Annotated in this window: 63 protein-coding genes and 3 tRNA genes (2 of these 66 running past the window's edge); 11 read left to right on the top strand and 55 right to left on the bottom strand. The window is 66.0% G+C overall.

The features are described from left to right. A protein-coding gene (locus tag ABL308_14735) for a Do family serine endopeptidase (protein XBQ16195.1) crosses the window boundary here: on the bottom strand, positions 1-99 show its start. 1,299 nt of this gene lie to the left of the window's left edge; the window shows 99 of its 1,398 coding nt (coding positions 1-99); the start codon lies at positions 97-99; its stop codon lies beyond the left edge, outside the window. Between the two features lie 159 nt (positions 100-258). Between ABL308_14735 and ABL308_14740 the strand changes: the two genes are divergently transcribed. Next, positions 259-774: a YkvA family protein gene (locus tag ABL308_14740; protein XBQ16196.1), complete on the top strand. Its 516-nt coding sequence runs from the start codon at positions 259-261 to the stop codon at positions 772-774. Between the two features lie 62 nt (positions 775-836). On the opposite strand, the gene rplQ is transcribed toward ABL308_14740, so the two are convergent. The 47 genes from rplQ to ABL308_14975 form a co-directional block, all read right to left on the bottom strand. After that, the gene (gene rplQ, locus ABL308_14745; protein XBQ16197.1) at positions 837-1,262 is read right to left on the bottom strand and encodes a 50S ribosomal protein L17; all 426 of its coding nucleotides are present in this window, start codon (positions 1,260-1,262) and stop codon (positions 837-839) included. Between the two features lie 47 nt (positions 1,263-1,309). Then, positions 1,310-2,329 (bottom strand): DNA-directed RNA polymerase subunit alpha, encoded by a 1,020-nt coding sequence (locus ABL308_14750; protein XBQ16198.1) that lies wholly within the window; start codon positions 2,327-2,329, stop codon positions 1,310-1,312. 83 nt (positions 2,330-2,412) lie between these two features. Beyond that, the gene (rpsK, locus tag ABL308_14755) at positions 2,413-2,802 is read right to left on the bottom strand and encodes a 30S ribosomal protein S11 (protein ID XBQ16199.1); all 390 of its coding nucleotides are present in this window, start codon (positions 2,800-2,802) and stop codon (positions 2,413-2,415) included. 12 nt (positions 2,803-2,814) lie between these two features. After that, positions 2,815-3,183, bottom strand: a complete 369-nt coding sequence (rpsM, locus tag ABL308_14760) for a 30S ribosomal protein S13 (GenBank protein XBQ16200.1) — start codon at positions 3,181-3,183, stop codon at positions 2,815-2,817. Positions 3,184-3,383: 200 nt separating this feature from the next. Further along, entirely contained in the window at positions 3,384-3,947 is a 564-nt protein-coding gene (locus ABL308_14765) for an adenylate kinase (protein XBQ16201.1), read from the bottom strand. Then, entirely contained in the window at positions 3,944-5,293 is a 1,350-nt protein-coding gene (gene secY / locus ABL308_14770; protein ID XBQ16202.1) for a preprotein translocase subunit SecY, read from the bottom strand. The genes ABL308_14765 and secY overlap by 4 nt, the downstream gene beginning before the upstream one ends. An 87-nt stretch (positions 5,294-5,380) precedes the next feature. Continuing rightward, a complete protein-coding gene (gene rplO / locus ABL308_14775; protein ID XBQ16203.1) occupies positions 5,381-5,860 on the bottom strand; it encodes a 50S ribosomal protein L15 in 480 nt (159 codons plus the stop codon). Positions 5,861-5,901: 41 nt separating this feature from the next. Beyond that, positions 5,902-6,087, bottom strand: coding sequence for a 50S ribosomal protein L30 (gene rpmD, locus ABL308_14780; GenBank protein ID XBQ16204.1), 186 nt, complete (start codon positions 6,085-6,087; stop codon positions 5,902-5,904). A gap of 12 nt (positions 6,088-6,099) precedes the next feature. Beyond that, on the bottom strand, positions 6,100-6,678 hold the full coding sequence (gene rpsE / locus ABL308_14785; protein XBQ16205.1) for a 30S ribosomal protein S5: 579 nt from the start codon (positions 6,676-6,678) through the stop codon (positions 6,100-6,102). A gap of 12 nt (positions 6,679-6,690) precedes the next feature. Beyond that, positions 6,691-7,044, bottom strand: coding sequence for a 50S ribosomal protein L18 (gene rplR, locus ABL308_14790; GenBank protein ID XBQ16206.1), 354 nt, complete (start codon positions 7,042-7,044; stop codon positions 6,691-6,693). An 8-nt stretch (positions 7,045-7,052) separates the two neighbouring features. Continuing rightward, positions 7,053-7,586 carry a 50S ribosomal protein L6 gene (gene rplF / locus ABL308_14795; protein XBQ16207.1) on the bottom strand — a complete coding sequence of 178 codons (534 nt, stop codon included), beginning with the start codon at positions 7,584-7,586 and terminating at the stop codon, positions 7,053-7,055. 13 nt (positions 7,587-7,599) lie between these two features. Beyond that, positions 7,600-7,998 (bottom strand): 30S ribosomal protein S8, encoded by a 399-nt coding sequence (gene rpsH / locus ABL308_14800; GenBank protein XBQ16208.1) that lies wholly within the window; start codon positions 7,996-7,998, stop codon positions 7,600-7,602. 13 nt (positions 7,999-8,011) lie between these two features. Next, entirely contained in the window at positions 8,012-8,317 is a 306-nt protein-coding gene (gene rpsN, locus ABL308_14805) for a 30S ribosomal protein S14 (protein XBQ16209.1), read from the bottom strand. A gap of 52 nt (positions 8,318-8,369) precedes the next feature. Continuing rightward, complete coding sequence (gene rplE, locus ABL308_14810; protein ID XBQ16210.1) at positions 8,370-8,930, bottom strand: 50S ribosomal protein L5; 561 nt, start codon at positions 8,928-8,930, stop codon at positions 8,370-8,372. Then, positions 8,923-9,240: a 50S ribosomal protein L24 gene (gene rplX, locus ABL308_14815; protein XBQ16211.1), complete on the bottom strand. Its 318-nt coding sequence runs from the start codon at positions 9,238-9,240 to the stop codon at positions 8,923-8,925. The genes rplE and rplX overlap by 8 nt, the downstream gene beginning before the upstream one ends. Before the next feature lie 3 nt (positions 9,241-9,243). Beyond that, positions 9,244-9,612, bottom strand: coding sequence for a 50S ribosomal protein L14 (rplN, locus tag ABL308_14820; protein XBQ16212.1), 369 nt, complete (start codon positions 9,610-9,612; stop codon positions 9,244-9,246). A 40-nt stretch (positions 9,613-9,652) separates the two neighbouring features. Then, positions 9,653-9,889: a 30S ribosomal protein S17 gene (rpsQ, locus tag ABL308_14825; protein XBQ16213.1), complete on the bottom strand. Its 237-nt coding sequence runs from the start codon at positions 9,887-9,889 to the stop codon at positions 9,653-9,655. Positions 9,890-9,893: 4 nt separating this feature from the next. Further along, the gene (rpmC, locus tag ABL308_14830) at positions 9,894-10,097 is read right to left on the bottom strand and encodes a 50S ribosomal protein L29 (GenBank protein XBQ16214.1); all 204 of its coding nucleotides are present in this window, start codon (positions 10,095-10,097) and stop codon (positions 9,894-9,896) included. Then, positions 10,097-10,522: a 50S ribosomal protein L16 gene (rplP, locus tag ABL308_14835; GenBank protein XBQ16215.1), complete on the bottom strand. Its 426-nt coding sequence runs from the start codon at positions 10,520-10,522 to the stop codon at positions 10,097-10,099. The genes rpmC and rplP overlap by 1 nt, the downstream gene beginning before the upstream one ends. 21 nt (positions 10,523-10,543) lie before the next feature. Beyond that, on the bottom strand, positions 10,544-11,248 hold the full coding sequence (rpsC, locus tag ABL308_14840) for a 30S ribosomal protein S3 (protein ID XBQ16216.1): 705 nt from the start codon (positions 11,246-11,248) through the stop codon (positions 10,544-10,546). Next, entirely contained in the window at positions 11,248-11,628 is a 381-nt protein-coding gene (gene rplV / locus ABL308_14845) for a 50S ribosomal protein L22 (protein ID XBQ16217.1), read from the bottom strand. Before rplV ends, rpsC begins: the two co-directional genes overlap by 1 nt. 2 nt (positions 11,629-11,630) lie before the next feature. Then, the gene (gene rpsS, locus ABL308_14850; GenBank protein XBQ16218.1) at positions 11,631-11,909 is read right to left on the bottom strand and encodes a 30S ribosomal protein S19; all 279 of its coding nucleotides are present in this window, start codon (positions 11,907-11,909) and stop codon (positions 11,631-11,633) included. Between the two features lie 11 nt (positions 11,910-11,920). After that, complete coding sequence (rplB, locus tag ABL308_14855) at positions 11,921-12,757, bottom strand: 50S ribosomal protein L2 (GenBank protein ID XBQ16219.1); 837 nt, start codon at positions 12,755-12,757, stop codon at positions 11,921-11,923. Positions 12,758-12,782: 25 nt separating this feature from the next. Continuing rightward, entirely contained in the window at positions 12,783-13,076 is a 294-nt protein-coding gene (locus ABL308_14860) for a 50S ribosomal protein L23 (GenBank protein XBQ16220.1), read from the bottom strand. Then, positions 13,076-13,714 (bottom strand): 50S ribosomal protein L4, encoded by a 639-nt coding sequence (gene rplD, locus ABL308_14865; protein XBQ16221.1) that lies wholly within the window; start codon positions 13,712-13,714, stop codon positions 13,076-13,078. The genes ABL308_14860 and rplD overlap by 1 nt, the downstream gene beginning before the upstream one ends. Beyond that, the gene (gene rplC, locus ABL308_14870; GenBank protein ID XBQ16222.1) at positions 13,714-14,481 is read right to left on the bottom strand and encodes a 50S ribosomal protein L3; all 768 of its coding nucleotides are present in this window, start codon (positions 14,479-14,481) and stop codon (positions 13,714-13,716) included. The genes rplD and rplC overlap by 1 nt, the downstream gene beginning before the upstream one ends. Before the next feature lie 4 nt (positions 14,482-14,485). Then, a complete protein-coding gene (gene rpsJ, locus ABL308_14875; GenBank protein XBQ16223.1) occupies positions 14,486-14,800 on the bottom strand; it encodes a 30S ribosomal protein S10 in 315 nt (104 codons plus the stop codon). 301 nt (positions 14,801-15,101) lie between these two features. Further along, a complete protein-coding gene (gene tuf, locus ABL308_14880; protein XBQ16224.1) occupies positions 15,102-16,277 on the bottom strand; it encodes an elongation factor Tu in 1,176 nt (391 codons plus the stop codon). Between the two features lie 61 nt (positions 16,278-16,338). Further along, positions 16,339-18,414, bottom strand: coding sequence for an elongation factor G (fusA, locus tag ABL308_14885; GenBank protein ID XBQ16225.1), 2,076 nt, complete (start codon positions 18,412-18,414; stop codon positions 16,339-16,341). Between the two features lie 39 nt (positions 18,415-18,453). Further along, positions 18,454-18,924, bottom strand: coding sequence for a 30S ribosomal protein S7 (gene rpsG / locus ABL308_14890; protein XBQ16226.1), 471 nt, complete (start codon positions 18,922-18,924; stop codon positions 18,454-18,456). Between the two features lie 12 nt (positions 18,925-18,936). Next, positions 18,937-19,308, bottom strand: a complete 372-nt coding sequence (rpsL, locus tag ABL308_14895; protein XBQ16227.1) for a 30S ribosomal protein S12 — start codon at positions 19,306-19,308, stop codon at positions 18,937-18,939. A 257-nt stretch (positions 19,309-19,565) separates the two neighbouring features. Continuing rightward, positions 19,566-20,459, bottom strand: coding sequence for a phytanoyl-CoA dioxygenase family protein (locus ABL308_14900; protein XBQ16228.1), 894 nt, complete (start codon positions 20,457-20,459; stop codon positions 19,566-19,568). 76 nt (positions 20,460-20,535) lie between these two features. Continuing rightward, positions 20,536-24,771, bottom strand: coding sequence for a DNA-directed RNA polymerase subunit beta' (gene rpoC / locus ABL308_14905; GenBank protein XBQ16229.1), 4,236 nt, complete (start codon positions 24,769-24,771; stop codon positions 20,536-20,538). Positions 24,772-24,870: 99 nt separating this feature from the next. Further along, positions 24,871-28,950, bottom strand: a complete 4,080-nt coding sequence (gene rpoB / locus ABL308_14910) for a DNA-directed RNA polymerase subunit beta (GenBank protein ID XBQ16230.1) — start codon at positions 28,948-28,950, stop codon at positions 24,871-24,873. Positions 28,951-29,203: 253 nt separating this feature from the next. Next, positions 29,204-29,581, bottom strand: coding sequence for a 50S ribosomal protein L7/L12 (gene rplL, locus ABL308_14915; protein ID XBQ16231.1), 378 nt, complete (start codon positions 29,579-29,581; stop codon positions 29,204-29,206). Between the two features lie 48 nt (positions 29,582-29,629). Further along, positions 29,630-30,145, bottom strand: a complete 516-nt coding sequence (gene rplJ / locus ABL308_14920; protein XBQ16232.1) for a 50S ribosomal protein L10 — start codon at positions 30,143-30,145, stop codon at positions 29,630-29,632. Between the two features lie 315 nt (positions 30,146-30,460). Continuing rightward, positions 30,461-31,171: a 50S ribosomal protein L1 gene (gene rplA, locus ABL308_14925; protein XBQ16233.1), complete on the bottom strand. Its 711-nt coding sequence runs from the start codon at positions 31,169-31,171 to the stop codon at positions 30,461-30,463. 3 nt (positions 31,172-31,174) lie between these two features. Then, positions 31,175-31,606, bottom strand: a complete 432-nt coding sequence (gene rplK, locus ABL308_14930; GenBank protein ID XBQ16234.1) for a 50S ribosomal protein L11 — start codon at positions 31,604-31,606, stop codon at positions 31,175-31,177. Between the two features lie 132 nt (positions 31,607-31,738). Next, on the bottom strand, positions 31,739-32,272 hold the full coding sequence (gene nusG, locus ABL308_14935) for a transcription termination/antitermination protein NusG (protein XBQ16235.1): 534 nt from the start codon (positions 32,270-32,272) through the stop codon (positions 31,739-31,741). A gap of 5 nt (positions 32,273-32,277) precedes the next feature. After that, positions 32,278-32,568: a preprotein translocase subunit SecE gene (gene secE / locus ABL308_14940; protein ID XBQ16236.1), complete on the bottom strand. Its 291-nt coding sequence runs from the start codon at positions 32,566-32,568 to the stop codon at positions 32,278-32,280. A 43-nt stretch (positions 32,569-32,611) separates the two neighbouring features. Further along, a tRNA-Trp gene (locus ABL308_14945) sits at positions 32,612-32,687 on the bottom strand. Between the two features lie 202 nt (positions 32,688-32,889). After that, a complete protein-coding gene (locus tag ABL308_14950) occupies positions 32,890-35,868 on the bottom strand; it encodes a TonB-dependent receptor (GenBank protein ID XBQ16237.1) in 2,979 nt (992 codons plus the stop codon). Between the two features lie 378 nt (positions 35,869-36,246). Beyond that, positions 36,247-37,422, bottom strand: a complete 1,176-nt coding sequence (gene tuf / locus ABL308_14955; GenBank protein XBQ16238.1) for an elongation factor Tu — start codon at positions 37,420-37,422, stop codon at positions 36,247-36,249. Positions 37,423-37,577: 155 nt separating this feature from the next. Continuing rightward, positions 37,578-38,015 carry a phosphoribosyltransferase family protein gene (locus ABL308_14960; GenBank protein XBQ16239.1) on the bottom strand — a complete coding sequence of 146 codons (438 nt, stop codon included), beginning with the start codon at positions 38,013-38,015 and terminating at the stop codon, positions 37,578-37,580. A gap of 85 nt (positions 38,016-38,100) precedes the next feature. After that, a tRNA-Gly gene (locus tag ABL308_14965) sits at positions 38,101-38,174 on the bottom strand. A gap of 360 nt (positions 38,175-38,534) precedes the next feature. After that, positions 38,535-39,176, bottom strand: coding sequence for a hypothetical protein (locus tag ABL308_14970; protein XBQ16240.1), 642 nt, complete (start codon positions 39,174-39,176; stop codon positions 38,535-38,537). 119 nt (positions 39,177-39,295) lie between these two features. Continuing rightward, positions 39,296-39,381 (bottom strand) — tRNA-Tyr (locus ABL308_14975). A gap of 146 nt (positions 39,382-39,527) precedes the next feature. On the opposite strand from ABL308_14975, the gene ABL308_14980 reads away from it, so the two are divergent. After that, positions 39,528-40,397: an RNA methyltransferase gene (locus ABL308_14980; GenBank protein XBQ16241.1), complete on the top strand. Its 870-nt coding sequence runs from the start codon at positions 39,528-39,530 to the stop codon at positions 40,395-40,397. Between the two features lie 3 nt (positions 40,398-40,400). Here ABL308_14980 and ABL308_14985 read toward each other — a convergent pair whose 3' ends face one another. Beyond that, positions 40,401-41,543 carry a hypothetical protein gene (locus ABL308_14985; protein ID XBQ16242.1) on the bottom strand — a complete coding sequence of 381 codons (1,143 nt, stop codon included), beginning with the start codon at positions 41,541-41,543 and terminating at the stop codon, positions 40,401-40,403. Positions 41,544-41,704: 161 nt separating this feature from the next. Between ABL308_14985 and ABL308_14990 the strand changes: the two genes are divergently transcribed. Further along, positions 41,705-43,360 carry an acyl-CoA dehydrogenase family protein gene (locus ABL308_14990; protein XBQ16243.1) on the top strand — a complete coding sequence of 552 codons (1,656 nt, stop codon included), beginning with the start codon at positions 41,705-41,707 and terminating at the stop codon, positions 43,358-43,360. 106 nt (positions 43,361-43,466) lie between these two features. Here ABL308_14990 and ABL308_14995 read toward each other — a convergent pair whose 3' ends face one another. Beyond that, complete coding sequence (locus tag ABL308_14995; protein ID XBQ16244.1) at positions 43,467-44,237, bottom strand: CPBP family glutamic-type intramembrane protease; 771 nt, start codon at positions 44,235-44,237, stop codon at positions 43,467-43,469. A gap of 130 nt (positions 44,238-44,367) precedes the next feature. Between ABL308_14995 and ABL308_15000 the strand changes: the two genes are divergently transcribed. From ABL308_15000 to ABL308_15010, 3 genes are all read left to right on the top strand, one after another. Continuing rightward, complete coding sequence (locus tag ABL308_15000; GenBank protein XBQ16245.1) at positions 44,368-44,868, top strand: hypothetical protein; 501 nt, start codon at positions 44,368-44,370, stop codon at positions 44,866-44,868. A gap of 10 nt (positions 44,869-44,878) precedes the next feature. Beyond that, positions 44,879-45,124: a helix-turn-helix transcriptional regulator gene (locus ABL308_15005; GenBank protein XBQ16246.1), complete on the top strand. Its 246-nt coding sequence runs from the start codon at positions 44,879-44,881 to the stop codon at positions 45,122-45,124. Positions 45,125-45,236: 112 nt separating this feature from the next. Next, entirely contained in the window at positions 45,237-46,622 is a 1,386-nt protein-coding gene (locus ABL308_15010; GenBank protein XBQ16247.1) for a sodium:solute symporter family protein, read from the top strand. Here ABL308_15010 and ABL308_15015 read toward each other — a convergent pair. Genes ABL308_15015 through ABL308_15025 form a run of 3 tightly spaced genes read right to left on the bottom strand, consistent with a single transcriptional unit; the run spans position 46,619 to position 49,642 of the window. Beyond that, positions 46,619-47,860: a DUF819 family protein gene (locus tag ABL308_15015; GenBank protein ID XBQ16248.1), complete on the bottom strand. Its 1,242-nt coding sequence runs from the start codon at positions 47,858-47,860 to the stop codon at positions 46,619-46,621. The genes ABL308_15010 and ABL308_15015 overlap by 4 nt on opposite strands. A gap of 14 nt (positions 47,861-47,874) precedes the next feature. After that, a complete protein-coding gene (locus ABL308_15020; GenBank protein XBQ16249.1) occupies positions 47,875-48,288 on the bottom strand; it encodes a RidA family protein in 414 nt (137 codons plus the stop codon). Between the two features lie 10 nt (positions 48,289-48,298). Continuing rightward, the gene (locus ABL308_15025) at positions 48,299-49,642 is read right to left on the bottom strand and encodes an amidohydrolase (GenBank protein ID XBQ16250.1); all 1,344 of its coding nucleotides are present in this window, start codon (positions 49,640-49,642) and stop codon (positions 48,299-48,301) included. Positions 49,643-49,769: 127 nt separating this feature from the next. Here ABL308_15025 and ABL308_15030 point away from each other — a divergent pair, with 127 nt between their 5' ends. Continuing rightward, a complete protein-coding gene (locus tag ABL308_15030; GenBank protein ID XBQ16251.1) occupies positions 49,770-49,961 on the top strand; it encodes a DUF1289 domain-containing protein in 192 nt (63 codons plus the stop codon). On the opposite strand, the gene ABL308_15035 is transcribed toward ABL308_15030, so the two are convergent. Then, entirely contained in the window at positions 49,958-50,773 is an 816-nt protein-coding gene (locus ABL308_15035) for a sulfite exporter TauE/SafE family protein (GenBank protein ID XBQ16252.1), read from the bottom strand. The genes ABL308_15030 and ABL308_15035 overlap by 4 nt on opposite strands. Then, positions 50,770-51,768 (bottom strand): tRNA dihydrouridine(20/20a) synthase DusA, encoded by a 999-nt coding sequence (dusA, locus tag ABL308_15040; protein XBQ16253.1) that lies wholly within the window; start codon positions 51,766-51,768, stop codon positions 50,770-50,772. The genes ABL308_15035 and dusA overlap by 4 nt, the downstream gene beginning before the upstream one ends. A 123-nt stretch (positions 51,769-51,891) precedes the next feature. On the opposite strand from dusA, the gene ABL308_15045 reads away from it, so the two are divergent. From ABL308_15045 to ABL308_15060, 4 genes are all read left to right on the top strand, one after another. Continuing rightward, the gene (locus ABL308_15045) at positions 51,892-52,335 is read left to right on the top strand and encodes a DUF6491 family protein (protein ID XBQ16254.1); all 444 of its coding nucleotides are present in this window, start codon (positions 51,892-51,894) and stop codon (positions 52,333-52,335) included. An 80-nt stretch (positions 52,336-52,415) separates the two neighbouring features. Further along, positions 52,416-52,961 carry a hypothetical protein gene (locus tag ABL308_15050; protein ID XBQ16255.1) on the top strand — a complete coding sequence of 182 codons (546 nt, stop codon included), beginning with the start codon at positions 52,416-52,418 and terminating at the stop codon, positions 52,959-52,961. Positions 52,962-53,034: 73 nt separating this feature from the next. Next, the gene (locus ABL308_15055) at positions 53,035-53,595 is read left to right on the top strand and encodes a response regulator (GenBank protein ID XBQ16256.1); all 561 of its coding nucleotides are present in this window, start codon (positions 53,035-53,037) and stop codon (positions 53,593-53,595) included. A gap of 63 nt (positions 53,596-53,658) precedes the next feature. Continuing rightward, positions 53,659-54,304, top strand: partial view of a PAS domain-containing sensor histidine kinase gene (locus tag ABL308_15060; GenBank protein ID XBQ16257.1) — the start only. The gene runs 1,880 nt beyond the window's last position; 646 of the gene's 2,526 nt are visible here — the first part of the coding sequence; the start codon lies at positions 53,659-53,661; its stop codon lies off the right edge, out of view.

A 54,304-nucleotide genomic window follows, 5' to 3' on the forward strand; every position in this document is an offset into this window, starting at 1 on the left:
GCGGGACTCAGGCGCCGCGCGCGCCTCTGTCTGGGCGAACGCAGGCGTGGCGGCGGCGGCGATCGCGCCGAGCGCGACAAGACCGGAACGAAACTTCACGGGACCCCTCCCCGATGGAAACCTTCAAAACGACGCCGGACATGTAAGCAGGCCCATTGCGGCTGAACAGGGGCTGAAGCGTTAAGAAGTCTTAAGCCCGGATGACCGGGCCGCCCGGCCTTGCTAAGGTTCGCTTCGCCAGGTCTGAGGGGACGGCGCATGTTCAAACGCGATCGCAAATTCCGGCTCTTCCCGCCCAGGAAAGGCGCGGCGATGCTGCGCCGGATCGAGGACCGGGCGGCCGACGAGTACGGCGTGCTCTACAAGGACGGCCGCGCCAAGGCGCTCGAACGCGCCGAAGAGGTGGCCCGGGAGAAGGTCGCCGAAGCCGCGCAGAAATCCGAAGCCGAGGTGAACCGCGATCAGGCCCGGGTCGAAGCGAATTTCTGGGACAAGCTCAAGCGCGTCGCGAGGCAGATCCCGTTCCTGGAAGACCTGATCGCGGCCTATTACGCCATGCGCGATCCCGACACCCCGCTTCAGGTGCGCGCGGCTCTGGTCTTCGGCCTTCTGTATTTTCTGTGGACTTTCGACATCATCCCCGACTTCCTCGGCGTGATGGGCTTCGCCGACGACGGCACGGTGATCACCACGATCCTCATGCAGGTCTCGGCCTCCATCAAGGACGAGCACCGCGCCAGGGCGCGCGAAGTGCTGGGCGTGGAAGGGTTCTAGAACAAAAAAAAGGCCGCGCCCTTGCGGTGCGCGGCCTTCTCACCCCGGAAAGGGAGGAATCCCTAGTCCTCGTCGGCGCCGACGCCTTCTTCGGCGAGACGGGCGCGGTCTTTCGCGCCTTTGGCTTCGGGATCGCGATCGACCAGTTCGATCACGGCCAGCGGCGCGTTGTCGCCGTGGCGGAAGCCGGCCTTCAGGACGCGGGTGTAGCCGCCGTTACGCTCGGCGTAACGGGGTCCGAGCGTTTCGAACAGCTTGCCGACCTGCTCGATGTCGCGGACCTGGCTGATCGCCTGACGGCGGGCGTGCAGGTCGCCGCGTTTGGCCAGGGTGACGAGCTTGTCCATGATCGGCTTCAGCTCTTTGGCCTTGGGCAGGGTGGTCACGATCTGCTCGTGCTCGATCAGCGAGGCCGCCATGTTGGCGAACATGGCCTTGCGGTGGCTGGCCGTGCGGTTGAGCTTGCGGTGGGCGACGCCGTGGCGCATCTGAGTTCTCCTTCAATCCCGGTTAGGGACGCCTCGCGGCGTTCCTCCTAGATTTGATCCTCGTATTTCTTGGCCAGATCCTCGATGTTCTCCGGCGGCCAGTTCGGCGCTTCCATGCCCAGGTGCAGACCCATCTGGGCGAGAACTTCCTTGATCTCGTTAAGCGACTTGCGGCCGAAGTTCGGGGTGCGGAGCATTTCCGCCTCGGACTTCTGGATGAGGTCGCCGATATAGACGATGTTGTCGTTCTTCAGGCAGTTGGCCGAACGCACCGACAGCTCGAGCTCGTCGACCTTCTTCAGAAGGGCCGGGTTGAAGTCGAGATCGGGCTTTTCGTCCTCGCCGGCGCGCGCCTGGTTGGGCTCGTCGAAGTTGACGAAGATCTGCAGCTGGTCCTGCAGGATGCGGGCGGCGTAGGCCACCGCGTCCTCGGGCGTCACCGCGCCGTTGGTCTCGATCTCGAGAATGAGCTTGTCGTAGTCGAGCACCTGGCCTTCACGGGTGTTCTCCACCCGGTAGGCCACGCGCTTAACCGGGCTGTAGAGCGCATCCACGCCCACAAGGCCGATCGGGGCGTCTTCGGGACGGTTGCGCTCGGCGGGGACGTAACCCTTGCCGGTGTTCACCGTCAGGACCATGCGCACCTCGGCGTCCTCGTCGAGGGTGCAGATCACGTGATCCTTGTTGATGATCTCGATGTCGGCGGTCTCTTCGATGTCCGCCGCAGTCACTTCGCCCGGGCCGGACTTCTTCAGCGTCAGGCGCTTGGGGCCCTCGCCGTGCATCCGCAGGGCGACCTGCTTGAGATTGAGGATGATGTCGGTGACGTCCTCGCGCACGCCCTTGATCGAGCTGAACTCGTGCAGGACGGAGTCGATCTGAACCGCGGTGATCGCCGCGCCCTGGAGCGAGGACAGAAGAATCCGGCGCAGCGAATTGCCCAGAGTCATGCCGAAGCCGCGCTCGAGCGGTTCGGCGACGATCTTGGCGTGACGCGACGCGTCGTGGCCGGCCTGGATTTCCGGCTTCATCGGGCGGATCAGTTCCTGCCAGTTCTTCTCAATCACGGTGCAGCACCCCTTCAGGCGTGCGGCGCGAACGCCCGCAGGCGATCGCGCCGGAGAAAATCATCAAACGGCGGCGTCGTGTTCTAGACGCGACGGCGCTTGGGCGGACGGCAGCCGTTGTGCGGGATCGGCGTGACGTCGTGGATCATGGTGACGGTGAGGCCCACCGACTGCAGCGCGCGCAGGGCGCTCTCGCGGCCCGAACCGGGACCGGAGACGCGGACCTCGACGGTCTTCAGCCCGTGCTCCTGAGCCTTGCGGCCGGCGTCCTCGGCGGCGACCTGGGCGGCGTAAGGGGTCGACTTGCGCGAACCCTTGAAGCCCATCGCGCCGGCGGACGACCAGGAGATCGTGTTGCCCTGAGCGTCGGTGATGGTCACCTGGGTGTTGTTGAAGCTGGCGTTCACGTGAGCGACGCCGGCGGTGATGTTCTTGCGTTCGCGGCGGCGGACGCGGCTCGGTTCCTTGGCCATCGACCTGGTTCCTTATTTCTTCTTGCCGGCGATCGGCTTGGCGGGACCCTTGCGGGTGCGCGCGTTGGTGTGGGTGCGCTGGCCGCGCACCGGCAGGCCGCGGCGGTGACGCAGGCCGCGATAGCAGCCCAGATCCATCAGCCGCTTCACGTTCACCGCGCGCTCACGGCGCAGATCGCCTTCGACGGTGTAGCCGCCGTCGATCGTCTCGCGGATCTGCAGGATCTCCGCGTCGGTCAGCTCGTTCACGCGCTTCTCGGCGGGGATGCCCACCTTCTCGCAGATCTCGGCCGCCATGGCGGGGCCGATACCGTGGATGTAGCGCAGCGCGACGGTCACGCGCTTGTTGGTCGGAATGTTGACGCCGGCGATCCGTGCCACGACGCTCTCCTTGTCCTGGTCAGCCCTACGCGCGCGAACCGAAACGAGAGCGCGGCCGGAACTGGCGGCGCTGACACGCTTGCGGCCCTGTCAGAGCGAAGGGCGCTTCTTATAGTCGGACCGCCCTTCGCGTCAACCGCGACGGACGGCGGGTTTGTGTTTTCGCAGCACGGCGTCTCCGCCGTGCCGCGGCGAACGTCTCAGGCGTCCAGAGCGGCGTCGATCCGCCCGGCCACCTCTTCGATCCCGCCCATGCCGTCAACGTCGGCCAGCTTGTCCTGGCCCTGGTAGTACGGAATGAGCGGCGCGGTCTGCTCGTTATAGTTCGACAGCCGCTTGCGGAAGGCCTCCACCGTGTCGTCCGAACGGCCTTCCTCTTCGGCGCGCTTCTTCATGCGCGCCACGAGTTCGTCCTGATCGACGACCAGGCGCACGACCTTGTCGATCTGCGCGCCCCGCTTCGCCAGAAGCGCATCGAGCGCCTCGGCCTGGGCGACGGTGCGCGGAAACCCGTCGAAGATCGCCCCGCCCGCGGCCTCGGCCTCGGGCAGACGGGATTCGATGAGCTCGATGACGATCGCGTCGGAAACGAGATCGCCCCGGTCCATGATGTCCTTCACGCGGCGGCCCAGATCAGAGCCCTCGGCGATGGCCGCGCGCAGCATGTCCCCGGTGGACAGCTGCACCCAGCCCCGGCCCGAGACCAGGCGCTTGGCCTGGGTGCCCTTGCCCGCGCCCGGCGGTCCGAACAGAACCAGGTTCATCGCTTGCGCCCCCTGAGCTTGGTCTTCTTGATCAGCCCCTCGTACTGGTGCGCCAGCAGGTGGGACTGGATCTGGCCGACCGTGTCCAGCGTCACCGAGACCACGATGAGCAGCGCGGTGCCGCCGATATAGAACGGGATGGCGTATTGCGCGCGCAGGATCTCGGGCAGCAGACAGACCAGCGTCAGATAGGCCGCGCCGATCACCGTCAGCCGCGAGAGCACGTAGTCGATGTACTCCGCGGTGCGCTTGCCCGGACGGATGCCCGGCAGGAAGCCGCCGTACTTCTTCAGATTGTCCGCGGTGTCTTCCGGATTGAAGACGATCGAGGTGTAGAAGAAGGTGAAGAAGATGATGAGGAACGCGTAGAACCCCAGGAAGAGCGGCTGGCCCGGGCCGAGCAGCGCCACGACCTGGCGCAGCCAGTCGGGACCGGACTGCGCGGAGAAGCCCGCAACGGTCGCCGGCAGCAGCAGAAGCGAGCTCGCGAAGATCGCCGGAATGACGCCCGCGGTGTTCAGCTTCAGCGGCAGGAAGCTCGACTCCCCGCCCATCATCTTGTTGCCCACCTGGCGCTTGGGATACTGGATCAGCAGCCGGCGCTGGGAGCGCTCGATGAACACCACGAAGGTCAGCACCAGAATGATGCCGATCAGCATGGCGATGATCACGCCGCCGGGCAGCGCGCCGGTCGCGCCCTGCTCGAGCGCCTGAAACAGCGCGCGGGGCATCTCAGCGATGATGCCGGCGAAGATGATCAGCGACACGCCGTTGCCCACGCCGCGCGCAGTGATCTGCTCGCCCAGCCACAGAAGGAACATCGTCCCGCCGACCAGCGTGATCACGGTGGTGACGAGGAAGAACGGCCCGGGATCGATCGCGATCGTCGCGTTCGTGGTCGGGTCGGGGTTCTGCATGCTGACCGCGATGGCGAACGCCTGAACGGCCGCCAGGATCACGGTGAGATAGCGCGAATACTGGTTGATCTGCTTGCGGCCCTGCTCGCCGCCTTCCTTCTTCAACCGCTCCAGGCTCGGCACGGTGGCCGCCATGAGCTGCATGATGATGGAGGCCGAGATGTAGGGCATCACGTTCAGCGCGAAGATCGCCATACGCTCGACCGCGCCGCCGGAGAACATGTTGAACATGCCCAGCACGCCGCCCTGCTGTTGCTGGAAGGCGGTCGCGAACTGGTCGGGGTCGATGCCGGGAAGCGGCACGTAGGTGCCGATCCGGTAGATGACGAGCACCAGGAGCGTGAACAGAATGCGCTTCTGCAGCTCCTTGGCGCGGGCGAACGCCCCGAAATTCATGTTCGAAGCGAGCTGTTCGGCGGCTGACGCCATGGCGGTCGATCACTCCTGAATGCGGGTCGCCCGTAAAAGGCGGAAAGACCGGCCCTATTTAGGGAGCCGGTCTTCCGAATGCGAGCGCTAGGCTTCGGCGTCGGCCTTGGCGCGGGTCTCGGTCACCGAGCCGCCGGCCTTTTCGACCGCGGCCTTGGCCGGGCCCGAAGCGCCGGCCACGGTGATGTTCAGCTTGGCTTTCAGCTCGCCGCCGCCGATCAGGCGCACGCCGTCGCGCACGCGGCGGATGACGCCGGACTTGACCAGAGCCTCGCCGTCGACGGCGGACTTGGCGTCCAGCTTGCCCGCGTCGATCGCGGCCTGAAGCCGGCCGAGCGTGACTTCCACGAAGCGCGCCCGGTTCGGCTTGGTGAAGCCGCGCTTGGGCAGACGCTGGTGCAGCGGCATCTGACCGCCTTCGAAGCCCTTGATGGCGACGCCGGAACGGGACTTTTGGCCTTTCACGCCGCGTCCGCCGGTCTTGCCCTTGCCCGAGCCGATGCCGCGCCCGACGCGCGTGCGCAGCTTGGTCGCGCCTTCGTTGTCGCGCAGTTCGTTCAAGCGCATGGTCGTTCTCCTCGTGAGGGCCGGGCCCTCGAAAATTTGCGCTACTCGACGATCTCGACGAGGTGGGCGACCTTGCGGATCATCCCACGCACCGAGGCGGTGTCCTCGAGCTCGCGTTCACGGCCGATCTTGCCCAGGCCCAGACCCTTCAGGGTCGCGGCCTGCTCGTTCGGACGGCGGATCGGGCTGCCGGTCTGGCGCACCCGGAGGGTTTTCTTCGCAGCCATCTGACGCGCTCCTTACGATTCGATCGCTTCGGGCGCGCTGGCGCCGTCCTGACGACGGTCGACCAGATCGGCCACTTTCATGCCGCGCTTGGCGGCCACCGAGCGCGGCGAGTTCTGGGCCTTCAGGGCTTCGAACGTGGCGCGCACCATGTTGTAGGGGTTCGACGAGCCGGTCGACTTGGCCACGACGTCCTGAACGCCCAGGCTTTCGAGCACCGCACGCATCGGACCGCCCGCGATGACGCCGGTGCCCGGAGGCGCGGCGCGCAGCACGACCTTGCCCGCGCCCCAACGGCCCTTGGCGTCGTGATGCAGCGTACGGCCTTCGCGCAGCGGCACGCGGATCATCATCTTCTTGGCTTCCTCGGTCGACTTGCGGATGGCTTCAGGCACTTCGCGCGCCTTGCCCTGTCCGAACCCGACCCGGCCCTTGCCGTCGCCGACCACCGCGAGCGCGGCGAACTGGAAGTTCCGGCCGCCCTTCACGGTCTTGGCGACCCGGTTGATCTGAACGAGCTTGTCGATCAGTTCCGGTTCGTCGTTGTCTTCCCGGCGACGACGGTCGCGACCGCGATTGTCTTCTCGAGCCATGCGTCCGCTCCCTTAGAAGTTCAGGCCGCCCTCACGGGCGGCGTCGGCGAGCGCCTTGACGCGCCCGTGATAGATGTAGCCGCCGCGGTCGAACACGACCTCGGTGAGGCCCTTCTCCTTGGCCCGTTCGGCGACCTTGCGGCCGACTTCCTGGGCGGCGGCGACGGTGGCGCCCGAAGCGTCCAGACCGGGTTCGATCGTCGAGGCCGCAGCCACCGTGACGCCCTGGGCGTCGTCGATGATCTGGGCGTAGATGTGCTTGGACGAGCGGTAGACCGACAGACGCGGGCGACCGGCTCCCATCTTCTTGAGGCGGGCGCGGTTGCGTTGCGCGCGGCGCCGCATTTGATCTCGTGCGGATTTCATGGCCGGCCCTACTTCTTCTTGCCTTCTTTGCGGCGGATGTACTCGCCCGCATACTTCACGCCCTTGCCCTTGTAGGGCTCCGGCGGACGGAACTTGCGGATCTCCGCCGCGGTCTGGCCCACGGCCTGCGCGTCCGCGCCCTCGATCTTGATCTCGGTGGGCTTGGGCGTGGCGATCTTGATGCCCTCGCGCGGGGTGTAGACCACGTCGTGGGACAGACCCAGCGAGAGCTTGAGATCATTGCCCTGCATCTGCGCGCGGTAACCCACGCCGACCAGTTCAAGGTTCTTCTCGAAGCCTTGGGTCACGCCCTGGACCATGTTCTTGATCCGCGCACGCGCGGTGCCGAACATCGCCTTGGCCGACTTGGAGTTTTCCGCCGGCTCGACGCGCAGCGTGTTGTCCTCCTGCAGGACGCGCACGCTGGCGGGCAGATCCATGGCGAGTTCGCCCTTGGGACCCTTCACCGACACCAGCCCGCCGTTCACCGAAGCGGTGACGCCGGAGGGGATTTCGACAGGCAGCTTGCCTAGACGGGACATGTGCCTTCCTTCCCTAGCTGACGTGGCAGAGGATTTCGCCGCCGACGTTCTTGGCGCGCGCCGCAGCGTCGCTCATCACGCCCTGCGGAGTGGAGATGATCGCGATGCCCAGACCGTTCTGCACGAGCGGCAGGTCGCGCACCTTGCGGTACTCGCGACGGCCCGGCTTGGACACGCGTTTGATGTCGGAGATCACCGGAGCGCCTTCATAGTACTTCAGCTCGATCTCGTACTGCTTGAAGCCCTGGGCGTCGGTGCTCTCGGAGTAGCCGCGGATATAGCCCTCTTCGAGCAGCACCTCGAGCACCCGGCCGCGCAGCTTGGAAGCCGGCGTGGTCACGGTGGTCCGGTTGCGCATCAGGGCGTTGCGGATGCGGGTCAGCATATCGCCGAGCGGATCGTTCACGGACATGTCGGTCCTCCTCCTACCAGCTCGACTTGACCATGCCCGGGATCAGCCCGTGGCTGGCCAGCTGACGCAGCGCGACGCGCGACATCTTCAGCTTGCGGTAATACGCCCGCGGACGGCCGGTGACCTGGCACCGGTTGCGGACCCGGGTCGGCGCGGAATTGCGCGGCAGGTCCGCCAGCTTCAGCTGGGCGGCGAACCGCTCTTCCACAGGCTTCGAGGTGTCGCGGGCGACAGCCTTCAGCGCGGCGCGTTTGGCGGCGTACTGGTCCGCCAGGCGCTTACGCTTCAGGTTCCGCTCGACAGCGCTTTTCTTGGCCATTCGTTCTTTCTCCTCGCGTGCGGAACCACCCCGGTTCCGCGCTCCTGCTGCGTCAGCTCGTGAACGGAAAGTCGAGCTCGGCCAGCAGGGCCTTCGCTTCTTCGTCAGTTTTCGCGGTGGTGGTCACGATGATGTCCATGCCGCGGATTTGGTCGACCTTGTCGTAATCGATCTCGGGGAACACGATGTGCTCCTTGAGACCCATTGCGAAATTGCCCCGGCCGTCGAAGCTCTTGCCGTTGAGCCCGCGGAAGTCGCGGACGCGCGGCAGAGCGATCGTGACCAGACGGTCGAGAAACTCGTACATGCGATCCTTGCGAAGGGTGACCTTCGCACCGATCAGCTGCTCCTCGCGAAGCTTGAAGCCGGCGATCGACTTCTTGGACTTCGTGGCGATCGGCTTCTGGCCGGAGATCGCCTGAAGATCGGCCAGCGCGCCCTGGATCTTCTTGGAATCCTGAGCGGCCTCGCCCACGCCCATGTTGATCACGACCTTGTCCAGGCGCGGGATCTCCATGTCGTTGCTGTAGCCGAACTTTTCCTTCAGCTTCGCGCGGATCTCTTCGCGATACCGCGTTTTCAGGCGCGGTTCGTATTCAGCGACGTCAGCCATCGATCACCTCGCCGGACTTCTTGGCCACGCGCACTTTCTTGCCGTCCTTGCCGATCTTGAAGCCGACCTTCGTCGGCTCGCCGGTCTTGGGATCGACGAGCGCCACGTTGGAGACGTGGAGCGGCGCGTCTTTTTCTTCGATGCCGCCGGCGCTCATCTGGGTCGGGCGCTGGTGGCGCTTGACCGTGTTCACACCGGAGACCACGACGCGGTCTTCCTTCGGCAGCACGCGGACGACCTCGCCGGTCTTGCCCTTGTCGCGGCCGGTCAGGACGACGACCTTGTCGCCTTTTTTGATCTTCGCAGCCATGGCCTAAAGCACCTCCGGCGCGAGCGAGACGATCTTCATGTGCTGCTTGGCGCGCAGCTCACGCGGCACCGGGCCGAAAATCCGGGTGCCGATCGGCTCGTTGTTGTTGTTCAGCAGAACCGCGGCGTTGCTGTCGAAGCGGATGACGCTTCCGTCGCGGCGCTTGATGTCGCGGGCGGTGCGCACGACGACCGCCTTGCGTACTTCGCCTTTTTTCACGCGGCCCTTGGGCGTGGCTTCCTTGACCGACACCACGATGATGTCGCCGATGCCCGCGTACCGGCGCTTCGCGCCGCCGAGCACCTTGATGCACTGCACGCGGCGGGCCCCGGAATTGTCGGCCACGTCCAGATTGGATTGCATCTGGATCATCGCGATCCTCCGTTACTGGCGGATCGTCCTCGGGTCAGGCTTACGCCTGGGCCGGGACGACCTCCCACCGCTTGAGCTTCGACTTCGGCGCGCACTCCTGGATCAGGACGCGCTCGCCAACCTTGATCGCGCCCGTTTCATCGTGGGCGTGATACTTCTTCGACCGGCGCACGGTCTTGCGAAGCAGAGGGTGCAGGAAGGTCCGCTCGACGCGGACGATCACCGTCTTGGTCTGCTTGTCGCTGACGACGACGCCTTGAAGGATGCGCTTCGGCATGGCCTCAGCTCCCCTGAGTTTCGATGGCGCGCCGGCGCATGTCCGTCTTGATCCGGGCGACATCCCGGCGGATCTGCTTGAAGCGCGCGGTGTTCTCGAGCTGGCCGGTGGCCTGCTGGAACCGCAGATTGAACTGTTCTTTCTTCAGCTTGAGGAGCTCGTCCGTAAGCTGATCGTCGCTCATCGCGCGAACGTCTTCGGCCTTCATCACGCTCTCTCCTGCTCGCCCGGACGGGTCACGATCTTGGTCTTGATCGGCAGCTTGGCCGCGCCCAGGCGCAGCGCTTCGCGCGCGACCTCGTCAGGCACGCCGTCGATCTCGAACATGATCCGGCCAGGCTTGATCTTGGCCACCCAGTATTCGGGCGAGCCCTTGCCCTTACCCATCCGCACTTCGGTCGGCTTTTTCGACACCGGCAGATCGGGGAACACGCGGATCCACACCCGGCCGGCCCGCTTCATGTGGCGGGTGATGGCCCGGCGGGTCGCCTCGATCTGGCGGGCCGTGACGCGCTCGGGCTGCACGGCCTTAAGGCCGTACGAGCCGAAGTTCAGCGTATAGCCGCCCTTGGCGTTGCCGTGGATGCGGCCCTTGTGCGCCTTGCGGAATTTGGTGCGCTTCGGTTGAAGCATTGTTCTTCTCCCTCGCCCCGCTTACGCCGCCTGACGGCCGGACCGCTGACGCTGCTCGCCGGAGTCGAGCATGCGCTTTTCCTGGGCCATCGGGTCGTGCTCGAGGATCTCGCCTTTGTAGATCCAGACCTTCACGCCGATGATGCCCATCGCGGTCTTCGCCTCGGCGAAGCCGTAATCGATGTCGGCGCGCAGCGTGTGCAGCGGCACCGAACCGTCGGCGTATTTCTCGGTCCGCGCGATCTCCGCGCCGCCCAGACGGCCGCCGCACATGATCTTGCAGCCCAGGGCGCCCATGCGCATCGTGGTCTGCAGCGAGCGCTTCATCGCGCGGCGGAAAGCCACGCGGCGCTCGAGCTGCTGGGCGATGGACTCCGCGACCAGGGTCGCGTCGACTTCCGGCTTGCGGACTTCGACGAGATTGAGGAACACCTCGCCCTCGACCATCTTCGACACTTCACGGCGCAGCTTCTCGATGTCCGCGCCCTTCTTGCCGATCACGACGCCGGGACGGGCGGTGTGGATGGTGATGCGGCACTTCTTGTGCGGACGCTCGATGATGATGCGCGAGACCGACGCGTTCTTCAGACGCTCCTTGAGGAAGGTGCGGATCTTCAGGTCTTCGTGCAGCAGATCGGCGTACTCTTCGCCCTTGGCGAACCAGCGGCTCTCCCAGGTGCGGTTGATGCCGACCCGCAGGCCGATCGGATTGATCTTCTGACCCATTACGCGGCCTCCTCGACTTCACGCACGACGATCGTCAGCTCGGAGAACGGCTTGAGGATTTTCGCGCCACGGCCGCGAGCGCGGGCGCGGAAGCGCTTCATCACGATGTTCTTGCCGACAAAGGCCTCGGACACGACCAGCGAGTCGATGTCCAGGCCGTGATTGTTCTCAGCGTTCGCGATGGCGCTTTCGAGCACCTTCTTGACGTCCTGAGCGGCGCGCTTGCGCGAGAATTCGAGGTCGTTCAGCGCACGCTCGACCTTCTTGCCGCGGATCATCTCCGCGACCAGGTTGAGCTTCTGCGGGCTGATGCGCATCATCCGCAGCTTGGCGCGCGCCTCGTTCTCAGCAACGCGGCGGGGATTTTTCGCCTGGCCCATCGCTACTTCCTCTTGGCTTTCTTGTCCGCCGCGTGGCCGTAATAGGTCCGGGTCGGAGCGAACTCGCCGAGCTTGTGGCCGACCATTTCCTCGGACACCAGAACGGGGATGAACTTGTTGCCGTTGTGGACCTGAAAGGTCAGACCCACGAACTGCGGCATGATGGTGGACCGCCGCGACCAGGTCTTGATCGCCTGCTTGCGGCCGCCTTCATGCGCGGCTTCGGCTTTCTTCAGGAGGTATCCGTCTACGAACGGACCTTTCCAGACAGAACGGGGCATGAGCCGGTCCCTTAGCGTTTCTTGCGCTCGTGGCGCGAGCGGATGATGAACTTGTCGGTCGCCTTGTTGCGGCGAGTCTTGCGGCCCTTGGTCGGCTTGCCCCACGGGGTGACCGGGTGGCGGCCGCCCGAGGTGCGGCCTTCACCGCCGCCGTGCGGGTGGTCGACCGGGTTCATGGCCACGCCGCGCACCGCGGGACGCTTACCCATGTGACGCGTGCGGCCGGCCTTGCCGAGATTGATGTTCAGGTGGTCGGGGTTGGACACCGCACCCACCGTCGCCAGGCAGTCCTGGTGAACCATGCGCAGCTCGCCGCTCATCAGACGGATCTGGGCGTAGCCCGCGTCACGGCCGACCAGCTGGGCGTAGGCGCCGGCCGAACGGGCGACCTGACCGCCCTTCATCGGCTTGAGCTCGACATTGTGCACGATCGTGCCGACCGGCATGGCGCGCAGCTTCATCGCGTTGCCCGGGCGCACTTCCACGCGCTCGCCGGAGACGATGGTGTCGCCCACGGCCAGGCGCTGCGGCGCGAGGATGTAGGCGAGCTCGCCGTCCTCGTACTTGATCAGCGCGATGAACGCGGTCCGGTTCGGGTCGTATTCCAGACGCTCGACCGTGGCGGGCACGTCGAACTTGCGCCGCTTGAAGTCGATCTGGCGATACAGCCGCTTGGCGCCGCCGCCGCGACGGCGGGCGGTGATCCGGCCGGTGTTGTTGCGGCCGCCCTTCTTGCGGAGCCCTTCGACGAGCGTCTTTTCGGGACGCCCTTCGTACAGGTCCGAACGGTCCACCAGCACGAGACTGCGGCGGCCCGGCGAGGTCGGCTTGAAGGTCTTCAGAGCCATCTTTGCTTACTCCTCCTGGCCGCGCTTACAGGCCGGTGGTGACGTCGATGGAGTGGCCCTCTTCGAGGGTCACGACCGCCTTCTTGACGTCGTCACGCTTGCCCGCGATGCCGCGGAACCGCTTGGTCTTGCCCTTGAGACGGAGAGTGTTCACGGCCTTGACCTTGACCTTGAACAGTTCCTCGACCGCCTCGGCGATGTCTTTCTTGTTCGCGCTGAGCGGCACGCGGAAGACGACCTTGTTCTCCTCGGACAGGAGGGTGGCCTTCTCGGTGATCACCGGCGCGATCAGGGTGTCGTAGTGCTTCGGAGCGGGCATCACGCGGCCTCCTGCGGCGCGAGCCGCTCGTTGATCTTCTCGATCGCCGCCTTGGTGAGCACCAGCGTGTCGCGGCGCAGCACGTCATAGACGTTCAGGCCCTGAGCCGGCAGCACGTCGATCAGCGGGATGTTGCGCGCGGCGCGGGCGAAGTTCTCGTCCAGCGTCTCGCCGTCGACCACCAGGGCGTTCGACAGGCCCAGCTTGGCGAGCTTCTCGCTCAGTTCGCGGGTCTTCGGCGCGTCGAGGCGAGCCTCGTCGAGCACGATGATCTGCTTGGCGCCGGCCTTGGAGGACAGCGCGTGCTTAAGCGCCAGCGCGCGGACCTTCTTGGGAAGGTCGGTCGCATGGCTGCGCACGCGCGGGCCGTGGGCCACGCCGCCGCCGACGAAGATCGGCGCCGAACGCGCACCGTGGCGCGCGCCGCCGGTGCCCTTCTGCCGATACATCTTCTTCTTGGTGCGCTTGATCTCGCTGCGCTCTTTGGTCTTGTGGGTGCCGGCCTGACGGCGCGACAGCTGCCACTTGACGCAGCGCTGCAGGATGTCGGCGCGGATCTCTTCGATGCCGAAAATGGCGTCGTCGAGATCGACCGATCCGGCCTTGCCGGAATCGAGCTTGATCACGTCGAGTTTCATTATTCGCTCGCCCCTTCGTTCTGGGCTTCGCCGCCTTCGGCCGGGGCGTCAGCAGCAGGCGCCTGGTCGGCCGGCTTGGCGGCTTCACGCAGCTTGGCCGGATACGGCAGATCGTCGGCCTTCGCGCCCTTCACGGCGTCGCGAATCTCGACCCAGCCGCCTTTCGGACCGGGCACGGAGCCCTTGATCCAGACAAGGCCGCGCTCGGCTTCCACGCGGACCACTTCGAGCCCTTGCGTGGTGACCCGCTCGTCGCCGAGATGGCCGGCCATCTTCTTGCCTTTGAACACCTTGCCGGGGTCCTGACACTGACCGGTCGAACCATGGGCGCGGTGGGAGATCGACACCCCGTGGCTGGCGCGCAGACCGCCGAAATTCCAGCGCTTCATCGCGCCGGCGAAACCCTTGCCGATCGAGGTCCCCGCGACGTCGACCTTCTGGCCGGGCACGAAGTGCTCGGCGCTGAGCTCGGCGCCCGGCTCGAGCATGTTGTCCGCGCTGACGCGGAACTCGACCAGCTTGCGCTTGGGCTCGACGGAGGCTTTCGCGAAATGACCGCGCATCGCCTTGGTAGTGCGCTTGGCCTTGGCTTTGCCCGCGCCGAGCTGAACGGCGGCGTAGCCGTCGCGCTCTTCGGTGCGCTGGGCGACGACCTGAAGGCCGTCCAGGTGCAGCACGGTGACGGGCACGTGATTGCCGTCTTCGGAGAAGACGCGGGTCATGCCCAGCTTCTTGGCCAGAAGGCCGGTGCGGAGGTTGGTGGCCATGACCTTACGCTCCCAGCTTGATCTCGACGTCCACGCCGGCGGACAGGTCGAGCTTCATCAGCGCGTCGACCGTCTGCGGGGTGGGGTCCACGATGTCGAGCACGCGCTTGTGCGTGCGGATCTCGAACTGCTCGCGGGATTTCTTGTCGATGTGCGGACCGCGCAGAACGGTGAACTTCTCGATGCGAGTCGGCAGCGGGATCGGGCCGCGGACGTTCGCGCCGGTGCGCTTTGCCGTCGACACGATCTCGCTCGCAGAGCTGTCCAGCACGCGGTGATCGAACGCCTTGAGGCGAATTCGGATGTTTTGTTGCGCCATCGGTCCGGTCCCAACATGCACAAGAGCCGCGTCGAGGACGTAAAGCCCGCCCCTCGCGACTCGCGTGTTTCAAAATGTGTTCGCTTCAACAGGCTGCGTTCGCCAAAGGCGCGGCCAGCCCTTCTGAGGTCGCGGGTGATACGCCTTCCCGCTTCGTGCGTCAACACCTTGTCACGCAAATGAAGCGGTCGGCGGCAGGCTTTACGCAGCGCGCGGGTACGCAAGGCTCGGCCTGCACGAAAAACGCCCCGGAGCAGGGCTCCGGGGCGCTTGTTCGTGTCGCTCGGCTTAGCGGCGAGGCTTAGTCGATGATCTTCGAGACCACGCCCGCGCCCACCGTGCGGCCGCCTTCGCGGATCGCGAAGCGCAGCTTCTCTTCCATCGCGATCGGGGTGATCAGCTCGACATTGATCTCCACGTTGTCGCCCGGCATCACCATCTCGGTGCCCTCTTTCAGGGTCACGACGCCGGTCACGTCGGTGGTCCGGAAGTAGAACTGCGGACGGTAGTTCGAGAAGAACGGCGTGTGACGGCCGCCCTCTTCCTTGGTCAGGATGTAGGCCTCGGCCTCGAACTTGGAGTGCGGCGTGATCGAGCCGGGCTTGGCCAGAACCTGGCCGCGCTCCACGCCCTCGCGGTCGATGCCGCGCAGCAGAACGCCCACATTGTCGCCCGCCTGGCCCTGGTCGAGCAGCTTGCGGAACATCTCAACGCCCGTGCAGGTCGTCTTGACCGTGTCGCGGATGCCCACGATCTCGATCTCTTCGCCCACCTTGATGATCCCGCGCTCGACCCGGCCGGTCACGACCGTGCCCCGGCCCGAGATCGAGAACACGTCCTCGATCGGCATCAGGAAGTCCTGGTCGATCGGACGCTCGGGCGTCGGGATGAACTCGTCGACCGCCGCCATCAGCTCCTTGATCTTCTCTTCGCCGATCTCCGGGTCGCGCCCTTCCATCGCCGCCAGCGCCGAGCCGGCAACGATCGGAATGTCGTCGCCGGGGAAGTCGTAGCTCGACAGAAGCTCGCGCACTTCCATCTCCACGAGCTCGAGCAGCTCCTCGTCGTCGACCTGGTCGACCTTGTTGAGGAACACCACCAGAGCCGGAACGCCGACCTGGCGCGCCAGAAGGATGTGCTCGCGCGTCTGCGGCATCGGGCCGTCAGCCGCGTTCACCACCAGGATCGCGCCGTCCATCTGAGCCGCGCCCGTGATCATGTTCTTCACGTAGTCCGCGTGGCCCGGGCAGTCGACGTGCGCATAGTGGCGGTTGTCGGTCTCGTACTCGACGTGCGCGGTCGAGATCGTGATCCCGCGCGCCTTCTCTTCCGGAGCGCCGTCGATCTGGTCGTACGCCCGGAAATCGCCGAAATACTTCGTGATCGCAGCCGTCAGCGTCGTCTTGCCGTGGTCCACGTGACCAATCGTGCCGATGTTCGCATGCGGCTTCGTGCGTTCAAACTTTTCCTTACCCATGGTCGTGTCCTGTCTGTCGGCCGGCCGCGAGGCGGCCGGAATTCATGGATGCCAAACCGCCTCAGGCGATCTTCGAGATGACTTCATCGGCGACGGCCTGCGGCACCGGCGCGTAGTGGTCAAACTGCATGGTGAACTGGGCGCGGCCCTGGGTGGCCGAGCGCAGGTTGTTCACGTAGCCGAACATGTTGGCCAGCGGCACGAAGGCGTTCACCACCGTCGCGTTGCCGCGCATCTCCTGGTCGCGGATCTGGCCGCGGCGGGAGTTGAGGTCGCCGATCACCGAGCCGGTGTACTCGTCCGGGGTGACCACTTCGACCTTCATGATCGGCTCGAGCAGCTTCATGCGCAGCTGGCTCTTGGCCTCTTTCATCGCGGCGCGCGAAGCGATCTCGAAGGCGAGTACGCTGGAGTCGACGTCGTGATAGGCGCCGTCCACCAGGGTGGCCTTGAAGTCGATCACCGGAAAGCCGGCCAGAAGACCGTTCTCGCGGACCGAGTCGATGCCTTTCTGAACGCCGGGAATGTATTCTTTCGGCACGTTGCCGCCGACGATCTTGGATTCGAACGAATAGCCTTCGCCCGGCTCGCACGGCTCGAACTGGATCTTCACCCGCGCGAACTGACCGGTGCCGCCGGTCTGCTTCTTGTGGGTGTAGTCGATCTCGTAGGCCTGGCCGATGGTCTCGCGATAGGCGACCTGCGGCTGGCCCACATTCGCCTCGACCTTGAACTCGCGCTTCATGCGGTCGACCAGGATGTCCAGGTGCAGTTCGCCCATGCCGGCGATGATGGTCTGACCGGATTCCTCGTCGGTGCTGACGCGGAAGGACGGATCCTCGGCCGCCAGGCGCTGCAGCGCGACGCCGAGCTTCTCCTGGTCGCCCTTGGATTTGGGCTCGATGGCGATCTCGATCACCGGATCGGGGAATTCCATCCGCTCCAGGATGACCGGGCTGGCCGGATCGCAGAGCGTGTCGCCCGTGGTGGTGTCCTTGAGGCCCGCGATGGCGACGATGTCGCCGGCGTAGGCTTCCTTGATGTCCTCACGCGAGTTCGAGTGCATGAGCAGCATCCGGCCCACGCGCTCTTTCTTGTCCTTCACCGTGTTCAGGACCGAGCTGCCGGTCGTCAGCACGCCCGAATAGATCCGGCAGAAGGTCAGCGAGCCCACGAACGGGTCGTTCATGATCTTGAAGGCCAGAAGCGACAGCGGCGATTCGTCGGAGGACTTCCGCTCGACTTCCTTCTCGGTCTTCACGTCGATGCCGCGGATGTTCAGCACGTCCGTCGGGGCGGGCAGGTAATCCACGACCGCGTCGAGCAGGGGCTGAACGCCCTTGTTCTTGAACGCGGTGCCGCACAGGATCGGGTTGAAGGCCAGCAGGATCGTACCCTTGCGGATCAGCTCCTTGAGCTTCTCCTCGGAGGGCTCCTCGCCTTCGAGATAGGCTTCCAGCGCGGCTTCGTCCTGCTCGACGGCGGTCTCGATCAGCAGCTCGCGATACTCGGCGGCCTTGTCGGCGAGCTCAGGACGGATGTCCTCCTCGCGCCAGCTCGCGCCCAGATTCTCGGCCTCCCAGATGAGCTCTTTCATCTTGATGAGGTCGATACAGCCTTCGTAGTCGCTCTCCGAGCCGATGGGCAGCTGCAGGCAGAGCGGCTTGGCGTTCAGACGATCCTTGATCATCTCCACGCAGCGGTAGAAGTCCGCGCCGAGCTTGTCCATCTTGTTGACGAAGATCATCCGCGGGACTTTGTACTTGTCCGCCTGACGCCAGACCGTCTCGGTCTGGGGCTCGACGCCGGCGTTGGCGTCCAGCAGCGCGATCGCGCCGTCGAGCACGCGCAGCGAGCGTTCGACTTCGATGGTGAAGTCCACGTGGCCGGGCGTGTCGATGATGTTCAGGCGCTTGCCCTTCCAGAAACAGGTCGTGGCCGCGGAGGTGATGGTGATGCCCCGCTCCTGCTCCTGCTCCATCCAGTCCATGGTCGCGGCGCCGTCATGGACCTCGCCGATCTTATGGGACTTGCCGGTGTAGTAGAGGATCCGCTCGGTCGTCGTGGTCTTGCCGGCGTCGATGTGCGCCATGATGCCGAAATTGCGGTAGTCCTCGATCGCGTAGTCGCGGGCCATGGGGAGGGTCCTCGTCAGGAACGGAAGGCTGTTTGGTGATTACCAGCGATAGTGGGCGAAGGCGCGGTTGGCTTCAGCCATCTTGTGCGTGTCTTCACGCTTCTTGACCGCAGTGCCCCGGTTCGCCGAAGCGTCCATGAGCTCGGCGGCGAGACGCTCACGCATGGTGTTTTCGTTGCGCGCGCGGGCCGCGGCGGCGAGCCAGCGGATGGCCAGCGCCTTGCGGCGGTCGGGACGCACCTCGACCGGGACCTGGTAGGTCGCGCCGCCGACACGGCGGGAGCGAACCTCGATCTCGGGCGCGACGTTTTCCAGCGCGTCGTGGAAGACGCGGACCGGCTCGCGCTTGAGCTTGCCTTCGACGATGTCGAGCGCGCCGTAGATGATGCGCTCGGCGGCCGACTTCTTACCGTCGATCATAATGTAGTTCATGAACTTGGTCAGATCGCGGTCGCCGTACTTGGCGTCGGGCAGGATCTCGCGCTTCTCTGCGCGGTGACGACGGGACATGGGCGCCTCTCCTTATTTCGGACGCTTGGCGCCGTATTTCGAACGGCGCTGACGGCGGTCTTTGACGCCCTGGGTGTCGAGAACGCCGCGCAGGATGTGATAGCGGACGCCCGGAAGGTCTTTCACGCGGCCGCCCCGGATGAGCACCACGGAGTGCTCCTGCAGGTTATGGCCTTCGCCGGGGATGTAGCTCACGACTTCGTAACCGTTGGTCAGGCGCACCTTGGCCACTTTACGAAGCGCCGAGTTCGGCTTCTTCGGGGTGGTGGTGTAGACGCGCGTGCACACGCCGCGGCGCTGCGGGCAGGCCTGAAGGGCCGGCACCTTGTTGCGCTTGGGCTTGTCATGCCGCGGCTTGCGGATGAGCTGGTTGATCGTAGGCATCAGGCCTTGTTCCGTTCCTGTTTCCCGTTGAGCGCCTGACACCGCTGTCGAGACGCGAAAGACCGGCCGGGCGCGACGGCCTCAGCCGTTCGTCCTCGGACGGTTCGTTAGGCGTTATTTCACTGTTCCGGGCGACGTCTAACCGACCGCTGTCGCGAGAGGTTACGGCTCACCCCCGGAAAACGAGCGCGGAACCTACTCATGACGCCCCCTCCCGTCAAGCGGGCGCTCGTCCCGATACGCAGGGCGCAGCGCGCCTAGCCGAAAAACCGCACCCGGCGGGCGATCCGATCCGCCCAGGCGCCGGCCAGAGCGCGCATCGCGGGACGCACCGGCGCGCCGTGAAAGCGGTTTGGCAGGAATCGCCCGCGGGCGAGGTCGAAGGGCTGGCGGACATACACGCCCCTGTCCGGCCGGTCGCGATATTGCGGCACGGTGTAGACGCAGTCTTCGAAGTAATAGTGCGTGACCTGGCTGAGCCGGCTCGCCCCGTCCCTGGTGATCGCGCCGCCGCCATGCACCAGGCCCGCCGCCCAGATGACCGCCTGGCCTTTCTTCAGCGGCGCGCGGCGCGGGGTCAGACCCGCCTCCTCCAGCCGTTCGGCGACGAGATCGGGATAGGCGGCCGCCCCGCCCCGTCCCGCCAGCGCCCGGCCGTCGATCTCGGCGAGCCGCTGGCTGCCTGGATAGTAGACGAGCGCGCCCTGGTCTTCGCCGACGTCTTCGAGCGCGATCCAGACCCCGCACATGAACCCGCCCGGCTCGGTGGAGAAATGAAACGTGTCCGCGTGCGGGCGCTGGCCCGTGCCGACGGGGAAGTTCAGCGTCTGGAACGGCGCGGCCGCCCTGCCGAAGACCGCCGACAGGAACGCCAGAAGCTCGGGATGAACGGCCAGCCTGCGCACCGCAGGCTCGCGCCGCCAAAGATCCTGCGCCCGCCGCCAGCGCCCTGCGAGGCCGGCAGTGACCTTCGCCGCGGCCTCGATCGCGTCTTCGGGCAGGCCCGGATCGAAGACGTGCAGGCCGTCCTCGCGCAGATCCGCCGCCGCCTTCAGCACCGCGTCGCTCACGCCTTCGGAGGCGAGGCGGGCGCGCTCGGCGTCGTACCGGGCGAGCGGTGCGTCGAACCAGGGGCCGTCGAATCGGGTCATGCGCGCCTCGGTCAAAGAAAAGCCCCCGGCGCGGACGCCGGGGGCTCGTCAGCATTCACGGGAACCGCGAAGGGGTCTAGCCCTCGCCGCCCTCGCCCGCCTGCTTGCGGGATTCTTCTTCGGCCGCTTCGGCGATTTCGGCCGGCAGGGCCTCCTCGCCGCTTTCAGCCGCCGCTTCCTGCTCGGCGATGCGCTTGCGATCGCGCTCGTCGGCGATCGACTGGAAGTCGCGCATGAGACCGCCGGTGCCCGCCGGGATGAGCCGGCCGACAATGACGTTCTCCTTGAGGCCCTCCAGCGTATCCACCTTGCCCTGAACGGCGGCTTCGGTGAGCACGCGGGTGGTTTCCTGGAACGACGCCGCGGAGATGAACGAGCGGGTCTGCAGGCTCGCCTTGGTGATGCCCAGCAGGACCGGCTCGCCGACCGCAGGCCGCTTGCCGTCCTTCTCGAGACGCTCGTTGGTCTCGATGAACTCCAGCTTGTCGACCTGTTCTCCGGCCAGATAGCCCGAATCCCCGGCGTCCAGGATCTCCATCTTCTGCAGCATCTGGCGGACGATCACCTCGATGTGCTTGTCGTTGATGGGCACGCCCTGCAGCCGGTAGACCTCCTGGATCTCATTGATCAGGTAGTCCGCCAGCGCTTCCACGCCGAGAATGCGCAGGATGTCGTGCGGCGCCGGGTTGCCGTCGAGCAGATACTCGCCGCGCTGGATGACGTCGCCTTCCTGCACGGTCAGGTGCTTGCCCTTGGGCACCAGGTATTCGACCGGTTCGGCGTCGTCACCCTCCGGCGTGATCGAGATCCGGCGCTTGTTCTTGTAGTCGCGGCCGAATTCGACCCGGCCGGTGATCTCGGCGATCACCGCGTGGTCCTTCGGACGCCGCGCTTCGAACAGCTCCGCCACCCGCGGCAGACCGCCGGTGATGTCACGCGTCTTCGCGCCTTCGGTCGGGATACGGGCCAGCACGTCGCCGGGCTGGACCTCGTCGCCGTCTGCGATCGAGAGGATCGCGCCGACCGAAAGCATGTAGTTCGCCGTCGAGCCGTTGGGCAGCCGCACGGGCTCGCCCTTCTCGTCGGAGATGATGACGGCGGGCTGCAGCGCGTTCGATTTCGCGCCCGTGCCGCGCCAGTCGACCACCACCTTCGAGGCGATGCCGGTGGCTTCGTCGGTTTCCTCGCGGACCGACACGCCCTCGACCAGGTCGACCAGCTTCACCTTGCCGCCCACCTCGGTGACGATCGGCATGGTGTAGGGGTCCCACTCGGCCAGACGCTGGCCGCGCTTGATCTGGTCGCCGGCGTCGGCGCGCAGCTTCGCGCCGTAGGGCAGCTTGTAGCTTTCCAGCTCCTTGCCTTCCTTGTCGGTGACCGCGACCTGCATGTTGCGGCTCATGACGATGAATGTGCCGTCCGAGGCCTTCACGGTGGAGCGCTCGGTGAAGGCGAGCTTGCCCTCGTGGACCGCTTCGATGAAGGACTGCTCGGAGACCTGGGCGGTGCCGCCGATGTGGAAGGTCCGCATGGTCAGCTGGGTGCCCGGCTCGCCGATGGACTGGGCCGCGATCACGCCGATCGCCTCGCCCATGTTCACCTTCGTGCCGCGCGCCAGATCCCGGCCGTAGCAGGTGGCGCAGACGCCGATCCGCGTTTCGCAGGTCAGCGGCGAGCGCACCTTCACGCTGGTCACGCCGGCCTTGTCGAGCGCGAGCGAAAGCTCCTCGTCGAGATAGGTGTCGGCCGGAGCCAGCACGTCGCCGGTGGAGGGATCCTTCACTTCCTCGGCCGTGTAACGGCCCAGGATGCGCTGATCGAGGCTGACCACCACTTCGCCGCCGTCCACGACCGCGCCGATGGTGATCCCGTCGGAGGTGCCGCAATCGGCTTCGGTGACGATGCAGTCCTGCGCCACGTCCACGAGACGGCGGGTCAGGTAACCCGAGTTCGCGGTCTTCAGTGCCGTGTCCGCCAGGCCCTTACGCGCGCCGTGGGTGGAGTTGAAGTACTCCAGCACGGTCAGGCCTTCCTTGAAGTTCGAGATGATCGGCGTCTCGATGATCGAGCCGTCCGGACGCGCCATCAGGCCGCGCATCCCGGCGAGCTGCTTCATCTGGTTCTTCGAACCCCGGGCGCCGGAGTGGGCCATCATGAAGACCGAGTTCACCTCGCCTTCACGGCCGTCTTCCATGGCGATCGGCTTGGAGATTTCCTCCATCATGGCGTCGGCGACCTTGTCGGTGCACTTCGCCCAGGCGTCGACCACCTTGTTGTATTTCTCGCCCTTGGTGATCAGGCCGTCGACATATTGCTGCTCGTAGTCGGCCACGAGCGAACGGGTCTCGCCGACGAGATCGGCCTTGGCGGCCGGGATCAGCATGTCGTCCTTGCCGAAGGAGATGCCGGCGCGGGCCGCTTCGCGGAAGCCCAGAGCCATGATCCGGTCGCAGAAGATGACCGTCGCCTTCTGGCCGGTGTGCCGGTAGACCTCGTCGATCATCGAGCCGATCTGCTTTTTGGTCAGCAGGTCGTCGAGCATGTGCGGGCCCAGCTCGGGGTGCTTGGGCATGTGCTCGAGGATCTTCATCCGGCCCGGCGTGGTGTCGATGACCTTCACCACGGTCTCGCCGTCAGGACCCATCGACTCGTAGCGCGCCTTGATCTTGGCGTGCAGGCCGACGACGCCCGCGTCGAGCGCGGCTTCCAGCTCGCTCATCGAGCCGAACGCCATGCCCTCGCCCGGCTCGCCGTCCTTGGCGATCGAGAGATAGTACAGGCCCAGGACGATGTCCTGGCTGGGAACGATGATCGGCTTGCCGTTGGCGGGGCTGAGGATGTTGTTGGTCGACATCATCAGCACGCGCGCTTCCAGCTGCGCTTCGAGCGACAGCGGGACGTGCACGGCCATCTGGTCGCCGTCGAAGTCGGCGTTGAACGCCGCGCAGACCAGCGGGTGCAGCTGGATCGCCTTGCCTTCGATGAGCTTGGGCTCGAAGGCCTGGATGCCCAGGCGGTGCAGGGTCGGCGCACGGTTCAGAAGGACCGGGTGTTCGCGGATCACCTCGTCGAGCACGTCCCAGACTTCCGGACGCTCTTTCTCGACCAGCTTCTTGGACTGCTTGACGGTGCCCGAAAGGCCCTTGGCGTCCAGACGCGCGTAGATGAACGGCTTGAACAGCTCGAGCGCCATCTTCTTGGGCAGGCCGCACTCGTGCAGTTTCAGGTCCGGGCCGACCACGATGACCGAACGGCCCGAATAGTCCACGCGCTTGCCGAGCAGGTTCTGACGGAACCGGCCCTGCTTGCCTTTCAGCATGTCGGCGAGCGACTTCAGCGGACGCTTGTTCGCGCCGGTGATGACCCGCCCGCGGCGGCCGTTGTCGAACAGGGCGTCGACGGCTTCCTGCAGCATCCGCTTTTCGTTGCGGATGATGATGTCCGGCGCGCGCAGCTCGATCAGGCGCTTGAGGCGGTTGTTCCGGTTGATGACCCGGCGGTACAGATCGTTGAGGTCGGACGTGGCGAAGCGGCCGCCGTCCAGCGGGACCAGCGGGCGCAGCTCGGGCGGGATCACCGGCACGACGGTGAGGATCATCCACTCGGGCTTGTTCTTCGAGAAGATGAAGCTCTCCATGAGCTTCACGCGCTTGGCCAGCTTCTTGAGCTTCAGCTCCGAGCCGGTCTCCTTCATCTCCTCGCGCATGCGCTCGACCTCTTTTTCGAGGTCCATGCCGATCATGATGTCGCGGATGGCTTCAGCGCCGATGCCCGCCGTGAAGGCGTCCTCGCCGTACTCGTCGACCGCCTCGTAATACTCCTCTTCGGTGAGGAGCTGGTTGGGCTGGAGCGGGGTCAGGCCCGGCTCCATGACGATGTAGGCTTCGAAATAGAGGACGCGCTCGACGTCCTTGAGCGCCATGTCCATCATCAGCGCGATGCGGGACGGCAGCGACTTCAGGAACCAGATGTGCGCGACCGGGGCGGCCAGCTCGATATGGCCCATGCGCTCGCGACGGACGCGCGCGAGGGTGACCTCGACGCCGCACTTCTCGCAGATGATGCCCTTGTACTTGATGCGCTTGTACTTGCCGCACAGGCACTCGTAATCCTTGATCGGACCGAAGATGCGCGCGCAGAACAGGCCGTCGCGTTCGGGCTTGAACGTGCGGTAGTTGATCGTCTCGGGCTTCTTCACCTCGCCGAACGACCAGGAGAGAATCTTCTCCGGGCTGGCCAGCGAGATCCGGATCCGGTCGAAGGACGGGCCTTCGACGGACGGATTGAAGATGTTCATGACCTCTTGGTTCATGGTCCGTCTCCTTGACGGTGGCGGCGGCGGGACCGGGGTAAGGGGCCGGCGCCCGCCGCCTGAATTTTCAAAACGCGTCGGTTCGGGGCTTGCGGCGGATTACTGGTCGACCAGTTCCACGTTCAGACCGAGCGAGCGCATCTCCTTGACCAGCACGTTGAAGCTTTCGGGGATCCCGGCTTCGAAGGCGTTGTCGCCGCGCACGATGGCCTCGTAGACCTTGGTGCGGCCGGCCACGTCGTCGGACTTCACCGTCAGCATTTCCTGCAGGGTGTAGGCCGCGCCGTAAGCCTGCAGCGCCCAGACCTCCATCTCGCCGAAGCGCTGGCCGCCGAACTGCGCCTTGCCGCCCAGCGGCTGCTGGGTGACGAGCGAGTACGGGCCGATCGAGCGGGCGTGGATCTTGTCGTCCACCAGGTGGTGGAGCTTGAGAAGATACTTGATGCCCACGGTGACCGGACGGCGGAACTGTTCGCCGGTGAGGCCGTCATAGAGGATCGACTGGCCGCTCTCGTCGAACCCGGCGAGCTTGAGGTGCTCGACGATGTCCGGCTCGCGCGCGCCGTCGAAGACCGGGGTGGCGATCGGAACGCCGTTGGCGAGGTTCTTGCCCAGTTCGGCCAGCTCCTCGTCGCTCTCGGGCAGCTCCTGATCGTCGCCGTAGGCCTTGGCGAGCGCCGCCTTCAGCTCGTCGGTCTTGCCCGAGCGCTGATAGGCTTCGTACGCCTCGCCGATCTGACGGCCCAGGCCTTTGCAGGCGAAGCCCAGATGGGTTTCCAGGATCTGACCGACGTTCATCCGCGAGGGCACGCCCAGCGGGTTGAGAACGATGTCGACCGGGGTGCCGTCTTCCAGGAAGGGCATGTCCTCGATCGGGTTGATCTTGGAGATGACGCCCTTGTTGCCGTGACGGCCGGCCATCTTGTCGCCGGGCTGAAGCTTGCGCTTCACCGCGACGAACACCTTGACCATCTTCATCACGCCCGGGGGCATCTCGTCGCCGCGCTGCAGCTTCTCGACCTTGTCCTCGAAGCGGCGGTCCAGACGCGCCTTGCCGGCGTCGTACTGGGCTTTCAGGGCCTCGACCTCGGCCATGGCCTTCTCGTCGTCGAGACCGATCTTCCACCATTGCGAGCGCGGCACGTCGGCCAGGCTCTCTTCGGTGACTTCGCCCTTCTTGAAGCCTTTGGGGCCGGCGACGGCCTTCTTGCCCAGAAGGATGTCCTTGAGACGGCCGTAAAGGTCGCGCTCGAGGATGGCGAGCTCGTCGTCACGGTCTTCGCCGAGACGCTCGATCTCCTCGCGCTCGATGGCGATCGCGCGCTCGTCCTTGTCCACGCCGTGGCGGTTGAACACGCGCACTTCGACGACCGTGCCGGTGGTGCCCGGCGGCAGGCGCAGCGAGGTGTCGCGCACGTCGGACGCCTTCTCACCGAAGATGGCGCGCAGGAGTTTCTCCTCCGGCGTCATCGGGCTTTCGCCCTTCGGCGTGACCTTGCCGACCAGGATGTCGCCGGCCTCGACCTCGGCGCCGATCGCCACGATTCCCGCCTCGTCGAGATTGCGCAGGGCTTCCTCGCCGACGTTCGGGATGTCGCGGGTGATCTCTTCAGGCCCGAGCTTGGTGTCGCGCGCCATCACCTCGAACTCCTCGAGGTGAATGGAGGTGAACACGTCGTCGCGCACGATGCGCTCGGAGATCAGGATCGAGTCCTCGAAGTTGTAGCCGTTCCACGGCATGAACGCGACGAGCACGTTCCGGCCGAGCGCCAGGTCGCCCAGATCGGTGGACGGGCCGTCGGCGATGATGTCGCCGACCCGCACCACGTCGCCGACCTTGACGATCGGACGCTGGTTGATCGCGGTGGACTGGTTGGAGCGCTGGAACTTCGACAGGCGGTAGATGTCGACGCCGGATTCGGCCGCACCGACATCGCCGGTGGCCCGGATCACGATCCGCTGGGCGTCGACCTGCTCGACCACGCCGTCGCGGCGGGCGGTGATCGCCGCACCGGAATCGCGCGCCACCACCGCTTCCATGCCGGTGCCCACCAGCGGGGCTTCGGCTTTGACCAGCGGGACGGCCTGACGCTGCATGTTCGAGCCCATCAGCGCGCGGTTCGCGTCGTCGTTCTCGAGGAACGGGATGAGCGAGGCGGCGACGGACACGACCTGCTTGGGCGACACGTCGATATAGTCGACGTCTTCTTTGGGAATCAGGGTCGCGTCACGGCCCGGGCCGACGCGGCAGTTGACGAACTCGTTCGCAAGCATGCCGTTCTCGTCCACCGCGGCGTTCGCCTGGGCGATCGTGTACTTGGCTTCCTGCATGGCCGACAGATAGTCGACCTGATCGGTCAGCTTGCCGTTCTCGACCTTGCGGTACGGGCTCTCGATGAAGCCGTACTTGTTCACGCGCGCATAGGTCGACAGCGAGTTGATCAGACCGATGTTCGGCCCTTCAGGCGTCTCGATCGGGCAGATCCGGCCGTAATGGGTGGGGTGCACGTCGCGCACCTCGAAGCCGGCGCGTTCGCGGGTCAGACCGCCCGGGCCGAGCGCAGACAGGCGGCGCTTGTGCGTCACCTCGGAGAGCGGGTTGGTCTGGTCCATGAACTGGCTGAGCTGGGAGGAGCCGAAGAACTCGCGCACCGCAGCGGCGGCCGGTTTGGCGTTGACCAGGTCGTGGGGCATGACGGTCTCGATGTCGACCGAGCTCATGCGCTCCTTGATCGCCCGCTCCATGCGCAGCAGGCCGACGCGGTACTGGTTCTCCATGAGCTCGCCGACCGAGCGCACCCGGCGGTTGCCCAGGTTGTCGATGTCGTCGATCTCGCCCTTGCCGTCGCGCAGGCCCAGAATGACCTTCAGAACCGCGATGATGTCCTCCTTACGCAGGACACGCACGTCGTCGGGGCATTCCAGATCCAGGCGCATGTTCATCTTCACCCGGCCGACCGGAGAGAGGTCGTAGCGCTCGGGATCGAAGAACAGGCCGTTGAACAGGGCTTCGGCGGTTTCCGGCGTGGGCGGCTCGCCCGGACGCATGACGCGGTAGATGTCCACCAGCGCCTGGTCGCGAGTGTCGTTCTTGTCCGCCGACAGGGTCTGGCGCATGTAGCCGCCGACCGTGACGTTGTCGATGTCCAGAACGTCGATGGAATCCACGCCCGCTTCGGTCAGCTCGGCCATGACCTCTTCGGTCAGCTCGTCGCCGGCCTCGGCGTAAATCTCGCCGGTCTCGACATTGACGAGGTCTTCCGCGGCGAAGCGGCCGGTCAGGTCTTCAGAGGCGACCAGAAGCTTGGCCAGTCCGTCCTCGGCCAGCTTGTTGGCCGCGCGCGCGGAGATTTTCTTGCCCGCCGGAGCGACGACGTCGCCGGTCTTGGCGTCGACCAGGTCGCGCTGGGGCTTCGCGCCGCGCCAGCGTTCCTTGACGTAGGGGATCGTCCAGCCGTCCTTGGCGCGCTCATAGGTGACGCGGTCGTAGAAGGTCGCGAGGATCTCTTCCTTGTCCAGGCCCAGCGCATAGAGCAGCGTCGTCGCCGGAAGCTTCCGGCGCCGGTCGATGCGGACGTGCAGGATGTCCTTGGCGTCGAACTCGAAGTCGAGCCAGGAGCCGCGATAGGGGATGATCCGGGCGGCGAACAGATACTTGCCCGAGGCGTGGGTCTTGCCCTTGTCGTGGTCGAAGAACACGCCCGGCGAACGGTGCATCTGGGAGACGATGACCCGCTCGGTGCCGTTGATGATGAAGGTGCCCTTGTCGGTCATGAGCGGGATGTCGCCCATGTAGACGTCCTGCTCCTTGATGTCCTTGACCGAACGCGCGCCGGTTTCCTCGTCCACGTCGAACACGATCAGGCGCATCTTGACCTTCAGCGGCGCGGCGTAGGTCATGTCGCGCTGCACGCATTCTTCGACGTCGAATTTCGGCGGTTCGAACTCGTAGGACACGAACTCCAGCACGGAGCGCTCGGAGAAGTCCTTGACCGGGAACACCGACTTGAACACCGCCTGCAGACCCTCGTCGGGACGGTCCGCGATCGCGGTGTCCTTCATCAGGAACTGTTCATAGGAGTGCTTCTGAACCTCGATGAGGTTCGGCATCTCGACCGCTTCGGGAATGCGGCCGAAATTCTTGCGAATGCGCTTCTTGCCGGTGAACGACAGACCCATTTCCGCTCCCTTCGAAGGCCGAGAGGCCTCAGGCTTGCATTCAGGGCGTTCCGGCCCTGTCGGCCGTCCCGGAGAGGGGCGCGCGCCGATCTAGGACAGACCGGACGCGGGTTTCGGCGCCGTCGAAGCTCCGGGACGGGAGAGCCTCGCGGCGTAACGCCGAAGACGCCTGAACGGACGCGCAGGAAGCCCCGCGCGCCCGTCCGGCGTCGAAGACCGTCCGGCGATCCGCGAAGCGGACCGCCGAAGCGGCTTACTTGAGCTCGACCTTGGCGCCAGCCTCTTCGAGCTTCTTCTTGATCTCCTCGGCCTCGGCTTTCGGAGCGGCTTCCTTGACGGCTTTGCCGCCGGCTTCCACCAGCTCTTTGGCTTCTTTCAGGCCCAGGCCCGTGATCGCGCGAACTTCTTTGATCACGTTGATCTTCTTGTCGCCGGCCTCGACGAGAATGACGTCGAATTCGTCTTTCTCTTCGGCGGCCGGACCGGCGTCACCGCCGGCGGCGGGACCAGCCATGGCGACCGCAGCGGCGGCCGGCTTGATCCCTTTTTCTTCCAGGATGTCGTTGAGTTCCTTGGCTTCCAGGATGGTGAGGCCCAGGAGCTCTTCAGCGAGTTTGGCGACGTCGGCCATGTCTCAGTTCCTTCTAGATGGAGAGTTCGGTTCGATATGCGGAGACGACTAGCTTTCGGCTTGCTCTGCGATCGTCTGGATCTGCCCGGCCAGGGTCTGGCCCGGATTGTTGACCCGCGAGACGATCTCGCCGGCCTGACCCAGAAGACGGGCGACGACCGTGGCGATGAGCTCTTCGCGCGAAGGCATCTTGGAGAGGGCCTCGACGCCTTTGGCGTCCATGATTTCCTCGTCCATGAAGCCGCCGACGATCTCGAACTTGTCGTTCGATTTGGCGAACTCGATCGCGACTTTCGGCGCCGCGGTGAAGTCGTCGGAATAGGCGATGGCGATCGGACCCTCGAACATCGAGGCCGCCGCTTCACCCTTCTGACCCTTCAGCGCGATCTTTGCGAGCCGGTTGCGGACGACCTTGAGGGTCGCCCCCTGCTCGCGGAGCTGACCGCGAAGCTTCGTCATTTCCGCAACGGTCAGGCCCGAATAGTTGGCCAGAACGACTGCCCCGGTGCTGGCGAACACGTCCGTCAGCTCCGCGACCGCCGCTTCCTTGGTGGTGCGATCCATTGCGGTCTCCCTAGTTGAGCCGTCCCCCGTGGACGGCTCGCTCAAGCCGCCGGACGACGCCTCCGCCCCGAGGAACGGACGCGCCGGTCGGCGCATGCCTGCCCCAGGGCTCGAACCGATCTCCCGGCGCCCGCGAGGGCCGCCGCAAAATCGATCGTCGCTCTGTCTCACCCGGGGCCGTCTGGATTAAGAGCGGGCGCGAACGCCCCCTCCCCCGGGATCTCGGACAGGTCGGACCAGTGAAAGGCGAGCCCCTCGCCGGTCCTGTCGACCCCCGCCCCGGCGAACCGGAGCGGGGAACTCGTTCACCGTCGCTTACGCGGCCTCGGTCGGCGCGCTCGCTTCGGCGGTGTCGATCTTCACGCCCGGGCCCATCGTGGAGCTCATGGCGATCCGTTTGACGTAGGTGCCTTTCGCGCCCGACGGCTTGGCTTTCACCAGGCCGCCCAGAAGGGCGCGGATGTTCTCGGTCAGGGCCTCTTCAGAGAAGCTGGCCTTGCCCACGCCGGCGTGGACGATGCCGTTCTTCTCGACGCGGAACTCGACCGCGCCGCCCTTGGAGTCCGCGACCGCCTTGGCCACGTCCATGGTCACGGTGCCGACCTTGGGGTTCGGCATCATGCCGCGCGGGCCGAGCACTTTGCCCAGACGGCCCACCAGCGGCATCATGTCGGGGGTCGCGATGACCTTGTCGAAATTGATCTCGCCGCCCTGGACGGTTTCGACCAGGTCCTCGGCGCCGACCACGTCCGCGCCGGCCTTCTTGGCTTCTTCAGCCTTCGGGCCCTTGGCGAACACGGCGACGCGGACCGAGCGGCCCGTACCGTGCGGCAGGGAGACCACGCCGCGGACCATCTGGTCGGCATGGCGCGGGTCGACGCCCAGATTGACGGCGACCTCGATGGTCTCGTCGAATTTCGCGGTGGCGCGCGCCTTGACCAGCTTCACCGCTTCGTCGAGCGGGTAGAGCTTGTCGCGGTCGAGACCTTCGCGGGCGGCGGCGGTGCGTTTAGCGATCTTGGCCATCGTTTACCCCACCACCTCGAAGCCCATGGACCGGGCCGAGCCTTCGATGATCTTCTGCGCGGCGTCCAGGTCGTTGGCGCTGAGATCGGCCATCTTGGCTTCGGCGATCTCGCGGCACTGCGCTTTCGTGACCGAAGCGATCGGCGCGGACTTGCCCGCTTCGCCCGACCCCTTCTGCACCTTGGCGGCCTTCTTCAGGTAGAAGCTCGCCGGAGCGGTCTTGGTCACGAAGGTGAACGACTTGTCCTGGTAGACCGTGATGGTCGTGGGGATCGGCATCCCCTTTTCCATCTCTTGGGTCTTGGCGTTGAACGCCTTGCAGAACTCCATGATGTTCACGCCGCGCTGACCCAGAGCCGGCCCGATGGGCGGGCTCGGGTTCGCCGCGCCGGCGGGAACCTGCAGGTTGATGTAACCTGTGATCTTCTTCGCCATATCCCTACTCTTCCGTTCGCCCCGTGTGGAGCGTCAGTGAATGGCGGACCGGACACCACGTCCGATCCCTGGTGGGCGGCGCGGTGCGGACCCGGAATGGACTTTCCCGGATCCTCCCGCACCTGTGTACGATCAGGCGGTCTTTTCCACCTGGCCGTATTCGAGCTCGACCGGGGTGGCCCGGCCGAAAATGTTGATCGCGACCTTCAGAAGGCCCTTGTCCTCGTCGACCTCTTCCACGACGCCGTTGAAGCTCTGGAAGTGGCCGTCGGTGACGCGCACGGTCTCGCCGATGTCGTAGGAGACGGTGGGACGCGGCTTTTCGGCGTCCTCTTCCATCTGACCCATGATCGATTTGACTTCGCTTTCAGGCACCGGCAGCGGACGCTTGCCCGAGCCCAGGAAGCCGGTGACCTTCGGCGTGTTCTTGACGAGGTGATAGGCCTCGTCGGTCATGTCCATCTTCACGAGGACGTAGCCGGGGAAATACTTGCGCTCGGCGTTGACCTTGCGGCCGCGGCGCACCTCGACGACCTCTTCGGTCGGCACGAGGATTTCCTCGAACTTGTCCTCCAGCCCCTTCATCGCGGCCTCGGCGCGGATCGCCTCGGCCACCTTCTTTTCGAAGTTGGAGTAGGCGTGGACGATGTACCACTTTGCGGACATCCGGCTCAGGCTCCGAGGCTGAGAATGAACTGAACGATCCGGCCGATCACGAAATCGACCAGAAAGAAGAAGATCGCCGCGATCACGGCCATCACCACGACCATGATGGTCGAGATGATCGTTTCACGCCGGCTGGTCCAGGTGACCTTGCGGCCCTCCTGGCGCACCTCGCCGAAGAATTTCAGCGGGTTCGTCGTCTTCTTGCGCGCCGGCGCGGCGGCGGCGTTCGAAGACGAAGCGCCTTTCCCGCTGGAACCCGTTTTGGCGGGCTGGCGGCTTTTGGTGTTTCGCGCCATCGCTAAATCACTCGTTCCTACGGCTCGCCGACACAGTCGCGCCTGGCAGGGGCGGAGGGGCTCGAACCCCCGACCTGCGGTTTTGGAGACCGCCGCTCTACCAGCTGAGCTACACCCCTAGACACGCATACGCCCGGCACGAACCGGGCGCGTCCTTTAGCACGCGCTCCAGAGCTGTCCAAGCGATCGAAGCAGGCGTTCTAACGGCCCCGGCCCCGCTTGAAAAGCCCCAATATGAAAACGGTCCCGCGCCGGGCCGCCCCACAAAAAAGGAGGGCGGCCCGAAGGCCGCCCTCCCCAGTCTGTGATCGTCTGCGAACCTTAGAAGCGGTTGCGCAGGGTGATCGAGAACATGCGACCCAGCGCACGGTAGTTCTGCGGGTCGACGTTGCCCTGACCACCGATGACCGAGGACAGGTGCTGTTCGGGGAACTGATCGAACACGTTCTGCACACCGAAGGTGGTCGAGAAGGTGTCGGTCATGTCCCAGCGCACCGAGGCGTCCACGTAGTGGATCTCTTCGGTGTCGGGCGACCAGTCGTTGCCCGTGCCGAACCAGCGGTCTTCCATCGAGTCCACGTAGGTCCAGCGGACCTGACCGGTCACCGACGGCAGAGCGTAGGTCACGGTCATCGCGTTCTTGTACTCGGGGAAGGCCGAGCCAATCTGACCGGTGGTCGTGCCGACGATGTCGGAGGTGCCGGAGCCCCACTCCTCAACCCACGTCAGCAGGTTGTTCACCGTCAGGCGGCCGTCCAGACCGAACACCGGAAGGTCGGTGCTGAACACGAGCTGCAGGTCGATGCCGGACGTCGTCAGCAGGCCCGAGTTTTCGCGGCCGGTGTTGATGAAGTCGATCTGACCGGTGGACGGATCACGCGTGATCCGGGCGCAGAACGGATCGGTCAGATCCAGGGCGTCGAAGCAGTTCGCGAGGATCGTGCCGGCGCCGACCGTCGAGATAACGTCGGAAATCTCGATGTCGTAGTAGTCGAGCGTCACGCTCAGATCACCGAACGGCAGTTCCGGAGTGGCGACGAGACCGATGGTGAAGGTCTCACCGGTTTCCGGGCCGAGACCCGGATCACCGAAGGCGAAGGCTTCGACCTGCGAGTTCGCCTGAGCGAAGGTCGGCAGAGCCGCAGCCGGGACGCCCTGAGTGATACAGAAGGCCTGGACCGCAGCCGACGGGCTGGCCGACGCGTTACACGGGTCGGTGTAGCCCGGGAAGCCCTGGTCGCCGTTCTGGAACAGTTCGAACGCGGACGGCGCGCGGACCGTCACGTTGTACATCGTCCGGAAGCGCAGGATGTCGTTGACCGTCCAGTTGATGCCCGCTTTCCAGCTGTCCACCGTGCCGGTGCCGGTGTTGTACTCCGACAGGCGGTAGCCGACTTCAGCTTCGATCAGCTCGGCGAACGGCAGATCGCCGACGAGCGGCACGATCGCTTCGCCGTAGATTTCAGCCACGCGGGTCGAACCGGCGATGTTCTGAACCGCGTTGAAGCCGTAGATGTCGCCGTTGCGCTGAGCATCGTCGACCACGCGGCCCGCTTCGTCTTCACGCCATTCGAAGCCCGTCGCGAACGCCACGGCGCCGGCCGGAAGCTCGAAGAGCTCGCCGGTCAGGAACGCGGTGATGTGGTGACGCTCGGAGAAGCCGAGCTCGCGGGTGTCGGTGCGCAGGAACGAGGCCATGCTGTCGGTGAGGTTGCCCGCACCGAAGATGTTGACCCACTCACAGCCCGGCAGCGCGCCGGTCGCGGGGCAGCCCTGCAGGCCTTGCGCGATCGCGGTGCGGTTGACCGAGTTGCGGCTGTCGGTGACCGATTCCACCTTCGAGAAGATGTAGTCGGCGCTCCACAGCCAGCCGTTGCCCAGCTGCCCTTCGAGACCGGTCTGGAAGATCAGCGACTTGTTGTCGAAGTCCGAGATCCGGTTGCCGACGTCGGTCGCGCGCCAGTTCATCACGAAGTCCGCGTTCGGGTTCGGGCGGGTCGCAAGCGCGGTCGCCAGATCGGCCGGGATGAACGGGTTGGCGACCGAGACCACCAGGCCGGTGGCCGGGGTGGCCGCCAGCTGAACCTGGTTCTCGATGTGGTTGTACAGGATCGAGTTCGACCAGGTGATGCCGCGCGGCAGGTCGTAGGTGCTGAACACCGAGAAGTTATACCGCTCCGCCGGGATCACGATGTAGTTGTCCGGCGCGAAGTTGTAACGGCTGGACAGCGAGTTGCCGAACGGACCGTTGGGAATCCGGCAGCCGAAACCGCCGCTGAATTGCGGCTCGAGCGCGCCCGTGTCGCGATCGAACGCGAGGCTGCCCGAGCTGAACGGGACGTCGGGCGTGGACGGGTCGCAGTCGAGGTCCACCGCGCCGAAGATCCCCGGCAGAGCGGTATCCAGGTTCTGGAACGGATTCGACGCGTTGTTGCTCACGACGCCCCACGGCGGGGTCGCCGAACCGCCGGAGAAGAGCGGGATGACAGCACCGCCGCCGGCGACGATCTGGTCGCGGCGAGCAAGCAGGTCGTCGAGATCGTCTTCGACGAAGGAGTCGACCAGAGCGCCGCCACCGTCGAGGACGCCGTAGATGGCGGCCGCGACCTGCGAGTACTCGTACTCGGACTGCAGCACGCTGCCGCGCGAGTAGTAGCTGCCGGCCATGACGATGTTGCCGCGGTCGTTGTCGAAGTTGCCGCCCAGCAGGAAGTCGACGGCGTGACGCGGCGAGTTGCCGTCTTCAGCCACGGTGTAGTTGTAGCTGATTTCCGCGCCTTCGTAGTCGTCCTGAAGGATGAAGTTCACGACGCCCGACATGGCGTCAGAGCCGTACACCGCCGAGGCGCCGCCGGTCACCACTTCGACACGCTCGACCAGGCCGGTCGGAATGTTGTCGAGCGAGACCGCGCCGCTGGTCGCGGACGGAGGCAGACGGAAGCCGTTGACCAGGACCAGGTTCCGGTTCGCGCCCAGACCGCGGAGGTCGATGGTGGCGAAGTCGAAGCCGCCGGCGTTGTTGGACGACTGGTTGTTGCCCGGGATGACCTGCGGCAGCTCGTTCAGGAACGATTCCAGCGTCAGGGTCTGGGACAGCTCGAGCGTTTCAGCGGTCACCGTGGTGACCGGGCTGTTCGCGGTGAAGTCCTGACGGACGATCCGCGAGCCGGTGACGGTGATCGTGTCGCGCTGGGCTTCCTCTTCAGAGTCGGCCTCCTGCGCGAAAGCCGGCGTGGCCACCGCCATGCCGGTAAACAGCGTGGTGGCGAGCGCCCACGCTTTGATTTGCTTGCTTTGCATCTTTTTCTCCCCGATTGCAGCAAACACGGCCCGCACACAGGGGTGTGTGAACCGTATGTGACGAAGCTAGCTTCATTTTCGCCGCCGCCGCAAACCCCTGAAGGCTCCGGAGCTATTGCAAGCTCGCGGCTGTGACATTTTTGCTGCATCGCCGCGTGTGCATCATCTGGCTGATTTTATGTACGTTTTTTAATTTCTCCTGAAGCCAGCAGCGCGCTGCGAAATCTACGGCGCAGAGCGCGCCCTGAAAGCCACACAATTGCGGCGCCGCCGGGAATCGGTTCGCCGGTTTCAGTCACGCCTGCCCACCTGCACGAAAAACGCCCCGGAGCAGGGCTCCGGGGCGCTTGTTCGTGTCGCTCGGCTTAGCGGCGAGGCTTAGTCGATGATCTTCGACACCACGCCCGCGCCCACCGTGCGGCCGCCTTCGCGGATAGCGAAGCGCAGCTTCTCTTCCATCGCGATCGGGGTGATCAGCTCGACATTGATCTCCACGTTGTCGCCCGGCATCACCATCTCGGTGCCCTCTTTCAGGGTCACGACGCCGGTCACGTCGGTGGTCCGGAAGTAGAACTGCGGACGGTAGTTCGAGAAGAACGGCGTGTGACGGCCGCCCTCTTCCTTGGTCAGGATGTAGGCCTCGGCCTCGAACTTGGAGTGCGGCGTGATCGAGCCGGGCTTGGCCAGAACCTGGCCGCGCTCCACGCCCTCGCGGTCGATGCCGCGCAGCAGAACGCCCACATTGTCGCCCGCCTGGCCCTGGTCGAGCAGCTTGCGGAACATCTCAACGCCCGTGCAGGTCGTCTTGACCGTGTCGCGGATGCCCACGATCTCGATCTCTTCGCCCACCTTGATGATCCCGCGCTCGACCCGGCCGGTCACGACCGTGCCCCGGCCCGAGATCGAGAACACGTCCTCGATCGGCATCAGGAAGTCCTGGTCGATCGGACGCTCGGGCGTCGGGATGAACTCGTCGACCGCCGCCATCAGCTCCTTGATCTTCTCTTCGCCGATCTCCGGGTCGCGCCCTTCCATCGCCGCCAGCGCCGAGCCGGCAACGATCGGAATGTCGTCGCCGGGGAAGTCGTAGCTCGACAGAAGCTCGCGCACTTCCATCTCCACGAGCTCGAGCAGCTCCTCGTCGTCGACCTGGTCGACCTTGTTGAGGAACACCACCAGAGCCGGAACGCCGACCTGGCGCGCCAGAAGGATGTGCTCGCGCGTCTGCGGCATCGGGCCGTCAGCCGCGTTCACCACCAGGATCGCGCCGTCCATCTGAGCCGCGCCCGTGATCATGTTCTTCACGTAGTCCGCGTGGCCCGGGCAGTCGACGTGCGCATAGTGGCGGTTGTCGGTCTCGTACTCGACGTGCGCGGTCGAGATCGTGATCCCGCGCGCCTTCTCTTCCGGAGCGCCGTCGATCTGGTCGTACGCCCGGAAATCGCCGAAATACTTCGTGATCGCAGCCGTCAGCGTCGTCTTGCCGTGGTCCACGTGACCAATCGTGCCGATGTTCGCATGCGGCTTCGTGCGTTCAAACTTTTCCTTACCCATGGTCGGGACCTCTTACTAGGACTGGACCGGGCGGACGCCGGCAACGCGCGCCGCCGCAAAAACTGAGCGCGGGGCATAACGTCCGATCTCAGAGAAGGCAAGGGCCGAATGCCGAGCCGTGCGCCGTATTGCAAAAGAAGCGCGCAGCGCCGGCTTCAGGCCTCCGCGCTCTCCCACGGAAACGCCACCCAGAGCCCGGCCGGCGTCTGGCGCGCCGAGATCACGCCCGAGCGGCCTTCGGTCTTGTCGACAAGGGCGCCCACCACGGCGTCGGGATAGCGCGCGCGGATCGCTTCGAGCGTGCGTCCGGTGTCGATGATGTCGTCGATGACGATCGCGGCGCCGTCCGGGGCCGGGCCGTAATCGACCAGCGCGCCCTGCTCTCCGTCCGGGCCGTCCGCGTAGGACATCAGCCCAAGCGAGGCGACCTTGCGCAGGCCGAGCCTGTGCGCGACCAGCGCGGCGGGAATCAGTCCGCCGCGGGACACGCCGACGAGCAGCGCGCCGGGATCGACCGGGCCGTGCGCGGCCGCGATCTGTTCGGCCAGGCTGTCGGCCATCGCCTCGATATCGGTCCAGTCCAGCTTCAGCATACGGCCGTCCTCCCCGTCAGGCGCGCTTCATCGCACGGCGCGGGCCGGCCCGTCGAGGCGTGCAGGGAGGCGAGATGAGAGACGATGGAGCGGGTGATCGGAATCGAACCGACATATGCAGCTTGGAAGGCTGCCGTTCTACCATTGAACTACACCCGCGTTCAGGTCCCGACATACCCGGGCCGGGCGCGGTTTGTCGAGGGCGGGATGTGCGTCGCCTGCTCGCCGGACGGTCGAGGGCGGGCCGATGCAGGCGGGAGAGCTGGACGACGCGACGACGCGCCCGAAGGGTCCGCAAAGCGTCCCCGCAACTCGGCGAGTGCGGCAAAACCCCGAGAGCCTGCGGTGGACGTCTATGCAGGACCGCGCGGCAGGAAACCCAGCCTCCCTCCCGTCATCGAGGCCGGGGCGCGTTGTGATAGTCCCTCGCAGCGCTTGGGGCCGGTTCCGCTCACGCGGGCCGGTCCCAATTTACTTCCGTGGCGCGACGTCCCTCCGGTAATTGGGGGCCCTCCCGAATTACTCATATCTCCCAATTATGAGTTTCTGATCGGCGTCGTACGCCATTAGAAAAAACTGCTTCAGCCATTTTTCTTTTCCTAAATAGTCATCCCAGAAAATTTTGAGATTTAAACGCTCACTCATCGGGAATGGACCCCCATGTTCCTTATGATGGCACCCATCAATCAACAGGATAATTTCATCGCTCGAACCAGGACCAATATAGCTTATCGATCCATCAAAACACAAACCACCGACTTTTCCATAATTAAAAAACTCTGATTGATAATACAGGTCGTAAATTGGTACAGATCCTACATTGTGAACTTTGAATGTAATCCTAAATTGGTTTACCGCTGCGCTATAATCTAGCTGAGGATTGCTCAGCTGGGGGTATGGAGAAAGCTGCGCATTGTTTGCTCTTATTATTTCGCTATTTGATTTATTTATCTGCTGAAAGTTTTGATGCAAATAGTACAGCGCGAAAGCGGACAGCATCATTCCCCAGATAGCAATTACCGTGTTCAGCTTCTCCATCGCGCTAGCGTCGACAAAAGCAACAGCCGCAATGAAAACGAACGCGATCACGACGCCCGTAGCTATCGCAAATTTGCTAAGCATGCCTAGCGTCGCCCGCCCTAAAGCACCGATAAAACTCAAGCGAGAATATTATACAAAGCTGGGTGCTTCGCATTGTAAATTTTATGAGGGAAATTTTGGTGGGTTTCCCAATCTCTAATCAAATATCTCTAATAAATACATGGTTTTAGAAAAATAAATGGTGGAGGGGGCTGGATTCGAACCAGCGTACGCCGAAGCGGGCAGATTTACAGTCTGCTGGATTTAACCACTCTCCCACCCCTCCACAGGGCGCGATCTCGGGAAGATCGCAGCGGCCGGTGAAATGCACCGTCCGCCCGGGTCCGCACCGGGGCTCCGCGTGAGGCCGTTGCGCTCGTGCGCGCAAGGCTTTACCGAGGCCCTCCCCGATTTGGAGCGCGGACTATAGTCATGGCCCCTAGCAGGCGCAACACCGAGAAAAAGCCATCTGCAGCACGGTCCGCAGGCCGCCGCAAACACGGCCGCAGGCCCGGCTCGGACCACCGCCGCGAGACGCCTGGCGAGGGGTGGATCTGGGGCCGGCACGCCGTGCTCGCCGCGCTCGCCAATCCGCGCCGGCGGGCGATCTCGCTTCATGTGACGCGCAACGCGGCGGACGATCTGTCCGACGCCGACCTCAAGCGCGCGAGCCTGGAGCCGCCTCATGAGATCGCCTCGCGCCTGCCCGAAGGCGCGGTTCATCAGGGCTTCGCGCTGAAGGCCGCCGCCCTCGCGCCCGAACCGCTCGCGGCGGTGACCGAGCCCACGCACGGGCTTCTGGTCGTGCTCGACCAGATCACCGATCCGCAGAATGTCGGCGCGGTGTTCCGCTCGGCCGCCGCGTTCGGCGCGCGCGCGGTGATCATGCAGGATCGCAAGTCCCCGCCCATGTTCGGCGCGCTGTGCAAGGCCGCGGTCGGGTGTGCGGAAACGGTGCCCTTCGTCGAGGTCACCAACATCGCCGACACGCTTATCGAACTCAAAAAGGCCGGCCGGTTCGCGATCGGGCTCGCTGGTGAAGCGGACGCCACGCTCGCAAGCGCGGTCACCGATCACGCCGGGCCTGGTCTGGTGCTGGTGCTGGGCGCGGAGGGCGAAGGCCTTCGCCCGCGCGTGGCTGAACATTGCGACCTGCTTGCACGCATCCCGATGGGGCCGAAAGCGGAAAGCCTGAACGTCTCCGCGGCCGCGGCGGTGGCGCTCTACGAGGCCTCCCGCCACGACCCGCGAATCAATCCGCAAGGCTTCGGCGGCCCGGGCTTCATCGGACCGAACGACTGAGCCTCAGTCAGCGACCGTGAAGCGGCCCGAGCCGCTGGTGCGGATCTCGCCGAACTGCTCGAACCCGCCGACGACGACGTCGCCGCTGCCGGTCAGGCGCACTTTCGGGGTGATCGCGTGCCCGCCGAAGCGCACGCCGCCAGACCCGGTCCCGGTGACCTCGAACGGCTCGGCGCGGCCGTCCGAGACAGTGACCGAGCCCGAACCGCCCAGCCGGATCTGCATCGGCCCGTTCACCGAGTCCGCGCGCACGTCGGCCGACCCCGATGCGTTGAAGATCAAACCGCCGAGCGCGCCGGCGCTGAGGCCGCCGTCGCCGCTGGACGACAGATCGGCCACGCCCGCCACGTCGCCGAGGCGCACGCCGCCCGAGCCGCTGGTCCGGCCCTCGAACGCGCCGACATCGCCGGCCGTCACGCCGCCCGCGCCGGAAAGCCGGACCGAAAGCGGTCCGGCCACATCGCCGATCTCGGCCCCGCCCGAGCCGGACGCGCGCACCTCCGCGCTCGCAGCCGAACCCGCCTCGACGCCGCCGGAGCCGGACAGCCCGATCTCGAGCGGCCCCGCGACGTCGCCGGCTTTGGTGTCGCCCGAACCGGACTGGCTGACCGACAGCGAACCCGAAGCGCCGAGCCTCACCGCGCCGGAGCCGGACTGGCTCACACGCGCCGCGCCGCCGACATCGCCGAGCTGGACCTCCATATCGCCGGACAGCGAAACCCGGGCGTCGCCCTCTATGTCGCCGGCGATGAAACCGCCGCACGCCGAGGCCGACAGATTGAGCGCCGCAAGATCGCCGGCGGCGCCACGGAAAATGCTGTCCGAGATCTCCAGATCGATCGGGCCGGGCGTGGTCACGATCAGCAGGGGCAGCGCGTCGAAGGCGAGCGCGTCGCCGCGGCGGCGGCCCACCCGTTCTTCCCCCTCCCGCCCGAAGCAGCGCCAGCGGCGCAGCGTGTCCCCGCCGTCGATGGCCAGGCCGTCACCGGTTTCGGAAATCTCGCCCGGCCGATCGCCTGCGCGTTCGATGCGCGCAGACAGCGCCGCGCCCTGCTCGATCCGGATCTCTCCGGCGAAATCCTCGATGACCACGGCGGGCGCAGACTGAAGGGCTGCGGCGGCGAGGAGGCTGGCGGTGAAGGACATGGCGGAGTTCCCTTTCAAGACGGCGTCGCAATGAAGATGCATCGTCGCGCACCTATGGATGCTTGATGCCTGCTCACATGCGCCATGTCCTTACCGGAGCTTGACAGGATCGACAGCGCGCGGCCTCGACAGGCCGCACGGCGCGGCGTTTTACTGGCGGCATGAAACACCACGCCCCCCGCACCGAGCTGTCCACCCACGCCGTCTTCAACCAGTCCGAACCGATGACCGGCGTGAACGTCTACGCCGCCGACGCCATGTTAAGCGACGCCGTGAAGCGCAACGGCGGCGGCGTGCACGCCGCCCACCTTTCCGCTTTCGGCGAGGCGGCGGGGTCGGAGACGGTGCAGGACCTCGCCCGGATCGCCAACGAGAACCCGCCGAAATTCAAACCCTTCGACCGGTTCGGCCGGCGCGTGGACGAGGTGGAGTTTCACCCCGCCTATCACGCGCTGATGGAGCTGGGGCTGTCGAACGGCGTCTCGGCGGCGGCCTGGCGCACCGAAGACGCGCCGCACACCCTGCACGCCGCGCTATTGATGATCATGGGCTCGGCGGATGCGGGCGTGTGCTGCCCGCAATCGATGACCTACGCCTGCGTGCCCGCGCTGAAGCACGCAGACTGGACCGGTCCCTGGATCGAAGGCGCGACGAGCGGAAAGTACGATCCGCGCTTCATCCCGCCGGAAGACAAGGCCGGACTGACGCTCGGCATGGCGATGACCGAAAAGCAGGGCGGCTCGGACGTGAGGGCGAACACCACGCGGGCCGAGAGCGCGGACGGCGACGTGGTCACCCTGACCGGGCACAAATGGTTCTGCTCCGCGCCGATGAGCGACGGCTTCCTGACGCTGGCCTATGAGGGCGAAGGCGACGGCGCGGCGCTGTCATGCTTTCTCGTGCCGCGCTGGCGGCCTGACAGAACCCGCAACACGATCGAGATCCAGCGGCTGAAGGACAAGCTCGGCGACAAGTCCAACGCCAGCTCGGAGATCGAATACAAACAGGCCTGGGCCCGCCGGATCGGCGAGCCGGGGCGCGGCGTGCGCACCATCATCGAAATGGTCAACCACACCCGGCTCGATTGCCTGGCGGGCAGCGCCGGGCTGATCCGCAACGCCGCCGCCGCCGCGGTCTGGCACGCCGACCGGCGCAGCGCGTTTCAGCGCCGCCTGGTCGACCAGCCGCTGATGCGTGAAGTGCTCGCCGAGCTGAGCCTCGAGGCCGAGGCCGCGCTGGCGCTGGCCTTCCGCGTCGCGCGCAGCTTCGACAAGGCGGTCGAAAACCCGCACGAGGCGGCGCTGGCCCGCCTGCTCACCCCGATCGCGAAATACTGGATCTGCAAGCGCGCGCCGTATCTGGTCTACGAGGCCATGGAGGCGCATGGCGGCGCGGGCTATGTCGAGGAGCACCCCCTGCCCCGCATGTTCCGGCAGAGCCCGCTCAACGCGATCTGGGAAGGCTCGGGCAACGTCATCGCGCTCGACGTGCTGCGCGCGCTCGGCAAGGACCCCGCCGCAAGACACGCCCTCGCCGCCGAGCTCGAAACCGCGCGCGGCGCCCACCCCGCGCTCGACGCCCGGCTCGACGCGCTGCTCGCCATGGCGCCCGAAGGGATCGGCGAAGCCGACGCCCGCCGCTTCACCGAAATCGCCGCGACCGCGCTGACCGCGAGCGCCCTGATCGGCGCCGGCCTAGACCCCGCCGCCGACGCCTACATCGCCCGCCGCATCGCAGAGACCCCGACCATGCTCGGCGCAGGCGAAGCGAAGATCGACACCGACTGGCTGATCGGCCGGGCGCGGCTGGCGGGGTGACGCGCGAGCCGCGTATCTCGCGCCGACACCGGTCACGAAAGGCAAAAAGCTGGAGCGCTCGACCGTGTTTTTGGCGAGCGCTCCAGAGGCGGGTTGGTGTTTCGACTTAGACCGATCCGGCAGACTGCAGCTGGCCCAGATAGAGCGCGGTGAAGCTGATCGAGTTGAAGACGCCGTGGGCGATGAAGACCGGGAAGATGTTCCGCTTGGTCATCAGGAAGAAGAGGCCCAGCAGCAAGCCGACGCTGCCGGTGATGATCACCCCGTACCAGCCTTGGCCGAAATAGTGCAGCAGGCCGAACGGAGCGGCGACTGCGAACGCGGCCACGATGCCGGCGAGCCAGCCGTCGCCCAGCGCCCGCTGAACGTTGTTCATGAGCAGGCCGCGGAAGATCACTTCCTCACCGAGAGCGGCGTTGACCCACATGGTGACCATGGCGATCGCGAAAGCGATGTGAATGTTCGGCCCGGCGATCGGGTTGAAATTCATCTCGGACGTGAAGCCCAGAGACATCAGGAACATCGCGATCGGGCTGACGATCACCATCATGACCGGCGCGATCAAAACCCCTTGCAGGACAGCCAGCCAGATACGTCCCGGGCGGCGAAACCCGAGCGAGCCCAGCCCGCGGCCCGTCGCGACCGCCCAGACCATTGCGCCGACCGCGATGGTGAGAGTGGCGAAGGTGGACCACATGATGGCGTAGCCGCCAGGGGAGATGTCTCCCAGGAAATAGCTGAACGTGCGTCCCAGGGCGTAGTAGCCGCCCACGATCGCGATCACCGAAACCAGCGCCTTGGTGAGGCTGTTCATCCGCGGCAGCGTCGCAGAGGCTTGCGTCTGGGGCGCCGTCGGGAAGATTTGTGACTCTGACATCTGTATTCTCCGTACAAGACCTGACCGTCTTCGACCAAAGGGTTTTCAAACCGCTCTTATCCGGCGGTTGAAACTTCTTTAAGCGCGGTTTAAATTCGTATCAACAGAAATTGGATTTCTGGGAATGAACATGTATCGACTTCTCAGCTACGCGTTGCTGGCCTGGGCCGCCGTGACGCTCGCCATCGCAGCCGCCACGATCGCCTCAGCCGGCTTCGGCGTTCAGTTTCCCGGCCTTGAATTCGATCAGGCGACGCCCGGCTCGGCGGGGAGCGCAGGACCGGTCGGCTTTCTCATCGCCGCGGTCCCGGTGACGCTCTTCGTCGCGACCCTGCTCCAGGGCGCGAAGACGGTGCGCGGGCTCGGTACGATCTCGGAGCACTGGCGTGAGAGCACGCGCGATCTGCGCCGCCTGGCTGTGCTCCTGCTGGCCGCGATGGTGACCGACATGGTCGCCCAGAGCCTGATCAACTCGATTGTCGTCTCTCGGGAGGCCGGCGCGTTCGCTGTCTCACCGGTCATCGACATCACCGAGATCGGCAAACTGCTGATCAGCCTGATCATCTTCCTCGCCGCCCGCGCCCTCGATCTCGCCCAGGCCGAGGTCGAGGAAAACCGTAGTTTCCTGTGAGGCCGGCCATATGCCCCTGGTGATCAATCTCGACGTGATGCTGGCCAAGCGGAAGGTGAAGTCGAAAGACCTCGCCAAGCATCTGGGGCTGACAGAAACGAGCCTGTCGCTGTTCAAGTCCGGCAAGCTGAAAGGCATCCGGTTCAAGAACCTCGAGATGATGTGCGAATATCTCGACTGCAAACCGGGCGACATTCTCGATTTCGTTCCCGGGGAGCCGGTCTACAGCGCTGAAGACGACCAGGGCGAAAGCTAGGGACCATATCTCGCACGCACGCCTGAGCCGCGTCTGGTCCGCCTCGATCGCGGAGGGAGGCCATTCCCTACCCGCAAGACCCGCGCTAACCGTAGCAGAGGGGGTGCGAGCCATGTCTGCGATCACGATCGGACTGATCTGTTACGTGCTGATCCAGCTCGGGATCGCGGTCTGGGCGTCGCGGCGGATCGGCGGCGACGCCGATTATCTGGTGGCGGGCCGGCGGCTGGGCGTCCTGACCCTCGGGGTGAGCCTGTTCGCGACCTGGTTCGGCGGCGAGACGGTGATGGGCGCGAGCGCGGCGATCGCCGACGAAGGCCTCGCCGGCGCCCGGGCCGAGCCTGTGGGGTATGCGCTTTGCCTTGCGGCCGCCGCGCTGCTGGTGGCGGGCGCGCTTCGCGCCAAGGGCTATCTGACGCTGGCGGATTTCTTCCGCGACCGGTTCGGGCCGAAGGCGGAGATCGCCGCGGCGCTGGTTTCCATCCCCACTTCGGTGATCTGGGCGGCGGCGCAACTGCTTGCTCTGGCTTCGCTTCTGAGCGCTGTGACCGCCCTGCCCGTCCCCGTCGCGATCATCATGAGCGCAGGCCTCGTGATGGTCTACACCACGCTGGGCGGTCTTCTGGGCGACGTGATCACCGACGTCCTTCAGAGCCTGGTCGTGCTGGCCGGTCTCGCGGTGATGCTCGTCCTGTTGATCGCGCGGGCGGGCGGGCCCGCCGAAGCGCTGGCGGCGATCGAACCGGCTCAGCTCATTCTGGTCCCGCCCGGCGAAAGCTGGATCGAGCGGGTCGACGCCTTCGCCATCCCGATCCTGGGCTCGATCGTCGCGCAGGAGATGATCGCGCGCTTTCTCGGCGCGAAGACGGCGAGAACGGCCGTGCGCGGCGGGCTGTTCGCGGCGGGGCTTTATCTGGTGGTCGGCGTCTTCCCGCTCGCCTTCGGCCTTGTCGGCGCGGGGATCGGCTTCGATCCGGAGGCGGGCGATCTCTACCTGCCGCTCATGGCCGCGGAACTTCTGCCCAGCGCCCTGTTTGTGATGTTCGTCGGCGCGCTGTTTTCCGCGGTCCTGTCCACCGTCGACAGCGCGCTTCTGGCCGTCTCTGGACTTGCCACGGAAAACCTTTACGCCCGCGCCCGCCCAAAGGCCGGAGTGCGCGAGAAGCTCTACGCCGCAAGGGCGCTGACGCTGGTCGCGGGGCTGGGCGCGCTGGCGGTCGCGTTTTCAGGCGAGACGATCTACGGGCTGGTCGAGATCGCCAGCTCTCTGGGCTCGGCGGGGCTTCTTGTCTCGCTTCTGATCGGCCTTCACAGCCGGTTCGGCGGGGAGTGGAGCGCGCTGTCCGCTCTCGCCGCAGGCCTCGTGACGATCTGGCTCGCCGACTGGGTGTTCGTGATCCCGGGCGGCTTTCTTCTGTCGATCGCCATTGCGGCGGCGGCTTACGGGGCTGCGGGGTTGGTGCGGTCCCGCCCGGCGGGACCGCAATCGCAAGCCTAGTTCAAAAGGCCGAACACCGTGGTGCCGAGCACCGTGCCCACCGCATAGCCGAGCACGCCCATCAGAACCCCCGGCGTGACCAGATCGCGCCAGCCCTTCGCCGCCGCCAGGGCGGGCGCGGTGGTCGCCCCGAGGATCGCCGCGTTCGACGCGATGAGGATCTCAGGCAGCGACAGCCGGGCGAACTTCGCGAGCACCAGCGCCACGACCGCATGGACGCTGACGAGCACGAAGATGAACAGACCGATCAGCGGCGCCGCCTCGAGCAACATGGCGATATTGGATTCCGCTGCGATGGCGGCGAAGAACATGAAGGCGAACACGACGCCGAGTTCGAACCCGCCATGCAGCCTGGCCATCTGTCCGGGTACGACAGTGGGAAGGATCAGTGCGAGCATGGTGATGGCGACATAGCGCAGATCGCCGATCGACACGCCGATCGCGGCGCGCAGATCGTCCGGGCCCAGCCCCCACCAGGTTTCGAACGCGTAGGCCCCGGCGCGCACGAGCGCATCGCCCAGCGCCACGACGACCAGGGCGTAGGTCAGCGTCAGGGCGAGGCTGAGCGAGGTCGCCCGGCCGCCGCCCTCGCCGGCCTCCTCGATCTCGCCCTGGGTGTGATCGCGCGGAACATAGCGCCGGGCGAGCCAGGCCAGGCCGGGAAGCATGGCCATGACCGCGACCCAGCTCGCGCTCGCCAGATGGTCGGCGGCCACGATCGCCGCGACGAGAGCGCCGTCTTCGGACAGCCCGGTCATCTGGGTCAGCGGCACGAAGTTCACCGTGCCGCCGGTGTAGGACCCGGTCAGCGACGCGGCCACCGCCGCCTCCTGCGCGCCGAGATCGACGACGAACACCGCAGCGAAAACGCCGAAGAGCGTTGCCACGCAGCAGATCGCGAAAGCGCCGGTCATGCGCGTGGTCTCGAACAGGATTCGGCGCAGGTCCGCCTTCATCAGGAACAGCGGAATGAGCACAGGCACGGCGTAGCGGAACACGAAATCATAGGCGCTGGAGCTGAACGGCATCACCCCCATCCAGATCTGCTCTCCGGTTTCCGTGGTCCCGACCGGCACGCGCAGATTGGTTGCGAGAATGGCGATCAGGATCGCCCAGACCGTGCCGGTCAGAAGCGCGCCGATCTTCGTTTTCTCGAGCAGAAAGCCCGCAGCGGCGATGCCGAACAGGCCGGCCATGACGGCGACCGGCTGGTCGGCGGGTATGAGCGATATGTCCACGGTCGCGCGGGCTCCTAGTCTGGCAGAACGGCGTCGGCTTCGATCTCGACGACGAAATCGGGATGGGCGAGCGCGCTGACGCCCACCATGGTCGAGGCGGGCGGGCAGGCGCCGAACACTTTGCGGTGCGCTTCACCGACGGCGGCCTGGGTTTCAGGCGTCATGTCGGTGACGAACATGCGCGTTCTTACGACATGCTCGGGCCGGGCGCCCGCGATTTCCAGCGCCTTCACGATGATCTGAAGACAGCGCTCGGCCTGCGGACCCGCCTCGCCCGGCCGGTGGCAACCGCCGTCCTCTCCGACGGCCACGGTGCCCGCCACGAGGACATGATCTCCCGCGACCACGGCGCGGCGATAGCCGACCTTGTCTTCCCAGGGCGCGCCGGAGGTGACGCGGGTCCGACCCGCGATGGTTTCGGTTTTCATGGACGGCCGCTCACTGCGCGGCGCCGTCGCCCGACGGCACGCCGTTGTTGAACAGATCAAGCGCGATCACGGCCATGCCTTCGGCCGCCGTGGTCACCGCGGTTTCCGCGTCGGTGTAGAAGAAAGGCGAGTGGTTCGCCGGCGGGGTTTCGCCGCGCGCCTGATACTCCTGCCAGACCTCCATGGGCTGGCCGCCGACCCAGAACATGAAGATCGGCACGTCTTCTTCCGTGCGGCCGTAGCGGGAGAAATCCTCCCCGCCGGTCACGGGGTCTGCGGTCGCCACCCGCTCGCCGAAGCGCGCTTCGAGCACCGCGCCGGCGCGATTGGACAGGGCGGGGTCGTTGAAGACCGCCGGCGTGTAGGTCTCCTCGATCTCCACCACCGGCATCAGCTCGTCGGGCAGACCGGCCGCCATGGCGATCCCGGTCGCGACCCGCTCGATGCCGGTCAGCAGGTTCTCGCGCACTTCGTCGGTGTAGGAGCGCACGGTGAGCTGCAGATGCGCCTCGTCCGAGATGATGTTGTGCTTGGTGCCCGCGTTGAAGGCGCCGACCGTGATCACGCCGGTCTCGAAGGGCGACAGCTCCCGGCTGATCAGGGTCTGAAGGCCGATGACGATCTGGCTCGCGATCACGATCGGGTCCTTGCCAAGATGCGGGCTCGCCCCGTGCGCGCCGATCCCCTTTACGTAGAGATCAACAGTATCGACATTCGCCATGGCGTAGCCTGGCACGTAGCGGATCTCGCCGGCCGGCATGTAGCCCCAGGTGTGATGGCTCACCACCGCGTCGGGGGTGGGGAAGCGCTCATAGAGCCCTTCGTCCAGCATCGCCATGGCGCCCAGTCCGATCTCCTCGGCGGGCTGGGCGATCAGCACCAGCGTGCCCGACCAGGCGTCGCGATTGTCCGCCATCCAGCGGCCCGCGCCGACCAGAGCGGTCATGTGGGTGTCGTGCGCGCAGGCGTGCATGACCGGGAATTCCTGGCCCAGCCGGTCCTCGCCCACCACGGTGGAGGCGAACTCCAGCGGGGTCTGCTCGCGCATGGGAAGCCCGTCCATGTCCGCGCGCATCAGGATGGTCGGCCCCTGCCCGTTCTCCAGAACCGCGACGACGCCGGTGCGGCCGACCTCCTCGGTCACCGCGTAGCCGGCGTTGCGCAGCTCCTCGGCCATGCGCGCGGCGGTCTGAAACTCCATGAAGGAGAGCTCCGGATTGGCGTGCAGATGCCGGTAAAGCCCCTGCAGATGGGCGTTCCAGTCAGCGTCCAGCGCGGCGCCGATATCGTCCTGGGCCAGGCTCGGCGAGGCGAGCGCGAAAACGGCGGCGGCGGCGGTCAGAAGTCGGCGCATGACTGAGTCTCCCCTGTTCGCCGGTCATACCAGACCCGGCGGAGCGGGGCGTCAACCGGGCAGCCGGACAGGCGCGCCGCGGCGATCGGCGCTTGTGTCCTGATCCGCCCGGCCTAGTGTGCCGGTCATGAACCCGCCGATCTGGTCTCCCTGCAAGAAAATCTGCCTGGTCGATCCCGGCGAGCGCATCTGCGTGGGCTGTTTCCGCACGCTCGACGAGCTCGGGCGCTGGACGCTGATGAGCAAAGAGGAGCGGCTCGCGGTGAAAGCCGAGCTGAAGGGGCGCGAGGCCGCCTATCGCGCGGCGAAGGCACGCTAACCGCCGAACGTCGCCTCGCGCAGCATGTTGAGCGCGACCAGCAGCAGCCCGATCGCGAAGGCCTGTTTCAGGCGCTCGGCGTTGAGCTTATGGGCGAGCGCCGCGCCGACCGGGGCGAGGAACACCGCTGCGGCCGCGAGGCAGACGAAGCCGGCCATGTTCACATAGCCCAGCGAGAACGGTGCGCGGGCGGGCTCGTCCAGCCCTGCAATCACGTAGCCGATCGCGCCGGGCAGGCCGATCGCGACGCCGAAGCCCGCCGAGGTCGCCACCGCCGTGTGGATCGACCGCCCGCACACGCTCATCAGGGTCACGCCGAACACCCCGCCGCCGATGCCCATCAGGGCCGACAGCGTCCCGATCACCGTGCCGAGCACGCCGCTGAGCGGCAGTCCGGGCATGTCCTCGGCGAGTTTCCAGTCCGGCCGTCCGAAGAAGAATTGCGCGGAGAGCAGCAAGGCCACGGCGCCGAACAGCGCGGTGAGAACGCGCCCCGGCGCGAAATCGGCGATCGCCGCGCCGATGAAGGTGCCCAGCACGATCCAGGGCGCCCAGGCCTGGATGATCTTGAAATCCACCGCGCCGCGCCTGGCGTGTGCGGCGACAGATCTGAGCGAGGTCGCCACGATCACCGCGAGCGATGTGCCCACCGCGGCGTGCATGGCGGTCTCCTCGAAGCCCAGCGCGGAGAGCACGTAATACATCGCCGGCACCATCACGACGCCGCCGCCGATGCCGAACAGTCCGGCGATCAGGCCCGCGCCGGCGCCCACGGCGAGCAGCGCCAGAATGAAGGGCAGATATTCGATCACGCGGCGACGCGCTCCGGCGCGACGGCGGCGAGCGCAGCTTCGACCACCGCCCAGTCCGCGCCGGGCCGGTTGGCCTTTTCAGACAGGATCTGGCGGAATTTCCGGGCGCCGGGCCGGCCCGCGAACAGGCCCAGCATGTGCCGGGTGATCGCGTGCAGCCTGACGCCGCGCTCGAGCTGGCTCTCGATGTAGGGGCGGTAGGCGAGCACCGCGTCGACCGGATCGCTCACAGGATCGATCTCGCCGAACACCCGGCTGTCGACTTCGCTCAGGAGCCAGGGGGTGTGGTAGGCCGCGCGTCCCAGCATCACGCCGTCGAGCGGGCCCTGTTCGCTGAGGGCTTCGTCCAGCGTCGTCAGCCCGCCGTTGAGGATGATCTCGAGATCGGGCCGTTCGGCCTTCAACCGGCGCACCAGCGCGTAATCGAGCGGCGGCACGTCGCGGTTCTCCTTCGGGCTCAGACCTTTCAGCCAGGCCTTGCGCGCATGGACGGTGAAGCTCGTCACGCCGCTCTCGGCGACCGTGTCCACGAAGCCGAACAGGGTCTTTTCGGGCTCCTGATCGTCGACGCCCAGCCTGTGCTTGACGGTGACGGGAACCGAGACCGCTTCACGCATGGCGGTGAGACAGTCGCGCACCAGCTCGGGCTCGCGCATCAGGCAGGCGCCGAAGCGGCCGTTCTGCACCCGGTCGGACGGGCAGCCGACATTGAGATTGATCTCGGCGTATCCGAAGCCTTCGGCGATCTTCGAGGCCTGGGCCAGGGCCGCCGGATCGGAGCCGCCCAGCTGGATCGCGACGGGGTGCTCGGCCGGGTCGAACCCGATCAGCCGCTCCGTGTCGCCGCGGATCACCGCCTGATCGACCGCCATCTCGGTATAAAGCAGAGCCCGGCGCGTGAGGATGCGATGAAACGCCCGGCAGTGCCGGTCGGTCCAGTCCATCATCGGCGCCACCGAAAAGCGGCGGTCAGGGGCGGGGCTCGCACAGGTCATGGGCGGCGATGTAGGCTGTAGGCGGGAAAAGCGCAAACCAGGCGCCCCAGGTATACGGAACGCACCGGCGCCGCTGCGTGTTGGCCCTGCAGTAGCGGGGCCGAACAGTCAGGAGACCGAAACATGAAAACCGCATGGCTCGCCGCAACAGCGCTCGCCGTCCCGGCTATGATCGCCGCCTGCGCCGCACCGGGCGAAATGATCAACGATCCCGACGACTTTGCGGCCTATCAGGGCGATCCGCGGCTCGGCACGGAAGTCGACCGCATCTGTTTTTCCCGCAATATCGACGGCTTCGGTGAGACCACCGACAATTCTGTGATCGTCGAGGCGGGGGTGAACGAGCACTATCTGATCAAGACCTTCGGGATATGCTCGGATCTGGAGTACGCGCAATCGCTCAGCTTCGAACAATACGGTTCGAGCTGTCTGAGGCGCGGCGATCAGATCATCCCCTATGACAGCGTGTTCGGCCCGGACGAAGCAGGCCTGCCGCCGCGCTCCTGCGCGATCGACCGGATTTACGAGTGGGATCCGACGGTCGCGGTCGAGCAAGGCGGCTACTGAGCCTTAACCGGTCGTTCACCCTGAGGCTTAACGCGGCCTTGAACCGTGGCGTGCATGCTTCTTGGCGAAGGGAGCACGCCATGGCCAAGGCCGTTTTTCACAAACACCAGCGCGTCTACGTCAAACCTGTGGGCACCTGGGCGGCGATCGAAAAGGTCAAGCCGCAATGGGTGAAGGACGTCGAGGAGCCGGTGAAGATTTTCTACGACTGCGGGCTGGGCCGTGACTTCACCGCCGCCGAGCTCAGCGCCGAACAGGTCGAGGAGGCCGACGCGGGCCGCTGGCGGCTCATGCGCGCGCGCAACAAATGGCAGAGCACGGACGAGTGCGCCCACCACCCCCAGCCGGGCACCTATCCTGTCGTGGTCACCGACAAGCAGGACTGGGGCGGCTGGCGCGTGCCCGGCGCGGAATACGACCGCGACCCGGCGCGGATCGAGCACCAGGCCCGGCTGATCGTGCACGCGCCTTCCCTGCTCGCCCTGGCTGAAACCCTCGCCCGCGAAGCGGCGGAAAATCCCGACGCGGGCGCAGCCTTCGTCAATCTGGGCAAGACCGCCGCGGACCTGGTGCGCGCCGTGCGCGCCCGGCCTGAAACCCGCGAGCCGTTCGCCGCAGCTGGTTAAGGTCTCCGAAACTCGCCTGCGCCGAATATCCTGCTATATTCCTTTACCTTAGGAAGCGGCCGGGCGGCACGACATGGCGGATTTCTCACGCGTTCAGGCGCTGGTCGTCGACGACAACGCGCACATGATCCAGATCGTCCGCTCGATGCTGCTCGGTTTCGGGATCACGCGGACATACGAGTCCCGCGACGCAGCCGAGGCCTTCGACATCGCCCGGAACGAAGCGATCGATTTCATCATCGTGGATTACCAGATGCCGCTTCTGGACGGGCTGGAGTTCACCCGGATGGTGCGTACCGCCAAGGACACACGCAATCCGTTCATCCCGATCATCCTGCTGACCGCCCACACCGAACGCTCGCGCATCTTCGCCGCGCGCGACGCCGGCGTGACCGAGATCTGCGCAAAGCCGATCACAGCCAAGCAATTGTGGATGAAGATCGCTGCAGTCGTAAATAATCCGCGGCCGTTCGTGCGCGCCCCGGGTTTCTTCGGTCCCGATCGCAGGCGGAAAGACGGCTCCGCACCAGACGGAGGAGACCGCCGCACCACGCAGCTCGTCGAGACGGCTCCGAAGACCGAGACGTCGCCGGGCATGCTCGCACCCGAATCGCCCAAGGCGGCCAGCGCCTGATCCGGGCCGCGTTAACGCTTCCTTGCTGGACGCGGCAGGGCGGCGCGCCTTACCTTTCCATCCATGATTCGACAGCGCGAAGCGAGCGGCGGCGGGGTGCGCCGATCGGCGCCGGCGGGCGAGAGCCGCCCGCGCACCCTCGGTGCACGTGGGGTCATCGTGCTGGTCGGCCTGTTCGCGCTGGTTTTCGGCGCGGTGATCTTCATCAAGCTGCAGACCGAAAGCGGCGAAGCGGCGCGGTCCGCCGCCGCCTCCAGCGCCCTGACCGCAAACTTCGTCGCGACCGGCGTTGAAAGCCGGCTGAGGGAAGTCGGCGGCGCGTTGTCGATGGCGGGCGCGCAGCTCGAAGGTCTGGACGGCGCCCCGCTCACAGCGGCCGGTCAGGCGGCGGTCCGTCGGCTCGAAGCCCTCCCGTCGGTCAGCGCCGCCGCCCTGCTTTATCCCGACGGCCGGATCGAAACTGCGGGCGGCGTCGAAGCCCAAACCTTCCGCGCCGCCGCCGACGCCGCGCTCGCCTCGCCCCAGGGCGTCGCCGCGCTCGCCCATGACGAAGCACCCCTGGCCGCCGCAGCGCCCGCCCCGCTCGGCGACGGCTCGGTCGGCGCGCTGGTCGCGATTCTCGATCCTGACGCGCTGCTCGGCATGTCGACGGCGGGCGAGGTGGCGATGCTGACCGACGCGCAGGGCCGGCTTCTGGCGATCCGTCCGC

Origin of the sequence: Oceanicaulis sp. (assembly GCA_040112665.1) — a bacterium.
GTDB lineage: Bacteria > Pseudomonadota > Alphaproteobacteria > Caulobacterales > Maricaulaceae > Oceanicaulis.

Excerpts from the sequence above, each read along its gene's own strand:
- rplD (XBQ16221.1), bottom strand. The coding sequence starts at position 13,714 with ATGAAACTCGACGTGATCAAGCTCGATTCCGGCAAGGCCGGATCGGTC.
- ABL308_14960 (XBQ16239.1), bottom strand. The coding sequence starts at position 38,015 with ATGCTGAAGCTGGACTGGACCGATATCGAGGCGATGGCCGACAGCCTG.
- rpsS (XBQ16218.1), bottom strand. The coding sequence starts at position 11,909 with ATGCCCCGTTCTGTCTGGAAAGGTCCGTTCGTAGACGGATACCTCCTG.
- rplR (XBQ16206.1), bottom strand. The coding sequence starts at position 7,044 with ATGAAATCCGCACGAGATCAAATGCGGCGCCGCGCGCAACGCAACCGC.
- ABL308_15020 (XBQ16249.1), bottom strand. The coding sequence starts at position 48,288 with ATGAAAACCGAAACCATCGCGGGTCGGACCCGCGTCACCTCCGGCGCG.
- rpsQ (XBQ16213.1), bottom strand. The coding sequence starts at position 9,889 with ATGCCGAAGCGCATCCTTCAAGGCGTCGTCGTCAGCGACAAGCAGACC.
- rpsK (XBQ16199.1), bottom strand. The coding sequence starts at position 2,802 with ATGGCCAAGGAACCGAGCCGCGTCCGCCGCCGCGAACGCAAGAACATC.
- ABL308_14860 (XBQ16220.1), bottom strand. The coding sequence starts at position 13,076 with ATGCCCGCTCCGAAGCACTACGACACCCTGATCGCGCCGGTGATCACC.
- rpsH (XBQ16208.1), bottom strand. The coding sequence starts at position 7,998 with ATGTCCGTGAACGATCCGCTCGGCGATATGCTGACCCGCATCCGCAAC.
- ABL308_15030 (XBQ16251.1), top strand. The coding sequence starts at position 49,770 with ATGAACCCGCCGATCTGGTCTCCCTGCAAGAAAATCTGCCTGGTCGAT.
- dusA (XBQ16253.1), bottom strand. The coding sequence starts at position 51,768 with ATGACCTGTGCGAGCCCCGCCCCTGACCGCCGCTTTTCGGTGGCGCCG.
- ABL308_14995 (XBQ16244.1), bottom strand. The coding sequence starts at position 44,237 with ATGTCAGAGTCACAAATCTTCCCGACGGCGCCCCAGACGCAAGCCTCT.
- rpsC (XBQ16216.1), bottom strand. The coding sequence starts at position 11,248 with ATGGGTCAGAAGATCAATCCGATCGGCCTGCGGGTCGGCATCAACCGC.
- rplP (XBQ16215.1), bottom strand. The coding sequence starts at position 10,522 with ATGCTTCAACCGAAGCGCACCAAATTCCGCAAGGCGCACAAGGGCCGC.
- rplV (XBQ16217.1), bottom strand. The coding sequence starts at position 11,628 with ATGGGCCAGGCGAAAAATCCCCGCCGCGTTGCTGAGAACGAGGCGCGC.
- nusG (XBQ16235.1), bottom strand. The coding sequence starts at position 32,272 with ATGTCCGCAAAGTGGTACATCGTCCACGCCTACTCCAACTTCGAAAAG.
- ABL308_15010 (XBQ16247.1), top strand. The coding sequence starts at position 45,237 with ATGTCTGCGATCACGATCGGACTGATCTGTTACGTGCTGATCCAGCTC.
- fusA (XBQ16225.1), bottom strand. The coding sequence starts at position 18,414 with ATGGCCCGCGACTACGCGATCGAGGACTACCGCAATTTCGGCATCATG.
- rplA (XBQ16233.1), bottom strand. The coding sequence starts at position 31,171 with ATGGCCAAGATCGCTAAACGCACCGCCGCCGCCCGCGAAGGTCTCGAC.
- rpsG (XBQ16226.1), bottom strand. The coding sequence starts at position 18,924 with ATGTCCCGTCGTCACCGCGCAGAGAAGCGCGAGATCCTGCCCGACGCC.
- ABL308_15055 (XBQ16256.1), top strand. The coding sequence starts at position 53,035 with ATGGCGGATTTCTCACGCGTTCAGGCGCTGGTCGTCGACGACAACGCG.
- rpsL (XBQ16227.1), bottom strand. The coding sequence starts at position 19,308 with ATGCCTACGATCAACCAGCTCATCCGCAAGCCGCGGCATGACAAGCCC.
- ABL308_14950 (XBQ16237.1), bottom strand. The coding sequence starts at position 35,868 with ATGCAAAGCAAGCAAATCAAAGCGTGGGCGCTCGCCACCACGCTGTTT.
- rpmD (XBQ16204.1), bottom strand. The coding sequence starts at position 6,087 with ATGGCTGCGAAGAAAACCCTCCGGGTGCGCCAGACCGGCAGCCCGATC.
- rpsE (XBQ16205.1), bottom strand. The coding sequence starts at position 6,678 with ATGGCTCGAGAAGACAATCGCGGTCGCGACCGTCGTCGCCGGGAAGAC.
- ABL308_14980 (XBQ16241.1), top strand. The coding sequence starts at position 39,528 with ATGGCCCCTAGCAGGCGCAACACCGAGAAAAAGCCATCTGCAGCACGG.
- ABL308_15005 (XBQ16246.1), top strand. The coding sequence starts at position 44,879 with ATGCCCCTGGTGATCAATCTCGACGTGATGCTGGCCAAGCGGAAGGTG.
- rplB (XBQ16219.1), bottom strand. The coding sequence starts at position 12,757 with ATGGCTCTGAAGACCTTCAAGCCGACCTCGCCGGGCCGCCGCAGTCTC.
- rpoB (XBQ16230.1), bottom strand. The coding sequence starts at position 28,950 with ATGGGTCTGTCGTTCACCGGCAAGAAGCGCATTCGCAAGAATTTCGGC.
- tuf (XBQ16224.1), bottom strand. The coding sequence starts at position 16,277 with ATGGGTAAGGAAAAGTTTGAACGCACGAAGCCGCATGCGAACATCGGC.
- secY (XBQ16202.1), bottom strand. The coding sequence starts at position 5,293 with ATGGCGTCAGCCGCCGAACAGCTCGCTTCGAACATGAATTTCGGGGCG.
- rplO (XBQ16203.1), bottom strand. The coding sequence starts at position 5,860 with ATGCGCTTGAACGAACTGCGCGACAACGAAGGCGCGACCAAGCTGCGC.
- rplL (XBQ16231.1), bottom strand. The coding sequence starts at position 29,581 with ATGGCCGACGTCGCCAAACTCGCTGAAGAGCTCCTGGGCCTCACCATC.
- ABL308_15045 (XBQ16254.1), top strand. The coding sequence starts at position 51,892 with ATGAAAACCGCATGGCTCGCCGCAACAGCGCTCGCCGTCCCGGCTATG.
- ABL308_14740 (XBQ16196.1), top strand. The coding sequence starts at position 259 with ATGTTCAAACGCGATCGCAAATTCCGGCTCTTCCCGCCCAGGAAAGGC.
- rplJ (XBQ16232.1), bottom strand. The coding sequence starts at position 30,145 with ATGGATCGCACCACCAAGGAAGCGGCGGTCGCGGAGCTGACGGACGTG.
- rplF (XBQ16207.1), bottom strand. The coding sequence starts at position 7,586 with ATGTCCCGTCTAGGCAAGCTGCCTGTCGAAATCCCCTCCGGCGTCACC.
- rplN (XBQ16212.1), bottom strand. The coding sequence starts at position 9,612 with ATGATCCAGATGCAATCCAATCTGGACGTGGCCGACAATTCCGGGGCC.
- rpmC (XBQ16214.1), bottom strand. The coding sequence starts at position 10,097 with ATGAAGGCCGAAGACGTTCGCGCGATGAGCGACGATCAGCTTACGGAC.
- rplE (XBQ16210.1), bottom strand. The coding sequence starts at position 8,930 with ATGGCTGACGTCGCTGAATACGAACCGCGCCTGAAAACGCGGTATCGC.
- ABL308_15050 (XBQ16255.1), top strand. The coding sequence starts at position 52,416 with ATGGCCAAGGCCGTTTTTCACAAACACCAGCGCGTCTACGTCAAACCT.
- ABL308_14900 (XBQ16228.1), bottom strand. The coding sequence starts at position 20,459 with ATGACCCGATTCGACGGCCCCTGGTTCGACGCACCGCTCGCCCGGTAC.
- ABL308_14990 (XBQ16243.1), top strand. The coding sequence starts at position 41,705 with ATGAAACACCACGCCCCCCGCACCGAGCTGTCCACCCACGCCGTCTTC.
- tuf (XBQ16238.1), bottom strand. The coding sequence starts at position 37,422 with ATGGGTAAGGAAAAGTTTGAACGCACGAAGCCGCATGCGAACATCGGC.
- rpoC (XBQ16229.1), bottom strand. The coding sequence starts at position 24,771 with ATGAACCAAGAGGTCATGAACATCTTCAATCCGTCCGTCGAAGGCCCG.
- rplC (XBQ16222.1), bottom strand. The coding sequence starts at position 14,481 with ATGGCCACCAACCTCCGCACCGGCCTTCTGGCCAAGAAGCTGGGCATG.
- ABL308_14985 (XBQ16242.1), bottom strand. The coding sequence starts at position 41,543 with ATGTCCTTCACCGCCAGCCTCCTCGCCGCCGCAGCCCTTCAGTCTGCG.
- rplQ (XBQ16197.1), bottom strand. The coding sequence starts at position 1,262 with ATGCGCCACGGCGTCGCCCACCGCAAGCTCAACCGCACGGCCAGCCAC.
- rplK (XBQ16234.1), bottom strand. The coding sequence starts at position 31,606 with ATGGCGAAGAAGATCACAGGTTACATCAACCTGCAGGTTCCCGCCGGC.
- ABL308_15025 (XBQ16250.1), bottom strand. The coding sequence starts at position 49,642 with ATGCGCCGACTTCTGACCGCCGCCGCCGCCGTTTTCGCGCTCGCCTCG.
- ABL308_15000 (XBQ16245.1), top strand. The coding sequence starts at position 44,368 with ATGTATCGACTTCTCAGCTACGCGTTGCTGGCCTGGGCCGCCGTGACG.
- ABL308_14765 (XBQ16201.1), bottom strand. The coding sequence starts at position 3,947 with ATGAACCTGGTTCTGTTCGGACCGCCGGGCGCGGGCAAGGGCACCCAG.
- rplX (XBQ16211.1), bottom strand. The coding sequence starts at position 9,240 with ATGGCTGCGAAGATCAAAAAAGGCGACAAGGTCGTCGTCCTGACCGGC.
- rpsJ (XBQ16223.1), bottom strand. The coding sequence starts at position 14,800 with ATGGCGCAACAAAACATCCGAATTCGCCTCAAGGCGTTCGATCACCGC.
- rpsN (XBQ16209.1), bottom strand. The coding sequence starts at position 8,317 with ATGGCCAAGAAAAGCGCTGTCGAGCGGAACCTGAAGCGTAAGCGCCTG.
- secE (XBQ16236.1), bottom strand. The coding sequence starts at position 32,568 with ATGGCGCGAAACACCAAAAGCCGCCAGCCCGCCAAAACGGGTTCCAGC.